The sequence below is a fragment of the Marinicella rhabdoformis genome (assembly GCF_009671245.1).
In the GTDB taxonomy this organism is placed as follows: Bacteria; Pseudomonadota; Gammaproteobacteria; order Xanthomonadales; family Marinicellaceae; genus Marinicella; species Marinicella rhabdoformis.
Window position 1 is genome coordinate 57,672 of record NZ_VTFS01000001.1, and the last position, 57,671, is coordinate 115,342.

The following is a 57,671-nucleotide window of genomic DNA, read 5'->3' on the forward strand; positions in this document are numbered from 1 at the left end:
CATAATGATTATTTTGACCTTGATTGCCTCTCAAATCACCCACGGCAAAGGAGAATCAAACCAACAAAACCACGATTTACATGAACACAACAGCCATCATAAAAGTCATGAACCGCCCAAACCATCTCTTAATCAGGGAAAAAAGTGGCAAATGGATGAACACACCAGAAAGATGTTTCAAGTCATGGTTCAACGTACACAAACAGACATGACACCCAAAATGCTTGGGGAACAGCTCAACCAAGACCTGCAAAAATTAATCAAAGGTTGTACCATGACTGGTCAAGCCCATGACCAACTCCATCTGTTCCTAACACCCTTCATACCAGCAGTACAAGCTTTGGCTCATGATGGATCAGCGCATAAATTACATCAAGTTAAAAGTGCTTTGAAAGACTACAAAAACTATTTTGAATAAACAAATCAGCAAACGCTGAAATCGAGTATTCATTGAATGCCTTTTAAAATAGAGGAACTGATGGAAACGACCCTCTATTTTTTAGGCTTGCAGCTCTATTTATCCTGTTGTTTCAGCACACAACAGCCACAAATCGTCTATAATCGCGCCTTTTTACATATCCACTGGTCAGAAGAATGATTACAACTGCAAACATTGCCATGCAATTTGGCTCAAAGCCCCTTTTTGAACACATCTCAATGAAATTTGGTAACGGTAATCGTTATGGCCTGATTGGTGCCAATGGTTGTGGTAAATCGACCTTCATGAAAATATTAACAGGTGCGCAAGTGCCCTCTTCTGGAAATGTCAGTTATGATCCTGACGACCGCATAGGTGTTTTGGGTCAAGATCAGTATGCTTTTGAAGAGTATTCTGTTATTGATACTGTCATCATGGGTGACAAAGCTTTGTGGGAAATCAAAGCAGAACGCGATCGCATTTATGGCTTGGCCGAAATGTCTGAAGAAGAAGGCATGAAAGTGGCTGAACTGGAAGGCACATTTGCTGAAATGGACGGTTATTCAGCTGAAGCGCGAGCGGGTGAGTTGTTATTGGGCTTGGAAATCCCTGAAGAACAACACTTCGGACTGATGTCAGAAGTGGCACCTGGCTGGAAATTACGTGTTTTATTGGCACAAGCCTTGTTTGCCGACCCTGATGTGCTTTTGCTTGATGAGCCGACCAATAACTTGGACATCAACACCATTCGCTGGCTAGAAGACACTTTGAATGCCAGAAAATCAACCATGATCATCATTTCGCATGACCGTCACTTTTTGAATTCTGTCTGCACACATATGGCCGATTTGGATTATGCACAATTGCGTTTATTCCCTGGTAACTACGATGAGTACATGACTGCAGCGACTCAAGCACGTGAAAAACAGTACGCAGAAAATGCCAAGAAGAAAGCACAGATTGCTGAGTTACAAAGTTTTGTCAGCAGGTTCTCGGCCAATGCATCTAAAGCCAAACAAGCCACATCGCGCCAAAAGCAATTGGACAAAATCAAACTGGAAAACATCAAACCTTCTTCTCGCGTGAACCCTTATATCATTTTCGAGCAAGGTAAAAAATTATTCAGAAATGCTTTGGAAGTCAAAGATTTGAACAAATCTTACGATGACCAAAAGGTACTTAAAGGCGTTGACCTGATGGTTGAAGTGGGTGAACGCATTGCGGTCATTGGTTCAAACGGGATTGGTAAAACAACCTTCTTGAACTGTATCACCGAAACCATCGACATTGACTCTGGCAAATTAAAATGGTCTGAAAATGTCAACATCAGCTACTTCAAGCAAGACAACATGGGCGAATTTAACGACAATATGACGGTTTTCGATTGGATGGACCAATTCAAGCAAAAAGACGACGACGAACAAGATGTGCGCAGCGTTTTGGGTCGCATGTTGTTTTCTAAGGAAGATTCTAAAAAGAAAATTAAAGTGCTATCAGGTGGAGAAAAAGGCCGCATGATGTTTGGTAAAATCATGTTAGAAAAGCCCAACGTTTTGATCATGGATGAACCGACCAATCACTTGGACATGGAATCAATTGAGTCATTGAACTTGGCCTTGGAAAACTACGAAGGCACTTTGATTTTTGTTTCGCATGACAGACAATTTGTATCTTCGATTGCGACTCGCATCATGGAAATCAAAGAAGACGAAGTGGTTGATTACCGTGGCACTTACCAAGAATACTTGGAAAAGCAAGGCATCAATAGCAAATAACCATTAAATCAAACCATTGACGTGATACCAAACACCTGGTGTCACGTCATCCTTGGTTTCACATCACCCAAAAGGCAAGCTTGCTATTAATGAAGCCATGTCACAATCTAAACTGTCCAACAGCATGTGAATCACCAAACCCGCACCGATAATGCGTGTCGGTTTCCAAAACACCATCAAAACATACAGCACAAAGAACCACCATTGATGTAAAGGATGAAAGCCCATACTACATCGCATGGGATCATAAACAGGTGTAGCCAATAAGTGATCTAAATCCACCAACATGGTTAACCACATCACCAGTACTGCTTGACATAAGGTTTTTCTAAAAACCCAAAATGCCACCAATAAAGGGACTAAAAAATGCAGTAGAATGTGTGTCATTTATCAAAGCAGTAGAAAATGCTACGTATTATAATCTTTAAATTGGTACTGATTAGTTCATTCATTGCAAATGCTAACGAAACCACTTGGGTCATCCGAGGCAATCAATCCCACCTCAAAGACCATGGCATAGAAACTTCAGCATCAAACCATGGCTTCAGCAGCATAAACAACTCCAATAAAATCAAAGCAATGGCGCACAACAGCCATAACCATTGGCAGCTTTTAGCACAAAAGGACTTCAAGCCCATTCAACAATCAAAAGCACAAAAAGGTAATGCTGATTCAAATATCATTGCCCTACTCGATGAATTAGATACAGACCGCTGGCTTAATGACGTCACCACATTAACCGGCTGGAATCGCACCACTGGCAGCAATGACAATGACAGCGCCAAAGATTGGATTGTGAATAAAATGGCTGCATTAAACCTGTCTGTATCAACCCCACAGTTTAATGTAGGTAACAGCACCACACACAACATCATGGGTGAACAAATTGGTAGCACCCGACCTGATGATTGGTATGTGATTGGCGCACACATGGATTCAATTCCAAGCAATGGCAATGCACCGGGCGCCGTGGACAATGCCAGTGGTTGCGCAGCGGTACTTGAGATGGCTCGAGTGGCCAGCTTTTATGAATTTGAAGGCAGTTTATTGTTTATTTGTTACTCCGGTGAAGAGCAGGGTTTAAATGGTAGTTATCATCATGTTGACAGCATGAATCAATCTGAACGTGACCAAATCAAAGCCGCACTGACCATGGACATGATTGGTTACACAGACAACAGCGACCATGACTTATTACTAGAAACCTCAAGCGCTCAACAGGCCATCATGCAGCATTTAGAACAGATGGCGGCTACCTATGTACCCGAACTGACCGTTTATAGCAGCCTCAACCCTTTCGGCTCAGACCACATGCCATACATCAATAACAACATGCCGGGTATTTTATCGATTGATGATGACTGGGACCAATACGACGACTACCACCGAAGCACTGATTTACCAGAAAACCTCAACAACAAACAAGCTTTGTATATCATTAAAACCAATATGGCAGCGCTCGTCAGTTTGGCCACCTTGGTTGATACCGATTTAATTTTCAAAACCAGCTTTGAAACAGACACCATATGAACAAAGAACAATCTCATGCGTTTGACCACATGTTTCCAAGTCACAATCAGCTGGCCGCCTCTGGAAAAATAAAATGTACCCCCGCTGATTTCAGAGTGACAGAAATAAATGACCACATAACGTTCACTGGTGAAGGTGAGCACCTTTGGTTGTGGATAGAAAAAACCGACACCAACACCGATTGGGTTGCCAAACAATTGGCACAGATCTGCCAAGCATCAGAACGCAATATAGGCTATGCGGGTTTAAAAGACCGACATGCGGTAACCCAACAATGGTTCAGTGTGCAGCTGCCAAAAATTGATCAAGCCACCGACATCCAAAATGCGCTGCCTGACGAAATGACGATTTTGCGCAGTGAACGCCACAACCGAAAAATCAAAACAGGCTACTTACAAGGGAATCGATTTGAATTGACGGTTAGAGATATTGAAGGCGACCGAGGATGCATTGAAGCCAACATCCAAAATGTCATTGACTTTGGCGTTCCAAATTACTTCGGTGCTCAACGATTTGGTAAAGACATGGGTAATTTACCTAAAGCGATAGATTTCTTTAACGGCCGCTTCAAAACAAGAAATAAAAACTTAAAAAGCCTTTTAATATCAAGTGCTCGCAGCCACATTTTCAACAATATTCTCGCCGCAAGAATAGCCAACAACACTTGGCACAGACCGATAAAAGGCGATGTGATGCAACTCAATAACAGCCACTCATGGTTCAAATCCAGTGAAGCCACAAGCGAAGAAATCAGGCAACGTCTTAAAGAAAAAGACATCCACATTTCTGCCGCTTTGTGGGGTGAGGATGCAGTTCAAAGTGAAGCTGAATGCGCCATTTTTGAACAGTCTATCGCTGACCAAACACCACAATATGCCAAAGGCTTTGAACAGTTCCGTGTCAAGCAGGATCGCCGTGCTGTCAGAATGTGCCCTCAAAACTTAAAATTTGAATGGCTTAATGGTGATTTAAAACTCACATTTGAACTGCCGCCAGGGGCTTATGCCACAGTGGTTTTGCGCGAAATCTTAAACTGTTCTGAGGACAGAAAAACCAAGGCTTAAGCAAATCATTTATCATCACTGAAAATGAGGCCAATTGGTGATAGAATAGCTCCTTTTTTATTTCTGTAGAGCGCACCCTTGAAAGCTGAATTGAACGCCGAAACGATATTATCTGACCAACCTCACCAATGGGTCACACACCAAGGTGTATCTTTGTGCTTGTTGGGCACTGCGCATGTATCTCAAAAAAGCGCTGATGTAGTACGCGACTTAATAGATACTAATGAGTTTGATGCTGTGGCCATTGAATTGGATGAAATTCGATTCCAAGCTTTGACCGACCAAAACCGTTACAAAAATATGGACTTGGTCAGCATCATTAAAAACAAACAGACCGGTTTGATTGCGACCAATTTGGCCATGAGCGCTTACCAAAAAAGATTGGCCGATCAATTGGGTGTAGAGCCTGGCGCCGAAATGAAACAGGCCATCGAATCTGCACAAGAGCAAAACCTGCCATTATGGAAAATTGACCGCAGTGTGGGCATCACCATGAAACGCACTTGGCGGTCTTTAAAATTCATGGAAAAAATTAACCTGATTTTTGGGTTTGGCGGCTTTTTTGAAAATGAAGAGGTCTCAAAAGAAGAAATCGAAAACCTAAAATCTGGTGACATTTTAGAAAGCACATTCAAAGAATTTTCAGAAAATTCAGAAAACCTATTCCATTCTTTGATTGATGAACGTGACCAGTTTATGGCTGCCAGACTTCAAGAAGCCATCAACGCCTCTCAAAACAAACCACAAAAAGTACTGGTCGTAATTGGCGCAGGGCATTTGTCAGGCACCCACAATTACATGAAAGAAGAAATCAACACGGCACAAAGCATCAAAGCATTAAACACATTGCCTCCCAAAGCCATTTGGGTTAAAGCATTGCCTTGGTTGATTACACTGATCATATTGACTGGTTTCATCTGGGGCTTTTCAAAGAACCCTGACATGGGCTGGGACATGATCAAAACATGGGTTGTTTATAACGGCCTCATGTCTGCTGTTGGCGCACTGCTGGCTGGCGGGCACATTTTGACGATATTGTCTGCCATGGTGGCCGCACCATTCACCTCTTTGAATCCAACCATAGCAGCAGGTATGGTGGCTGCATTGGTAGAAACTATGGTACGTAAACCCAAGGTCCATGATTTTGAGGCTTTACAACAAGATGCCACCCATGCCAAAGGATGGTGGAAAAACCCAGTCACTCGGGTCTTATTGGTTTTTGTTTTGACCAATGTGGGGTCATCTCTGGCAACTTGGATTTCAGGTTTTAAAATATTTAATCAATTGATTTGATGAGCCACTTTTATCATGCATGCTTTTTCAATAGGCCCTTATCACATACCTCACCCAGTCATGTTGGCTCCCATGGCAGGAGTGACTGACCGCCCTTTCAGACAAATGTGTCGGAACTTGGGTGCATCATTTGTGGTTTCTGAAATGCTCAGCTGTGATTTGTCACTATTGAAAACCGCGAAGACACAATTTCGCATGAACCATGAAGGTGAGCCTGGCCCAATTGCCGTTCAAATTGCTGGAGCCGAACCCAAAACTTTGGCTGAAGCTGCCCTATTCAATCAACAAAATGGGGCACAAATCATAGACATTAACATGGGTTGCCCTCAGAAAAAAGTGGCCAAGAAAAAATGTGGCTCGGCTTTGATGGCCTATCCTGATCTGGTTGCAGAAATTTGCCAAGCTGCTGTGACAGCCGTTGACATACCTGTCACATTAAAAACCCGACTGGGTGTAGACAGTGACAACCAAAACATCTTAGAAATTGCTCAAATTGCTGAACAATCAGGCATCAAAGCCCTTTTCATTCATGGTCGCACCAAAGCCCAAAAATTCAAAGGCAGCGCCGACTTTAAGCTCATAAAACAAGCCAAAGCCGCCGTTTCCATTCCCGTCATCGCCAATGGCGACATAGACACCCCAGAAAAAGCTCAAGCTGTACTTGAAATCACTGGATGCGATGGCATCATGATCGGTCGTGCAGCCCAAGGTAACCCTTGGATTTTTAAACAAATCCAGCACTACCTTGAAACCGGCACGCATTGTGCCAAACCCACTCACCAAGAAATTGTCGATGTGATGTATCAACACGTCAAAAACCTCCACAATTTTTATGGTGAATTCACAGGTTGCCGCATGGCAAGGAAGCACATCAAGTGGTTCCTCAAAGGCTTGCAACTTGACCCAATCACCCGCCAAATCATGAAAATTGAACAGGCGGAGGAACAACTGAAGTTCATTCAAAACAATCTAATTCATAAGGTCGCATAATCATGAGTATTTTTAATTGGTTCAACAAACCCAAATGGCAAAGCCCAAACGAACAAGTTCGCCTCACCGCAGTCCAAACAGACAACGATGCGGCATTACTTGATGCCCTGCCACAAATCATCAGCAGTGACAGCAGCATCAAAGTACGCAAAGCGGCCTTGAGCCGGATTGACGATACCCATCAATTGCATCAAATTGCTGAGCAAAACGACCAAACCGAAGTCAAAAAATTGGCACGAAAAAAATGGACACATTTGATGGCCAAAAGCAAAAATACCGATGCCATTAAAAACCTCAATGACAATGAAGCTTTGCTGTATTTGGCAGGTCAAAGTCAACACAGTAAAATGCGACTTCAAGCTGTCAGCCAGATAAATCAACAAGGAACTTTAGGCGACTTGTTACTCAATGAAAAAGACCGTGAAGTTCAGCAAGCCATTTTAGAAAAAATTACACAAGAATCTACTTTACAAAGAATTTCTAAGCCCCTGAAAAAGAAAAATAAATCCCTATATCAAAGCATTCAGTCAAGACTTAACCAAGGAGAAGATTTAAACCAAAACAACAGCTTGGCATTGAAAATATGTAAACAGCTAGAGGCAGTGGTTCATCACAAAGCGACTTGTGATTTAGAAAGCATCAGCAGCCAATGGCAAGCGATTGAAAAAAACTGTGATGCGACATTTAAACAACGCTACAACGGCGCATTTGCTGCCGCAAAGATGATACTCGACCCAGAACATCGTGACAGCTTTTTAAACAAACAAAAAGAACAGCGTGCCAAATCACAGCTGTCAGAAGTCATTAACGCCAGTGACAAATTAACTGATTTAGACCTCAGCCAAATTCAAAGCCAATTAACCAAGTGCCAAACCATTGACACTTCGGTATTGAGTTCAGAAGACAAAAATCAACTGTCATCTGCAATTGATGCTTTCGCTGCCAAAAGAGACGAAAAGATGCAGCAACAACAGGTGCCAGAAAGCGCGACCAAAGCTTATGATGAATTACAAAAAGTACTGGCCCAAGAGATAGTCCAGCCCAACCAACTAAAACAATTCAAAACCCGCTGGCAACAAGCCACTCGCGGCGCACACCCATCAAGCAGCTTGAAATTACTGTCAGACCAGTACGACAGTGGTATCTTGAAACTGGCTGAAAAAGTGGAACAGTCAGCCCAAAAGCGTGATGAAGCTGCTCAACAACTGATTGATATGATTGACAAGGCACAGACTGAAATTAAAGACGGTCACTTGTCAAAAGCCAAAATCATCACAAACCAAATGGCCGCATTGAAACGCACCGCAGGATTCAAGCACCCATTGGTACAAAAAAATAAATACAACATCGACAATGTTTGGACTCAGTTGAAAGAGCTGCGCCAATGGCAGAAATGGAGCAATGACAAAGTACGCCAGGACATCATTGACGAATTGGTGGCCTTGGTTGGTACTGCCACACACCCTGATGCTGTTTTGAAAAAACTGAAAGATTCTAACGAACGCTGGTATGCCCTCGAAGACATGGAAAAATTAGAAGGCGACAAGTTCCCTTCTCGTAACCAAAAAATGTGGCAAGACTTCAGAACCGTTTCAAAAGCACTGTTTGAACCCACTCAACCCTTCTTTGAAAAACGTTCTGAATCACAAAACAGTCATTTGGATGAAATTAAAGCCTGTATTGATGAAATGCTGCAAGTTGAATTAGAAAGCAGCAATGAACGCGACTTGGCCAGAATGACTCGAAATGCCATCAAACACCTAAAATCACTGGATCAAATTCCACCTAAACAACGTGGACAAATGGCCAAGAAACTGCGCAAAGGCATAGACCGAATAGATGGCCAATTGAGCACTTGGTATGATGCCGCTGAAACAAAGAAACGTGCTTTGATTGATCAAGCCATGGCATTACATGATGAAGAAGATTTAGCCGCTGCGATTGAACAAGCCAAGGGTTTACAGGCACAGTGGAAGAAAGCAGGCATAGTCAAACAATACACAGAGCGCAAGTTGTGGAAACAATTCCGCAAAGCCAATGATGCCCTATTTAACAAACGAGATGATGCAAGCAAAGCTCAAAATGAGGCTCAAGCTGCGCACAAAAAGGCGGCACAATCGGCATTAGACAAATTCAATAAAGACCTTAAAAAAACCAAAGACAGCAATGAAATCAAACAATTGAAAAACAACTTGATACATACATGGCAGGCTGAATTTCAAGACATCAAACAGTTGTCTTCAAACTACCAAGCCGCTTTGTCCAGCGCAGATGATGCTTTAAACAAACAACAATCAGCCAAAGTGCTGTCCTCGCTGGATGCTTTAAAACAGTTTGATGTGACTTGTCAGTCTGAGGACTCTGATGCCATTGAAACCGCATTATCGACTTGTAGCGACAGTGAAAAAGCGGCATTTCTAGCCAGAAAAGAAAATGTTGCCGATGACCAGCACTGTGACGAATTGCTGTTACAAGCAGAATTTTTAACAGGCAAAGAAACGCCAAAAGCACATATGGAAGCGCGCATGGCCTATCAAGTCAAAGTCTTATCAGAGCGCATGGCCGGTGAAAAAGTGGCCGGTGAAAGTGAGCAAGCTTTGGCTTTATTAAAATCTTGGTACCTATCAGCCAAGTCGAACAGCTACATCAAGAACAATAAAAAACGCATCAACAGTAACATCAAAGCCCTAGAAGCGTTGTTATAAGCGTTGTAGTCATCAGCCTACCCGACTGTTGAGCCAAAAATGGTTCAACAGTCCAGCCTGATAAGGACTAATGACACATGAATCTAATGCCAAGCAGCTGTAAACTGACTGGCTGAAATTAAACCTAAGTGAGAGGACTATGAAAAAAACCTTATTAGCCACTGGCATCGCGTTAAGCTTGATGTCATTCAATGCACCTGTTGCATTTGCCAAAGAAGCCAAAGCCGTGACGGCACAACAGGTTTCTTCGGGTATCGATTTGAATAACATGGACAAAACAGTCCGAGCCCAAGACGATTTTTACCGCCACATGAACGGCTTATGGTTAGAATCATTTGAAATGCCTTCAGACAAATCAAACTATGGTGCTTTCACAAAACTAGCTGAAGAAAGTCGTGAACACGTAAAAGCCATCATCAATGATGTATCTAAAGCATTGAACGCAGATGGTTCAGCAGAACAAAAAATTGCCGACTTATACAAAACATACATGGCGACAGAAGTCATTGAATCGGCCGGTATTTCAGCGATTCAAGGCGAATTGGATAAAATCCAAGCGTTAAAAAACAATGATGACCTGTCTGAATACATGGGTTATGCTGACATTTACAACACAGCCCCTATCGGCATGTACGTGTACATTGACCAAAAGAAATCTGATGAACACATCGTATACATTGGTCAAAGTGGTTTGGGCATGCCAGACCGCGATTACTACATGAAGGATGACGAAAAATCAGTCAAAATACAAAAAGCCTATGTAGAACATATGGGAAACATGTTGAAATTAGCGGGCATCAAAGATTCAGCTAAAAAAGCCAAAGGCATTTACGCTTTAGAAAAATCTTTAGCCGAAGGTCAATGGACACGCATCCAAAACAGAGATCGCGAAAAAGCCTACAACAAAATGACTTTCGATGAATTTACTGCGAAAGTACCTGCAATGAACTGGGATGCTTGGTTAACCCACACCATGATCGACAAACCAGCTCACGTCGTTGTCACCCAACCGAGCTATTTGGAAACTTTAAACAAAGTATTAGAAAACACCAGCATGGACGCATGGAAAGATTATTACACTTTCCACATGATTTCTAATGCAGCGAATTCTTTAAGTAGTGAATTTGATAAAGAGAATTTCACTTTTTTTGGCACGGTTTTATCAGGTACCACTGAACAAGAACCTCGCTGGAAACGCGGTGTAGATTTAGTCAATGGCATCGCTGGCGAATTGGTTGGTGCGGTGTATGTTAAGCGCCACTTCCCACCTGAAGCCAAAAAACGCATGGTGACTATGATAGAAAACCTGCGTACAGCTTATGGTGACAGCATCAAAGAGCTGCCTTGGATGAGTGAAGAAACCAAAGTCAAAGCTTTAGACAAACTGGCTAAATTTGATCCTAAAATTGGTTACCCTGACGTGTGGCGTGACTACACAAAAATGGACATCAATGGTAAAGACTTGGTTGCCAACATGAAAGAAGCCACGCGCTTTTTAACACACCGCAACAGAAGCAAGATGGGTCAGCCCATCAACCGAACAGAATGGGGTATGAACCCACAAACGGTTAACGCTTATTACAACCCAACCAAGAACGAAATTGTATTCCCTGCAGCGATTCTACAACCACCATTCTTTAACTTGGCTGCTGATGAAGCCGTGAATTACGGTGGCATTGGCGCTGTGATTGGTCATGAAATGGGCCATGGTTTTGACGATCAGGGATCAAAATATGATGGCGATGGCAACTTGAAAAACTGGTGGACTGAAGATGACTTGAAACAGTTCAACAAGTTAACTTCTAAATTAGTTGACCAATACGACGCCTTCACAGTGGTTGACGGCACACATGTTAAAGGTGAGTTCACGCAAGGTGAAAACATCGGTGACTTGAGTGGCTTAGCGATTGCATACAAAGCCTACAAAGCCAACTTCCCAGAAAATACTGTGATTGATGGCTATTCATCTGATCAACGATTCTTTATGGGTTGGGCACAAGTTTGGATGCGTAAATACCGTGATGAAGAGTTATTGAAACGCATTGAAACCGACCCACATTCACCTTCTGAATTCCGCACCAACGGCATCTTGAGAAACTTACCTGAGTTTTACAAAGCCTTTGATGTGAAACCAGGTGACGGCATGTACTTGGCACCAGAAGACCGTGTAAAAATTTGGTAATCAAGTTTTCACAAAAACTAAAAAGAAGCCTCGATTTTTCGGGGCTTTTTTGTGCCTTAAATTCCTAGACTGAACACCCAAAAATAGATTGAAAATCCCCATACGCGCCACACTAACCTAAACTGAATGCAAAAGAGCAACACAACTTGATAACGGCCAAGCTCAAATTTTAAACAACTCAATAATGAACAAGTATTCAAAGCATTCGCGGAATCAAGAAGCAGTCAATAAACGATGTTAACTTTGCCAAGGACAGTCAGTTTCAAAATACGTTACCAGAAAATCGATCAAACACCTGACCCGATAAGTCAGGTGTTTGGTTTCAGGATATAAAGCATAACAACCCAAAACGCGTTCAGGTAACTGGCCTTCAAGCACAGGAACCAGCTCACCAGTCCGTAATGCTTTATAGCAGATAAAATCGGGCAAAAAAATTAAACCTTGCCCCCTAATGGCAGACTGGCAATTGAACTCTCCGTTGTTTGCCCTGATACTGTGTGGCATCTTTAATTGCCATGGTTTGCCATCGGCATCGGCAAATTGCCATGAATCTGGACCACCGCTGTATTGCACAAACTCATGCCCTTTTCTCAAATCTTCTGGGCGCTCAATGACTGGATGTGCGGCTAAATAACCTGGGCTGGCACACAAAACGATTTTGGTTGAGGTCAACTTTCTGGCCTTTAAGGTCGATTCTGATAACTTCGCAATCCGGATGCCCATATCAAAGCCCTCTTCCACCAAATTCACTAAACGGTCGCTGAAGTCTATGTCAAAAACCACATCAGGGTGTTGTTGATTGAACTGCCATATGCCTTCGGTTAAATGACTCAAACCAAAACTCAAAGGCACGGCCATGCGAATCCTGCCAGACAAGGCTTGGTGTTCATCCTTTACTAGGGCTTCTGCTTCGGCTACATCCTCTAATATACGCAAACATTGCTGATAATACGATTCACCAGCAGCCGTTAACGTTTGCCTTCGGGTGGTTCGAGTCAACAAGGTCACTCCCATGTGTTGTTCAAGTTGCTGTAAACGCTTACTGACCACTGATTTGGCCACGTCTAACTGATCTGCCGCGCTAGATATGCTGCCAGCCTCAATGATCCTGACAAAGGTTTGCATGTTTTCTAATGTGTTCATTGTTCTTTTATTGGAAACAGTTATTTAGTATTTTGACACTTTATTGTTATTTTTAGAACCATAAAATAGAATCAATACAAAAGTAAATAAAACAAAAACACATGACACAACACATTTTACAATTAGACAGCAGCGGACAACACGAACACTCAGTAACCCAAAAAGTCACTGCACAAGTAACCGAAGCCATCAAAGTCTATGGACAGGAAAAACAGATACCATCAAATACAGTTAGGCGGGACTTGACAAACAACACACCTTTAATTGATGGTGAGTGGATGCAAGCCAACTTCACACCTGCTGAGCAAAAAACACCCGATCAAATAGAAACTTTGGCGTTCTCTGACCACCTCATCGCTGAATTGAATCAGGCAAATCATTTGGTCATTGGCGTCCCCATTTATAACTTCAACATCCCAGTCGCATTGAAGGCTTGGATTGATTTGATTGCCAGGGCCAAAGTGACTTTCAGGTACACTGAAAACGGCCCTGAAGGCTTGGTGACGCCAAAAAAAGTTTATTTGGTGTATGCCTCAGGTGGCACGCCCATGGGTTCAGCGATAGACTTTGCAACACCCTATTTAAAACACGTACTGAGTTTTATTGGCTTGGATGATGTGACCCTAATCGACAGCAAAGACTTTGATTTAGATACATTCAAACAATCGCTACTGGCATAAAAGGTAATACAGGCAAGGCAATACATAATTAGGAGCACACCATGAACAAATACAAAACAGTAGATCAAGTCTATCAAGGCATCGCGACCTCCGATGGTGATGGTGTCAAACTCACCCGAATTATTGGTATACCGGAATTAAAGCAGTTAGACCCGTTCTTGCTGTTAGATGCCTTTGGCACAGATCAGCCACAAGACTATATCGGAGGCTTTCCACCTCACCCACACCGTGGCTTTGAAACTGTGACGTATATGTTAGAAGGCCGTATGCGCCACAAAGACAGCATGGGCAATGAAGGTGTCATTGGTCCAGGTGATGTCCAGTGGATGAGCGCCGCATCAGGTGTAATACATTCTGAAATGCCGGAACAAGAAGGTGGCTTATTGGCTGGGTTTCAGTTGTGGGTGAATTTGCCGCAAAAAGACAAAATGTCACCACCTAAATACCAAGAATTCACGCAGCAAGAGATACCAGTTGAGCACCAAGCCGGTGGCATCAGCATCAAAGTCATCACAGGAGCCACAGCAAAAACCCAAGGGCCTGTGAATCACCAATGGCGCAGTGAAGCCCAAAGCCATGCTTTGAATTATTGGGACGTGGTGGTGCCTCAAGGTCAAACCCTTGTTGAATCGATTCCGGCCTCACACAATGGTTTTGTTTATGTCATTGACGGTGAGGTTCAGATTGGTGAGAACAGTGAGTTTGTAAAAGGCGGTCAACTGGCCACCCTACTCAATGAATATGAAAGTAATAAATATGAAAGTAATGAATCTGTAGGTAATGAACCTGAAGACAAAGGTAAAGCACAACAAATTAAGGTTAAAACGAATTCAGACAGCCGTTTCTTGCTGGTCACTGGCGAACCATTAAATGAGCCTGTTGTACGTGCTGGCCCCTTTGTCATGAGTACCCATGAAGATTTGAAGCAGGCTTTTAAAGACCATGAAAATGGCGTCTTGGTCAGTTGAATCAAGCATGAAAAAGCGTCATGTTATCAATCCAGAAATTATCGATCCAAAAAACCGCTATAATCATAAGCAATCACTTAGAGCGATACCATGAACAACATCAATATCTATTTACACTTTGAAGGCAACTGCAAAGAAGCCTTTGATTTTTATCAAGCTGTATTTCAAACCGAAATCCTACACACGTCATTATTCAGTGAAATGCCCCAAAATAACGACGGTAACGATCACTGTACAGTGGAAGAAAATGACAAAGACAAAATCATGCACATATCTCTGCCAATTAATGATCGGTTTGTATTGATGGGTTGTGACACCATAGGTAGCCAAACCGAACGACACAACCCAGGTAACAACTTTGCTTTATCAGTCAATCCAGAAACTTTAAAAGAAGCAGAGCGTGTTTTTGCAGCGCTTTCTGATGGTGGCGAAGTCACCATGCCCTTAGAAAAATCCTTTTGGGGTTCTTACTTTGGCATGCTGACTGACCCATTCGGTATCCAATGGATGGTCAATTTCGAGATTCCACAAGATGAATAACAAGCAGTGATCTTTTATATGGTAACAAACATCACTAAACCATAAATCAGCCGCATCATTCACAAGTCAATCCGTCATACTCGGGCTTGACCCGAGTATCTATATCACCTATAAAAAATCACTCTTGTTGATATTCAAACACTTTTTGGCCACCCACCCACGTCTCTAATACTTTAGTTTTCCATATATCTTGTTTGTTGATTTTAAAAATATCTTGATCAACAACAATAAAGTCTGCATATTTACCCACATCTAAAGAGCCACTGAATGATTCAGCATGGGCAGCAAAGGCCGCATTGATAGTAAAACTTTGAAGCGCTTGCTCAACTGACATGGCTTCATCAGCATACCAACCACCTTCGGGTTGATTTTTTCGGTCTTGACGTGTCACTGCGGCGTGCAAACCATAAAATGGATTGATCAATTCAACTGGAAAATCTGAACCCGAAGCCACTACAGCACCAGACTTTATTAACTTTTGCCAAGCGTATGCCCCTTTGATGCGTTCAGCACCCACTCGGTCTTCAGCCATGTTCATATCAGATGTGGCATGGGTGGGTTGAATGGATGCAATGATGTCATGTTGCTTGAATTTAGGAATGTCATCTAAACTGAGGATTTGCGCATGCTCTACGCGATGTCTGAGTTTTGAGGATTTCATATTCGGGCGAGACAACAGCTCAATCACTTCTGCATTGCCTTTATCACCTATGGCATGTACATTAGCCTGAAAGTCATATTGAACCAAAAGACCTAACACCTGCTCAACTTGTTCCGGCGTTTGCACATAAGCACCTTTCATTTCAGGCTTGTCACTGTAGGGTGCTTTTAAAATGGCACCATAACTGCCTAAAGCACCATCCACCATCAGTTTCACAGAGCGAATGATGATGTGGTCATCGATGTTAATTTGACCTTTTTTCAATAACGCTTCAATGCCATCCAAATAGCCAAACAACATGCCATAAACACGGATCGGCATAGCCTCTTTAAAAGCCAAAGCTTGGTATTTTTCATAAACAGTTTCATCAATGCCTGCTTCATGGACAAAAGTCAAACCCACCGACAATAAATCCTTAAAGGCCAGTTGCAAAGCCTTGTCTTTCACCTCTGAAGTGGCCTCTGGCAAATGTTTGGCCACCAATGACATGGCGTTGTCAATCAACACACCCGTAGGTACACCTTCGGCATCTTTGATGATCAGGTCATTGCCTTTGGCTGTTTCTCGATTGATACCGGCAATGGCCAACGCTTTAGAATTAGCCCAAGCCGCATGCCCATCAACGCGACGCAGCCACACAGGACGGTCATTGACCACTTCATCAAGCTGATAACGGGTTGGAAAGCTTTTGCTTTCCCACTGTACATGGTTCCAACCACGACCTAATACCCAAGGCATTTTGGGGTTTGCTTTAGCAAAAGCTTTGACTTTATCTACGGCTGCATTGGCACTGGGCAAATCCCTGACTTCAACCAACATTTTACCTAAGCCATAATTCAAAATATGACCATGGGCATCGTGTAAGCCAGGTAAAACAAACTGCCCTTTACCATCAATCACCTCAGCAAGCTTGGCTTCTTCTTCAGTCGGCGCAATGATTCGACCCGTTTCATTATCAAAATACAGGGAATCAAGTACAGAAAGCTGCTTACCATCATGAGAATAAGCAACAATGTTCTTTAAATGTACCGGTGCAGCAAAAACTGAACCATAAAAAAACGCGATAAAGATAAATGTAACTGCCTTCATAAAACCAAGCCTGAAAAAAAGAATCAGTTTATCATGATTACTCACGGCTGTGAATTTTTGTGAATTCCCTTTAAAATCAGTTTAAAAATGCTATCATGTTGCTTTTTAGAGAGAGGAGAACCATGAAAAAACTAGCGTTAATTACAGCCATAGTAGCCACTTTATCACTCACAGCTTGTAGTGAAGAAGCCAAACAAGAATCACAGGCTCAAGCCAAAGAAGTGAAAGAACAAATCAAAACAACTGCCAAAAAAGGCAAAGAAGCTGCTGTTGATGCCGCTGATAAAGTCGCAGATTCTGCCAAAGACTTAAAAGATGCCACAGTAGAAAAAGCCGAAGAAATTTCAGACGCTACCATGGATAAAGCAGAAGAGTTGAAAGAAGCAACTAAAGAACATGCCAATGATGCCATGGCCAAAGCCGACGAGTTAAAAGATGATGCTTTTGAAAAGGCTGGCGACATGACTGAAGCAGCAAAAGAAAAAGCCAAAGAGCTCAAAGATGGCGCTGTTGAAAAAGCCAACGAATTAAAAGACAAAGCAGAAGATGCCGTTGAAGAAGAAACAGACGGTGACAACTGATTTCACCTGAGTTGTTCGTTATTAAAAAAAGCCGTCAATTTGACGGCTTTTTTAATCGCTTATTTCCTTAACAATAACCCCGGGATTTTCTAAAACCTGGTATTCAAAGTGAATTCGCTTGCCTAAGCATGCAGTCAAATCAACGTCAAAATGTAATGGAGAGGTCAAGCCAGACTGATACGCTGTAATTTCTTTGTCCTTATACACTTGAATCGATGTAAAAATTTGAAGCAAACCAGATAAATCCAAATCATCAGGCACAGCAACCACTGCTGCAGGTATCACGTCACAATCCATGCTTTCCAATCCATCAATTAACGTTTGATCAAATTTGAAAACAGCACCTAAGTCGCGCCGAAAACTGTCCTTGTTTACGTGGTTTTGGCTGAACTCTATTGCAGGATCAACCCATATTAAGGACAATGTAATTGACTCAGGTACCAGTTTAGCTTGCGGATGGTTTTGCATGATGTGACGACATACGGCGACCTGAGGTTCTTTCTGTAAAGCCGTTTGCATCACTTCTACCAACACCACATCTGGCGCATCGGACATATCTGTCAAACAATTCATCGCATCACCACAAATTAAATTGACAGGCTGATCATCTAAAGACAAAGCATCCAAAATTGCATTGACTGATTGAATGGATTCCTCATGAATATCGATGACAGTGAACCTAACACCTTGACCTTTAAATTTAACCAGCAAAGGAATCAACAACACAGCCAAAGGGCCACAACCCACATACAGCAGGTGAACAGATTCATGCCCTTGGTCAAGTAAATCCTCTACAGCAGCATGAGCACCCCGAATGAATTGAATCGTTCTGACGTAGTCATCCGTACACCTGGCTGCATTACTCGGCGAAATGGCCAAACCATGTGGTGTCAGTGTTTCACCAGCTGCAATCCCCTCATCTGGGCAGGCATTAAAATCACTGACATTCAATAAAATATTTTTTAATGCCATCACCTCAGGCCGCAACTGACTGGCAGGCCTACTGAAATTTAATAAATCAACAACACATTGATTGAGTTCGCTGTTCAAGCCCACCTTTCCCTCACCTCTAAAAACGTCAAAATCAAAGGTTTACCCCGCCTGTCTGAATGGCCCATAATTTTTGATACCTTCCACCTTTTTGAACCAATGAATCGTGGTTGCCAGACTCAACAATCTGCCCTTGGTCAATCACATGAATTTGATTCGCATGCACCACTGTCGATAATCGATGGGCAATCAAAACAATCGTCCGTCCCTTGGCTATTTTCTTCAAAGATTTCTGAATCGCAGCCTCTGTTTCATTATCAACCGCAGAAGTCGCTTCATCTAAGATTAACAGCGGTGGATTTTTCAATAAAGCCCGAGCCAATGCGATGCGTTGTATTTGGCCTCCTGACAGTTTAACACCCTGCTCGCCGACTTTGGTTTGATAGCCTTGATCTAATTGTTCAATGAACTCATGCGCTTCGGCCAATTGCGCCGCTTCTATGATTTCTGCCTCAGTGGCTTGGTCATTACCGTATTTGATGTTCTCAAAAATACTCGCATTGAATAAAAATGTGGCTTGAGAAACCAAGCCAATTTGCGACCGCAAGGACAACATATTGATGTCTTGGATCAAATGACCGTCTAATTTGATGCTGCCAGTTTGGCTGTGATAATAGCGCATCAGCAGTTTAATTATTGTGCTTTTACCAGAACCGGTTTGGCCAACAAATGCCACGGTTTCGCCAGCTTTCACGTGTAAGTTGATGTTTTTCAGTGCCGGTTCGGCCTGCGAATCATAAGTGAAATCAACCGCATCGATATCAATGGCACCTTTAAGCGCTACATCTTGTGACTGATCGTGATCCTTGATGTGAATCGGCTCATTCAATAAACCCAAAATTCGCCTTGCTGAAGCCATGCCACGTTCATACAAATCCATGGTGTTGGCCAAATCCCTGAATGGCCACAACAACCTTTGTGTCAAAAACACCAAAACACCGTAAGCACCCACGGCCAAATCACCGTTCAATGTATCCAAACCACCAACAATAAATGTTGCCAAAAATCCAGTCAAAATCGCCATCCGAATTACTGGTGTGAATGCCGAACTGACTTTAATCGCCGATTCATTGGCTTTCATATATTCGGTACTGATGTCAGCGATGCGTTGCTTCTCAAAAGACTCTTTGGTGAAGCTCTTGATGGTTGCCACACCTGATAAATTATTATTCAAAGCCTCAGCAATTTTCCCTGCTTTTTCACGCACCAAGGCATACCTCGGCTCAGCTTTCCTTTGGAAATAAAAGGCACCAAAAATAATCACTGGAATTGGTGTGAAAGCCAACAGCGCCAACTTGGGAGAAATCAGAAAGAACACCGCACCCACTGCCACGACTGATGTGACCACTTGCAAAATGTCATTGGCACCAATATCCAAAAATCGCTCCAACTGATTCACATCATCATTGAGGATTGATGTCAGCCTGCCACTGGATTGGTTCTCAAAGAATCGCATGTCCATGCGCTGGATATGGGCATAGCAATCAACCCGAAAATGGTGCTGAATCTTTTGCGCCAAATCACGCCACAAACGCATATAGAGGTATTGAAAAGTGGATTCACCTGCCCAGATGAAGAACGTCAAAACACCCAATAAAAACAATTGATGCTTGGGGTTAGCAATACCCATGGCAGCAACAAATGAATCTTCCTGGTTAATCACCACATCGATGGCGATACCAATCAAAATCTCAGGCGCAATGTCGAACAGTTTATTAACAACAGAACAGATGCTGGCCCAAACAGCCTGTCGTTTGAAGCCTTTGCCGTAAGATAAAATTTTACTTAAAATCACCGTTATTCGCTCCATTCCAAGACATCATCACCAGACTCAACCGCAGACAACAAAGCCGCAAAAAACATTTCAATTTCGACATCGCTTATTTCATTGGTACTTTTATCTTTGGTACTTTTATCTTTGGTACTTTTATCTTTGGCACTTTTTTCTTTGGCACTGGCCTCATTGACATCATTGACCGCATGATGGCTCACCACCTGAATTTCTGTAAAAACCCAATCGTCATCCAACCTTTCAAACGGCTTACACAAAACCATATCGAACTGCTGCTCACACTTTAGCAATTCGGCATTCAACTGTTGAAGCGGTGCTTTGAGTTTAATTTGAAAGCCATTACATTCAGGCTTATCCATGACCAACATCTTGAAATCAATCAGCACTTCACTGATTGCTTTTGTTCGTTCAACCCAATCAGGAATCTGTGGTAAATTCTTGTCCAAACCTTCCAAGGCCGTAATCAAAGAAGGAAAAGCCGTCCACATGTTCGATCCCAAACGGTCACGCCACACAGCACATGATGACAACAAATCGTCATCACCTAACAACAAAGCACCAGAAACTGCCCCAATGCCCTTATAAAGGGACACATAAACCGAATCAAACAAAGCCGCAATGGCTTCAAAAGATTTGCCATAAAAAGGTGCCGACTCCCACAAACGCGCGCCATCCATATGAAAATGCACACCCTCTTCATCACACCATTGGCGCATCTTGAGTAACTCATCCCAAGGTGTCAGCTTGAAACCCGCCCGACGCAAAGGCAACTCAACCACAAGCACTGCTACATCATTTGAGAGCGTGTACAAATCAGCAGCATCAAAGGGCTTGCCAATACCACCCAAAACCACACCTTCCAAACCCATCAAAGCCTGATAAGCATCCTGTTCATCTTGTGCAATGTGCGATTGTGGATGCACCACCACACGATTGTTCTTCTTGGATTCGCACACGGCTTTCATCAAAGCCAGTTGACAAGTGGTGCCCTTGTTAAAGTACATCGCATTGGGCTTGGCAAACAATTCTGAAACACGATGTTCCAATAAGGTCACCAGCGGCCCATTGTTGTACCTGTCCACAGACACGTCCACGTATTGTGATTGACCCATCACTGCCAGCCATTGCTCATGTGACAAGCTTTGCATTCCTAAATAGCGCATGTGGTATTTTGTGTTAACGGAAAGCATTAATTATACGCACCAGACCCTGAAATAACTATGCAGCCATGCGCATTAGCCTTAATAAATTCCTTCCCATTTACCCAGGCTGTATTTTGTTATAGAATAATTGACTTCCAAACCATTCAATCCATTCGGGGGAATCATGAATACAAACAATAGAACCAAAAAAACTGCAGTTTTACTGACGCTCCTTTCAGTCAGTATATGTAGCCAAGCCGTCACTTATGACTTTGAAAACATTGGCCAAAATGGGACCAGTTTTTCTTCATCAGGACAAACATTCACCGTATCACCCGACCTGATTGGTATTTATTTTGAAACATACGGTTCCGAATTAAACGGTAATGGATTAACTTCTGACGGATACTTAGATACAGTCTATGGTACATCAAAGTCGGGCAATGTCGGAGGCATCAATGCCCCTACAGGCATGACATTCAGGGCCCAAAGCTTTGATGTTTGGCCTTCTGAAAACCAAGGAGGCGTGGTTCAAGACACTGGCGCTTTGGTCAGGGTATTGGGCTATCGTAACAACCAACAAATCATCAGTGAAAATGTTGCCATGATCGACTTTGGCCAAAACACCGCCTTGAATGTCAGGTGGCACCGCATTGATTTAACTGGAACTGCATTTAACAATACTGACGTAGATTCAGTACAATTTGAGTTAATTGGCAACCAAGATTACATTGCTGTAGATAATTTTATCTATGACAATTTGCAATCAGCCAATGACCTACCAACCATTGGGGGCACAAACAGCAGCCAAGGGGTCAATGATGACGCCACCATTTTACCCTTCTCAAATGTGACTTTGGGCGAGCCTGATGGTGACAACATCAGCTTAATTGTCACACTAGATGACAATGCCAAAGGTATATTTACCTCAGCTTCTTTAAATGCATCAGGCTTTTCGGGGGCGGGACCATACAGTTTGTCATCGATGACTGCAGCCAATGCACAAGCAGCCATCAGACAATTAGACTTCAACCCAACAGATGACCGTGTGGCTCCCGGCCAAACAGAAACAACCGCTTTCACCATCAATGCGTCAGATGGAGTCGGTTCGATAAATGACAACAGCACAACGGTTGTGTCCACTTCAATAGACCAAGTCCCAGTTGCTAGTTTTGATGAATTTCTTATCTTAGAAGATACAGCTAATGCAACCTATGATGTACTTGATAATGACAACGATGTTGACGGCGGCCCCAGAGTCGTAACATCAGTTGATAATCCGACTCATGGCACAGCTAATAACAACTCAACCAACATTTCATACCAACCAGACGCAGATTATTGCAACGATGGAAATGGAACGGATAACTATTTTTACCACATCAATGGCGGATCAAGTGCTGAAGTTTATATGTCTGTCACATGCGTTAATGATGCGCCGTCATTTACGGTCATGGGAGATGTAGATGCCACAGGTTTGGTTGATGCACAAATGTCAGAGATTCAAGTCCCAGGTTTTGCAGAAAACATCTCTATGGGGCCTGAGAATGAGAACAGCCAGGCTGTACTTGGCTTCTTTGCCAACTGCACTGATCCTGATGGCGTGGTAGATCAAATTCAAATTGATTTCAATGGCAAATTAATTATCGATTTCACATTAAACCTTGGCGTGGCTTCATGCCAAGCAACGTTATTAGACAATGGCGGGACATTAAACAATGGCCAAAACACATCAGCAGCTGTCTTCTTCAATGTCTCATTCACTGACATGATTTTTGAAAATGGCTTTGAAAACCTCGCCGACTTCATTGCATCATTAAATAAAAAGTTAACAATGGCTGGCTTTAACAAATCAATTGAGGTTGATGACGCTTTGCAAACCCTTTATTTCAATGGTCAAGAATTGATTCTTAATAAGCAAGACAGCCCAAGCAAACAAAATCAAATGATTAAATTGTGGCTCAAATCCACGCTTTACGACTTACAGTTTTAAAATTAATTTATAAGCATAAAAAAAGGCCTGTGATTGAAATAATCACAGGCCTTTTTTAATTTCACCTTAGGCCAACAAATCCTGTTCACCACTGTTTTTCTGAATGTAGTGCGCGACAAAAGAACAGCTCGGTATCACTGACCAGTGATTCACACGTGCATAAGCCAAAGCATATTTCACCAGTTCTGTGCCTATGCCACGACCGCCCAAATCACTGGGTACGATGGTGTGGTTGTAGTCAGCCACGCCACGACTTAACGCATAAGACAGGTAGGCGGTGTGACCATCCACAACGAGTTCAAAACGTTGGGATTCTTCATGGTGTTTGATTTTTTTATACATCATCTGACTCCTGGTTTTTTGTTTGCTTATCAAGCGGTGGTTTTTCCTTAGGTGGCAGTTCCCTATGTATTTGTTCCTTAGGTTCTTGCTGTTCATTTGTTTTACTCATCAACAACAAACTCCTGACATCCGCCCCACCCACTGACTGATGAATGCGCAAGTCAAAAGCATCAACAACCGCATAGATGTGATCAAAAATGTCACTTTGGATTTGTTCATATTCAGCCCAGTCTGTGGTATTTGTGAACGCATAAATTTGTAACGGCACGCCTTTGTCTTCAGCGGCCAATTGACGCACCATCAAAGTCATGTCTTTATGGATGCTTGGATGATTTTGTAAATAATTAATCAAATAAGCGCGCATGGTGCCAATATTAGTCAAACGCCGACCATTGATTTTAACTTCCAAATTAAGCTGCTCTTTCTGGTTATAAACCTCAATCTCAGATGATTTCTCACTCAAATAAGGAGCCAATAACTTGGCCTGATTCAAACGCGCCATCAATGCCTCGTCTAAAAACTTGATGCTGCTGACATCTAAATATATCGCACGCTTGATACGCCGACCACCAGACTCTGTCATGCCCTGCCAGTTCTTAAAAGAATCAGAAATCAAAGCATAAGTCGGAATCGTGGTGATGGTCTTGTCCCAATTTTGCACCTTGACTGTGGTTAAACCAATCTCAATCACATCACCGTCCGCACCATAACTCGGCATATCTAACCAGTCACCGATGCGCAACATGTCATTGACCGACAATTGAATACCAGCAACAAAACCCATAATAGGGTCTTTGAACACCAACATCATCACCGCTGTCATGGCACCCAAACCACTGACGATCAGCATCGGCGAACGACCAATGACCACCGCAATCATGAAAATAATCGCCACCAATGCAATGAACAACTTGATCGCCTGCAAAAACCCTTGAATCGGTAAATTCTTGGTCTTTTTGTTGTTTTTAGCAAAATAAGCAAAAGCATCTATCACAGAGAAAAAAGTCAACATGATAAACAAAATCACCCACAGCAAACTGAACGCCGACAGCACTTCGCGCAAAGTTGAGCCCTCATTTAACCAAAGAATCGCTTGCGCATGAATCAACACACCTTGTAAAGTCAAAGCCAACCGACTGAACAACTTTTCCTCAAACAAAACAGTGCGCCAATTCCTCCTGTAATTTTTAGCCATCCGCTCAATCGTCTTCAACACCACGCGGTGCAACACAAGGTGAATAACGACAGAAATAACAACAATAACCAACAAAACAGCCAAAGCCATTTGAATCTGCGACAACTCAATACCAAAAGGAGACAACCAATCTTTGATGTGATTTTTCATGTATGCATTTTTTTAGGAATGCCCATAAACTGGGGGTGAAATGTTGTTTTTAAAGCCACTGACTACAAAGAGTCAAACAGCACAAGCGGCACTGTTTGACCACACACCACTAAGCCAACTCTTTGAACCACAGAAGGCCATAAAACCACATGAATAAAATTAATTTAAAAAAGTGTCAGTAAACTCTGTTTCAGTTGTTAGTAGTGATTTAGGTGGTAAAAAAATTCAGGATTTTTATGCCATTTTTTATCAAAAATTTAAAAAACAAAACGGACTCGATATGAAACACATCACACAATTAAAATATTTAAGCTTTCTGATATTAAGCCTCATAGGGGGTCAAAGCTCAGCTACGAAAATCAATCATTCAGACAACACCTCTGACAATACCTCAATTAACAACTCAGAATTTCAATTCAAAAGCGCACTACAACAACAAAAACTTACAGCATTTGATGGCATGGCTGATGATTTTTATGGTACAGCAGTCAGCATATCAAACAACCGCGCTTTGGTTGGTTCTAAATATCACGACCCAAGCATCAATCAAGTCACAGTCGAGAATGCAGGCGCTGTTTATTACTATGAGTATGAAAATGGTCAATGGACTTTTAAACAAAAAATAATCGCCAGCGACGCCGATACCAATGACCAATTTGGAAATGCAATCAGCCTGTCTGGCGATCGTTTGATGATTGGCTCATTCAGAAATGATGAAGAAAGTGGAGATGCCGGCGCGGTTTATGTTTTTGAATTCAATAATTCAACATGGGTAGAAACAGAAAAGTTAACTGCCTCCGACGCCGCCAATAGTGATTGGTTCGGATACACCATAGCCGTCCATCAAGACACAGCCATGATCGCCGCCAGTTCTAATGATGACTTAGGCAACAGATCAGGTAAAATTTATGTTTTCAATCACGATGGACAAAATTGGATTGAAGGACAAAAATTAACCACCAGCGATGGCACCGACAACACCCGCTTAGGCGCATCTATCAGCCTGTCAACAAACCGCATGGTAGCAGGTGCCAACTTCCACCCAACAAATGGCCTGGCCGGCGGTGCAGCCTATGTCTTTGAATACAACAGCAACAATAGCCTGTGGGAAGAAACACAACAACTGCTGTCTGATTCAATAATCGATGGGGCCAATTTTGGCCATGCTGTCAGTTTATCTGGTGACCGCATCTTAGTCGGCGCCATTGAAGACACAGGAATCGTTGCTGACTCAGGCGCAGCATACCTTTTTGAATACGATGGACAATCTTGGGCTTTAAGACAAAAAATCACCGAAGCTGCCGTTGACGGTGGTGATGAATTTGGATCTGCGGTCAGCGTGGTGGGTGACAGGCTGTATATTGGTGCCCAGAATGCCGGCTTCAATGGCGCCTATTCAGGGGTGGTTTATGTTTATGACCGCTTAAGCGATGACATGTTGGGCACTGATTGGGTAAAAAGCGATGAAATATTCGGCCTAGACACCAACGCCCGAGATGAATTTGGCGTGTCCATCAGCATGGACGGCGGCCAGATGATGATAGGCGCCCACAGAGACTTCGCAGTCGCTAATAACGGTGGATCTGCCTATATTATGGATGCCTCATTTCCAGTAAAAGTCTCAGTAACAGGCCTATCCGCAGGCAATGATTTCATAATACAAAATAATGGCGGTGACGATTTAACCATCACAGAAAACAGCACCGTGATGTTTCCAACCCAACTGTACCAAGGTGACAATTACACCGTAAGCGTGGCATCGCACCCCAGCAGCCCCAACCAAACTTGCGCCGTCAAACAAACCGAAAGCCAAATCAATGCCAACGGCCAAAACAACGTTGAAGTCGCCTGTGTTTACACACCCTACTTCGTCGCCGGCCACGTCCTCAACTTAATCGACGGCAACCAAATGACCCTACAAAACAACCAAGCAGATGATTTAATCATCAACCAAAGAGGCGCCTTCATCTTCGCCCTGCCCTTGAATGATTTAGAAGACTACGAAGTCATTATCAGCAGCATGCCCAATGACCCCATCCAGCCCTGCACCGTCATCGATGGTCAAGGCACCATCGAAGGCGCAGACATCAACGACGTCGTCATTTCATGCCAACAAGGTGATGATTTGATTTATAAAAGCAGCTTTGAGAGTTTGGATAATTGATTTGGGAATTTGTTAGTGTATTTTTAGAAAATAAAAAAGGGCTGCCTGATGGTAGCCCTTATTTGTTGGTGGAGACGGCGAACGCCGAACTTATTTATAAGTCATTGATATTAAATGTGAATAAATTGCTAAAAATTATTTGATTTGAAATTACCACCATTATTACCACCAATTGTGATCTTTAACTGATTTCTAGAATATTGAGAATATTTTCTCCAATTTGCTCATCCAGTTCTAAAGTGTTTGGATTGAAGACTGTTACATAGCCCATTTTGCATTGATGCTTGATGTGCTTTGGCTCGTTTTCTGAGTCATTTGAATAATCATCTGTTTTATAGCTTTGAAATTTGTTTTCCTGGCTATTACCTGGATATAGCAACAATCCCTTTTTAGCGTCCCAAAATCTACAATAGCTATAAATTTGCCTTAAGTCAGAAACTGAAGCAGAAATATTCAAAGGTCTTTTCCACTTGGTATCAAGAATATATGTATCACAACCTTTTCTTAAGACGATATCTGGCTTTAAGCTGTTACTTCCCCAGAATGCCTTGGACTCTTGTCCAGATACTTCAATATCTGTTCCCAAACAAGACTTATGCAATTGCTTCAGAATGTATTCTTCCCACAGTTCATTCATATCGAACAACAGAGATAACATTTTTTCTTTGCCACTGGCTATATCAGGCGAATAATTAAAAATGATCAACCTTGCCAGCTCTAAAGCATAAGAATAACTTAATGTTTTCTTATTGAGCTGAATGTTGTTTAACTGCTTCGATGTGATTTTTTTGTCCGCAATTTCTGGAAAGTTTAATAAGACTCTTTTACTGAAATCATGCAACCTTGTACCGCTGGTAAACTGGTCAACTATATTTAGTGCTTTCAATAATATTTGATGAATTAAATGGTCTGTGTCGTAGACATGGTGAGTCGTATAAAAGCGTTCTTTATGCACTGCATTGTTTCTGATGTGTCCTGCAAACTCTAGTTTTCCTTTTAGTGCATAAGTATTTTTGGTTTGTTTTCTGTATTTCTTGATCAACCCTTTTCTGATTAATCCGTCAACTTCATGTAAAAACAAATCAAAATAGACTTCTAATAGGTTCAAGTTTTGCTGTTTCACATGAGCCGCGCTTGTTGATTCAGCTTTTAATTTGCCACATGTCTGTAACATCTTTAATAACAGGCCTTTCCATTTACCATCATCATCGTCTTTATCTGCTTTCGGGTTAATCTCTATGATTAATCCATCGACTTGGATAACACCAACAAATTGCTTAAATTTAATCCCTTTAGAAATAGGATCAAAGTAATTGCCATCATGAAGTTCATTTAATTTTAGGAATGCATCTAAATGTGACTGCTTGAAACCAAGCTCACCCACATATAAGCGTTGATGTTCAAAAACTGAAATTGTTTTAAATCTTTCCACAACTAAGCTTAGTTAGTTTCTTTTTTATTAAACAAGTCAGATACAGCTTCCATAATATTTTCACTATTAACTGTTTTCAAAACATAGGATGGGTTTTTGAAGTCATTTAAATTTTCGTAAGTAAAATTTGCAAAAGAAATATCATCATTTTTCTTCTTCTCAACGAACCCTTTACCAAGTACCAAACCAATCTTTCCATAATCACCATAAAAGAATTCTTGAAGCAAAGGCATTATTTTGTTGTTGAATGCTTTAGCCAACTTTTTCTTTGTATCAATTCCAATAAAGTATGAATGTCCTATGGTGTGATCTCTATCAATTAACAGTTCAATGCGTTGATTAATTGTACTTAATAAATCTGGAAGCTTGATGCCATCAACTTCGTGGCTTTCAATAACTCTCATATCAGGCATCACTTCTTTAAATTCAAAGCGACGTCTTAATGCTGTATCCAAAGCCTCTACAGATCGATCAGCTGTGTTCATAGTTCCATAAATATCCAAATTTGAAGGAACACTGAATTGATCTTTGGAATATGGCAATGTGATGCTTATTTCGTTCTTAGCACCTTTTCTTTTATCTGTTTCAACCAAAGTGATTAATTCACCGAAAATTGCAGACACATTACCTCGATTGATTTCATCAATAAAAATAGCATACCTATTATCTGGGTCTTTTTCTGCTTTAATACAGAGTTTTTTAAACACACCATCCTCGACTGTATAACCTAAATCTTTTACCTCATCTTCATCCTCTGGAAAAACTGGTTTAATGCCTTCTATAAAATCCTCATATGCAAAGGACTGATGGAAAGTCACAAAATCATAATGCTTAATAACTTTATCTGGATCAGCTTTATAGTTTTCAACGGAGTTCTTTAAATCAATTAACTCGGGAATTAGCTCATTAACTTGTTCCTCCAACACCTCCCAGTATGAGTCTTTTGTTTTAGTGAAAATATGAGGGCTCATTCTATTCGAAACATTCACAAATTCACATTCATTAATAGTATGGCTTTGTAACTGTCCCCATAGCGTTGGTCTAACTGTATTGGAATTAGACAGACTGGCCTTTTTTTGAACCCACTCATGTTCAAAAATATCTGAGACTTTTGACTTTCCTAAGTCCAACAATGCGATTGCTATGACTTTCCACCAAGAACAATTACTAACAACATTTTCAAAAAACTGTTCTTTAGATATTGATGAACCTTTAGACGTATATTTATCAAACAGTTGATCTTTCAAATAATATGTTTTACCAGTACCTGGTGGACCATATAGAATTTGATTTTTGGGTGGTTTCATACGCTTTTCAACCTTTGTCTGATACCAGTTTAGTAACTCTAGATACTGCTCTTCAGTAGCCTCAAAATTAGTGCCCTGATTTCCGGCTTTAAATTCTGAAAAAGCTATATCTCTGCTGGTTTCATTAGATAATATTGGATTGTCAGCCATGTTTTTGATGACTTTAATTTTTACCCTTTCAGTAATTTGGGTTTCGGATGGTTTTAGATAATATTGCTTCTCAGCATCTTCTTCTTCAAACTGGTGAACATGTGAGATAACTTCAGCCAGAGCATAACAACCAGAGTTTTTTCCAGTTAGCCATAATATGACTTTGTCACCTTTTCTTATTTTTGTTTTGTGAGCTGCAACTTTCCAGCTATTAACATGCTCATTATTTAGTGCTTCAACAATGTTGTAAATATTAGGATTACATTGGAAAATCCAGTAATTGGTATTCGTTTGATTGTTTTTTAAAAAGGCTTGATACTTGTTGAGTGCTTGTTTGAGGTGTTTGTAGCTTTCTTTAGTTAAAACACCTTTGCCAAGATTTTCAACTTCAGTGATTAAAGAGCTCGTTTTTTCTGAAGATGTTAGGTCAAAAATAGATTCAACTTTGATATAGCTTTTTGACAAGTAAGGCTCTTCTTCTATTAGGTTCTTAAATAATCGTTTTAATGCATCATGGTAAATTGCTAATGTTTTTTCGCTTATCTGACCACTCGAGGTTGACCATAAGCAAAAGTTTATTTCTTGATTATTAGTATAAAATGAATCGTTCGAATCAATATAGATTTCATTTAAATCTCTAATTAGCTCAATAAAAAGTTCAGAATTTTCAGATAAAACATTTTCATTTTTTAAATTAAAATAAAATTGTTTGTCTTCAACAAGAAACTCAAAATATTCTTGATACTTTTTAGATATTGATTTCGCTTTACTAATTAGATGATTGTAAATTTCGTTGCAAATTAAGTTTTCGTAAGCATTTGATTTATTTCTATGTATATCAATGTTGAAATTTAACCCATTGTGATTTATCGAAATACCTATCACTATGTGACTGTACTCATTTAAAGATGAGGAATAGCGGTTCCAAAGATATGTCATTACATTCCCGCTATTCTGCCAGCCACCATGCTGCTTTTGATCAATTTTGATTTTCGACTTTTCAATTAATGAATCGGTAAATGCTTTGAATTTTTTATAATTTTCACTGAATTCGCTCTTAACCTCCTTATTAAGATTCTTGAGTTCAGCCTTGTGATACTTGTTCAGTAACTCTACTGATTCTGAAATAAAACTTTTCATAAAAATTTTCTACAATCCTTTCAATAAGTAATTAAATATTTTACAAGTATGCAACCTAGCATGATCATTAGCACAGTGAATTGATTAATCAATTAAAACCGCCTTGGCAATACCAATCATTATTTGATAATGCTTGATACATTGCTGATTGCCATGAATTTTTATTTTTCCGATATTGGACTAAAAACTGATTATTCAGATAGTTTTTTATTTCACTCACTCCTGTATTTTCCAAGTAAATTCCCAATAAGTCTTTAAGTGTTGACAGTTCTTCAGCACATAATTTCACATACTTAGAATTCAAATCAAAATCATTAAAATGCACTTTGACTCTATTTTTTGATTCTTCATCCCAATCACTTGGTGGATTGACTAAAAATTGTATTGAAGCTGGTCTTGTTTCAATTACTTCTGCATACAACCATTGTTTTTCATAAAACTTAGAATCACTAAAATAAGGGTGTAAAGTGAGCTTTCTTTTTTCTGTGGCTATTCCTGATAGTTTATCTTTATTACAGTCTTGACAAGAAGGTACCAGGTTTATTGGTAAAACAGAAATTAAAGGGAATTTTGATTTTGGAAGGTAGTGATCAAGTGGATTTACAAAACCAACTCCGCAATAAGGGCATATACCATTAATAGCTAAAGATTTAATTTCATCATAAACGTTTCTCGCAGGCTTTCTTTTAGGAACCATATGTTCAGTATATAAGCCTTTTAGCTCTGCTTTTGTTACTTGACCTATTGCTATTTGATCATTTTTACAACTGACTGATTTAATTTGATGAAAGTCTTCTGTGTCAGCTTTTAAGGCATACTCATTTCCAGCATCTAAAATTTGCTTTGAAATATTACCAATTCTCTGTATCAAATCGTGTTTATCGCCTGGAATACTATCGAAACATAGATTAAATGTAGCTTCAGCATCGTGGCTTGGTGGATTGATTTTCCTCATTATCCCTCAGTCTGTTTATGCTTTTTTGATAGAATCAAAGATCTGAGCAATGCTTTTCCTTCAAATCCAATTTGACCGTCGTATGCATCTATAATTTCTTCATAATTTTTTCCCTCATCAACAGACTGACTTAATAAATCGTGAAATCCTGATTTCGAGACTTCCAGGCGAAATACTTCTCTGGTTAGAATACCAACATTTTCTGCAAACGTTTCAATTTCTGGTTCATACACATTCATTACAATTCCATTTCTAATAAGAATATTCACACAAGACTTAGGAATTTCCTGTAGAACAACAGGAGAATGAGTTGCAATAATTGCCAACCCGTTTCTATTAACTAATATATCATTCAAAGCCCTAATAAATGCGGATAAAAGTGGAGGGTGAAGATGGCTCTCGGGTTCATCAACAAAAACTATAGTTTTTTCTTCAACCGTTTCAACTAACTTTGTTATGGATAATAAAACAATCGCATGTCCTGAGCTCAAAAGTTTAAAAAACTTTTGAGCAGATCTATTAAATTTTTGTTTATTTTTAGAGCTGTCCCTGTCAAATAATTTAACCAGCCTATGTATATCCATATCTTTGAAATTAGAATCTGACTCCAATGTAGCAATGGCATTTAACCATCTTCTATTTTTAGCTGAATAGGCAAAAAAATTTGTAAGACTGTCAGCAAACTCTATACCTAATTGTGCTTTATCTTTAAGAACCCATTCTGGTTCATCAGTATTTGAAATATTCTTTTTTAGTCCAATATACGAAAAACGCCTACCTTGATTTTGGTCTAAATTATATGCAGGAGGGTCAAATGAATCAAAGGCACTGAACGAAATCGAAACTAAACCAGCGAAGTAATCATCACTTATTGGCTCTTCATCTACCCAATCAAGATCATTAAGCCTATTAGTAAATACACCATATTCTTGATTAGATTCTGGGTGATCCGGAGTTTTTAATAATGCGTTTACCATGTTATTTAAAACAGTTGTTTTTCCTACTCCGTTTCGCCCAATTAATACATGCATATTTGTAGACGGTTTACTATTAGGGCTCACTTTGAACTTCAGTTCAATATCTGAATATTTTTCACATTTATCTTTTTTGTATGTAAAGTCATATTTTGAAAGTGCAGCTTCACCGTTCAGTATTCTCTGAAATTGGTGTTCTATAGACGAGTAATTGACCCCCCTTAATAATGAAGTTTTAAATGCATCTTCATCTTCTATTTGTTTTCTTCTTTGTGGCTCTATGGCAATATCATTAAGAGCTGTAAGAATTTCACGTGCTTTTTCTAACTTAAAAATTTTTACAAAGTTAGTGTAGTAATCAACATCTTGTCCTAAAGAATAAAATTCCTCAGGCAAATTTGTAAATTTACTTTGTAATTTTTCTTCAGTCCATTCACTACTGTGTCCCCTATAACTAATCTTGACGCTACCTATTTCATGCTTATTCTCTCTATCATCGAAAATAATCAGCTGAAACAGTGTTTTATATCCATAATCATCCCAATTATCTGCCACAAGATAACCTGTATTGAAGCTTTTTTCAGGAGGATATTGACCATATTTTATAACTTGAAAATCCATAATTCTCCTAATACTCCCAATCCTCATGTGCCAGTGGTGATCTATTCAAAAGATCTCGGCGTGATTTCCAATCTGGCATGAGGTCATTCAATATCTTTTTGAATCGCTCATTGTGGTTGCGCTCATGGAGGGGAATCAATTCATGGACAAAGAGGTATTCCTGGCAATCAAGGGGCTTCTTGGCAAGCTCTAGATTGAGCCTGATGCTGCCTGTTTCGGTATTGACAGGCATTAGTGGGATAGTAACCAGTTGATTTTTTATTTTTTGTGAATTGTGGGGATTGAAATCAGAACATAGCATTGGCATATTAATTTGACAGTTTAGTTTTGCTTGATGATTCATTCAGTTTTTATAGTTTTAGACACATTAAAGAGCAATAATTTCTGTACAATATAAAACTTAATTATAACAAAGCAAATGTTTAATAATATTAATTATGTCTATTAATCCAAAATTACATGAGGGGTTTACAAAATTTTTTGAGAACCCATCAAGAACTGCACTGCGCGAGTTATTAAAAAATGAAGTGGGTGAGCTCGACAATTTAGACTTCAAAGAAACATATCCTGAAAAAAGTAAACTAGCTAAGCATTTATTAGCGATGTCCAACTCTGGAGGCGGGATACTTGTGATTGGAGTTAAAGATGGTGACACACCTGAGTCAAAAGGTATAGAAAGAATTATTGATAAGTCAGACTTGAATAATATCTTGACACCATTTCTTCCTGATGGATTAGTATACGAAGTATTGGATTTTCCTTTTAAATCCTCTGAGTATGGTGCATTAGTTGGAAAAACATTTCAAGTAATTCTAGTTGACGATCTTGCTGAACAAATTCCATTTTTAAGTTTAAAAGCTGGAACAAATATTAAGTTGAATACATTATACATAAGAAGGAAAACTCAGTCTACTGAGGCTAATCATAATGAGTTTAATAAAGTAATTAATCGAAGAATAGATAGCGGCCACTCATCAACGTCAATTGACAACTTAGAAGAAGATTTAAGGCATTTAAAAATGCTTTATAACTCTATTAATAAAACAAGTTCAGATCATCAATTTGCTGAGACATTTAGCACAATTGCAAGGCAAATAGGAATGTTCTCAAAAGACAACCCTGATTACCCAAATGAAAATTTCAATGAATTCATTGCTGAAGCAATTAGAAAAAAGAAAATAAAAATTTGCAAATTATTAGGCATATGAAAAAGTTAAGGGACCACCACCCATTAGATGTTCACAATCGCAAATTACCATAACTTTATAAGATTTTTGAAACTGATTACAGAGGTGTTATTGACGGTGGGAATTATAAATTTACGTCCTTGTATTTTCGCCTACATGGATGTAGGTGTGCAGAACAGGCAATGAAATTATTGTGGTTTTGCCGGAGGTAAAGAAGCGTTCATGTAATGCCGTAGTTCGTGTGAACACGGATGTGGAAGCTGCCCGCCTTCGGCGTTCAAAAAGGCTGTCCTGCTCATCTGAATTTTAATTCAGTCAATTAATGCAGTTCGATGTGGTCGCTTTCACTGAGTGTTCTTTTCAGTGAAAAAAGACCCAAGAACTCACTAGTGATTAGTCGAACCCACTTTGTACGAGTTCGATTCTAATCGCCGTCTCCACCAATAAAAAAGGGCTGCCTATTGGCAATACAATCATTTGAATAATTAAACTATATCAGGAATGGATTTTCTGAAGTTAATGATTTGGATTCTAGGCGGGAATTATAAATTTACGTCCTTGTAAATTTACCCTTCGGGTCGTACTTCGTACGTTCATTTTGGCTGTCCTGCTCATCTGAATTTTAATTCAGTCAATTAATGCAGTTCGAAGTGGTCGCTTTTAATGTTTGTCTTTTTAATCAGTAAAAAAAAGACCCAAGAACTCACTTATGATTAGTCGAACCCACTTTGTACGGGTTCGATTCTAATCGCCGTCTCCACCAATAAAAAAGGGCTGCCTATTGGCAATACAATCATTTGAAAAATTAAACTATATCAGGAATGGATTTTCTGAAGTTAATGATTTGGATTCTAGGCGGGAATTATAAATTTACGTCCTTGTATTTTCGCCTACATGGATGTAGGTGTGTAGCGATAGCAGGACGCGGTAGCTGCCCCCTTCGGGTCGTACTTCGTGCGTTCAAAAAGTCTTCCTGACTTTTTAGTCGAACCCCGCTTCGCGGTGGGTTCTCATGATACCGCCGTCTCCGCCACCCAAAAAAAAAGCCACCTGATAAGGTAGCTTTTTTTGGGTGGTGGAGACGGCGGGAATCGAACCCGCGTCCGCAAATCCTCTGCTTGAGGCTCTACATGCTTAGTTTAGGCTTTTAATCTTATGCGTTACACTCCGCCTAACAGGATGGCAACGCACCAGCTCAGATTTGATTTAACCCTTGGCGTCTAAACAGCACAAAGAGCGATCTTGCTAGTTATGACGGACAATTTACTCACGCAAGCTTGGGTAAGTGTCCGTTTAGCTTATGCAGCTAAAGCGTAGTTATCGTCGTTTGCAACTATAACTTTTGACATTCGAGTTTTACGAGGTATGTGTCTCCCTCGGCATGCACCTACAAGTTTCGTAACCCACGTCGAAGCCAGGTCGTCCCCTTGTATCGTTATAAAAATATGAGGTGAAATTTCATAAATTCAAGAGATAGAATCTTAACACCAATTCTTTTTTTAACAACATAATTTTTATTCCGCAAATTTGTGACAAGTAAAAGTTATGGTCAATCAAAGAATCAGCTAAAAAAGGCACGTGACACAGATTTGTCACATATGTGTCACAGGACAGTATTAACCGATAAATCTAGAAAGTGAGCAATAGTCAAATTGGCAAGCTAATTAATCATAGTTCTCAACAATACAACTCAGCGCTAATAGTTGATATAACTGACTTTAAAGAGTTTATATTAATAAATGACTTGGATCCCAAATTGAATTGATGGTGACGATTGCTTTTGATTTTAGAATTGAGGAGTGTGCAGCTAAAGCGTAGTTATCGTCGTTTGCAACTATAACTTTTGGCATTCGAGTTTTACGAGGTATGTGTCTCCCTCGGCATGCACCTACAAGTTTCGTAACCCACGTCGAAGCCAGGTCGTCCCCTTGTTTTGTATTCAATGATATGGTGTCTTGGACAAAAATATCAAGGTCGTGTATTGTAGCATTGAGTTGATACATAACAAGCAATATAAATGTAATCAATTGAGTTTTATTTGCTTCAGTTTAATGCTACTCGTCTTTGATGAGCGTGCAATAATAGCGGCTGATGATGGTTTCTATTGCTGGTATATCGGATTTTTTATAGGCATATAAGTAGTAATCTTGATACCAGCGGTCGTCTTTCCAATGATAAATACCGTCGGCATTGTCGCCTGATTTAATGTGTGAAATCAGTTTTTGACTGGTGAGTGTATCTTCCAATTCTTTATAGATCTCAGGTTGAGGCAAACGGATTTGGACTTTTATTTCACCACGAATGGGTTTGTTTTCTAGTGCAATTTTCGCGGCCTTTTTGGCAGAAACCTCAGTTATTATGATGTCTAAACTTTCCAGTACAGTTTTGAATTTTTTCAATTTTGCCTTTGTCACATAAACCACCTGCGGTGCCATCAATTGTAAATCCATCACAAGATCACGCGCCGCTGACCAAGAGTCAAAAGCACCATGTTCTTTTAATGCATACATCACCGGAACCAAGGCCATAGGCTGAGATTTGGGCTCAAGCGTCAAAGGTATTTTTTCAATCTGTTCAGGCATATTTCAAAATCAGCTTTTTCATTTAAGTTTGCTTTCATTTAAATTAATTTTCATTTAATTTTATGGGTCATATTGCAAAGGCTTTGAAGCGGCTTGGTTTGTTAATTACCTTATCAAGCGCACCCAGCGCCAAAGATTCAGTATATCAGCCAATGATTGGTGAAGCCATCAAGAACATGACGCCATAATGCCTGATGGCATGGGTTTTACCTAAATACTTGGGCCAAACACGGCGAGTAAAATTAATATGATGATCGGCATGACTGAGATTTAACTACTTTGGATTGATGCGGTCAAGTGCCATTTACCAGACCCAATTGTTCAATTTGTCTTATCGGTAAATTTGATTGTTGTGGCACAGCGTACATCTGTTCATTATAATTAGCAAAAGCAAGATTAATCCACACTAATTGCCAACACACAGCTAAAGACAAACATGACCAAAACACTGTACCCTAACATCGAACCCAATCAGTTATTTCACTTGACCGTTTCTGACAGTTTCGATTCTGTCAGGCACGAGATTTATGTAGAAACTTGCGGTAACCCAGATGGTGTGCCAGTGGTTTTTGTTCATGGTGGACCAGGAGCTGGCTGTGGTTTAGATGACCGTTGTTTTTTCAACCCTGAAAAATACCACATCATTTTGTTTGATCAGCGTGGTTGTGGCCGCTCTAAACCTTTAGGAAACATTGTTGAGAACACGACACAACATTTAGTCCAAGACATGGAGGCCATTCGTGAACATTTGAACATAGATCGCTGGGTGGTGTTTGGTGGTTCTTGGGGTTCGACTTTGAGTTTGGTCTATGCGCAAACACACAGGGACAAAGTTTTGGGCTTGATTGTGCGTGGTGTGTTCTTTGGTACGCCAGCGGAGAACAAATGGTTGTGGCAGGAAGGCTTGAGTCGTTTTAATCCAGAAGCTTATGCGCGCTACAGTGGTTTAGTGCCTGAAGCCAAGCAGCATGAAATTTTAAAGCATTATTATCAAATGATGACCAGTGGCGATGACGCCGCTCGAAATCTGGCGGCTTTTGAAATGATGCGCTGGGAAGAACATGGTTTTACCATGCAGGACAACGAGATACCTGAAGACATGGAAGCTGCCATGGAAAATGACGGTTGGCACCAAGGCATGTTAGAGGCCCACTTTTGCGTGCACAATTGTTTCATTGAAGACCAACCCATTGCAGATAACTTGTCGGTTCTTGAAGGCATGCCTGTGTACATTGTCAATGGTCGATACGATATGTTGACACCGCCTGCCAAAGCGTATCAACTGCACCAAGCCCTGCCTGACTCGCATTTGGCCATTGTTGATCGTGCCGGTCATGCTTCGAAAGAACCTGATATGGTGAATGCCTTGGTCAGTGCCACTGATTCGATGTTACAAAAGTTATCTTAAGTTTCCACTTTCAAGTGATAAAATAGCGACATGAGCAAAAAGAATTTACAAATACGCGACAAGACCATTTTTGATGGCTTCATTGTGAAATACATTTTAAAGCTGTTCTTTAAAGTTTGGTTCAAACTGGCAGGCTGGAAGCCCATCAAATCTGACTATGAAGGTGCTGGCATCACCATAGCCGCGCCACACACCTCAAACTGGGATGTCTTTTATGCCATGGGTGCTGCGGTTTTATTTGATATTAAAATCTATTTCACCATCAAGGAAAGCTGGTGTCGCATTCCAGTCATTGGTCGCTTGATGATGTGGATGGGCTCCATTCCAATCAACCGCTCAGGTTCTCAGGGGCAAATTGACAAGATCAAGCGTTTTGTCGACAAGCACAAAGGCCGCCAAATTTTCTTCCTCTTCACCCCAGAAGGTACACGAGGCAAAGTCGAAAAGTGGAAAACAGGTTTTTACCATGTCGCTGATGGTTGTGATTTACCTATTTTCCTCGCCAAAGTCGATTTCAAGAACAAAGAATCAGGCGTGTTTCACACCTATAAATTAACCGGTAACAAAGAAGAAGACATACGCTCCATCCAAGAATCTTATAAAAAAATTCATGGTAAGTTCCCCGAATTACAGTTCCCAGAATACACCGGTCCCATGCCTGAATTATCAGACATGGAAGCCAAAATACTCAAAGCTGTTTATTCGGCCAAAGGTGTCGCCACACGCCTGGATATTTCCGCCAAACTGAACATTGCTGCCAAGTTAGATCAAGCATCAAAAGGCTTAAAATCAAGGATTGTTCGCACATCACAAATGGCCAAAGACGCCAAGCATGATTTGGGTGCCAAGCTAGACATAGCTGGAAAAATACAAGCCAACAAACTCAAAGCCCAAGAATTATCAACTGCCATGCTGGAATTTCTGGTTGAAAAAGGGGTGCTTGAAAAAACTGAAAATGAAAAAACTGAAAATGCAAAAACAGAAGGCAGCCATGACTCAGAACCACATTACAAACTCACTTTCGCTGGCAGAGGCTGTCTATTGCACTTGTACCCGGCTTTGCATTAACTCACCACATGATAGCCAAGCACCTACAACAAATGATGGTGGCTGATACGCGTTATACCTAGGCCAAATTTAACAAGTTAAACTGAGCCTTTAGGGTATTGACTGAAAATTTCGCAGGACAATAAATTAAAGACTGGCGTGAACCCATTTCATCACCACAGGTGCTTTTGTACCTCTTCAGCCAGTGATTTTGGCATGTTATGTGTTGTGGCCAAGTTTTTGAATTCAGAAATGGCCTCTGCCACTTCATCAATGATTTGAGTGAATACTTTCTGATCAACCGTTTTGAAACTGTTTTTGGCCACCTGGAGTAAATCTGCTTTTGTGTGACCTTTTCTTTTACCCGCCGCGCTCATCCAATGCTGATTAACCCAAGGGTTATTCGGCGCGTAACAATAAGCCACATCGTATGCCGGAGAAAGTCGCCAACGACCGTCTTTGAGCATGAAAGCGAAGTTTTTTGAGTGGTCATCATTGTTCATGGCCATGATGTTAAAGCACATGCGTTTGTAAATTTGTAGCGCGTCGGCTTTGGGCAGTTTTAATTGCCTGGCGACTTGGAAGAGTTCTTCATAAGAAAAAGAACCCGGTGTTTGGTAATCAACATGGGCGATGGCCGTAAGTGTTTGGACGTGAATTTTTTGATTACCCACGCGGTCAAATCGTTTGGTTAAAAAGTGACGTCGACTGCCCTCTTCTAACAAGTGACAAGGCATCATATCGATACCGCATTGTTGCGCCATCAGATAGTACACATATTCGCAAACACCATAACCTTGTGGATCACCAAAGGTTTCTTCGTTCTGGTTGGTCTCGGTCACTCCATCGAACTTCATTAAATAATGTTCAAAGCCTTTGGGCAAATCAACTTGACCACTGACGGCCTGTGAAAAATCAGAATTGAAGCCCAATACGGCTTTGGGTCTGGCACCACCAGCACTTGTGCCTACGGCTATCAATGGCTTAAGCGCATCAGGGTTGCTGCCCACACTGACATTAACATCGCTTCTGCTGTGCACCACATCTTGTGCCAATTGACGCAATTCATCAATTTCAATCTGGTGCTTCTCAGTCAACACACTGGATTCAATTTGTGGCCTGTATTCCAAAGCCCCCATTCCTCGGGTGCCTGTATACTGTAAGCGTTCCAGTGGGGTTATGGCTTTGGTCCGTCCCATCCTGATCATCCACTGATTCAATATGGAGTTACCGAATCGATCAGGTAAAGAATCAGCCACCATGCCAGGCAAACCAAAGAACGTTTTGGGATTGATGTGTCTGAAACTGTAGATTTCACCCGCTTTAACCGGCATAGTTATCGGGGCCAACTCAACACCCTGGCCCACAAATTCAGGGGTGTACTCTAAAAAGCCATAGAGCTTTTCATCATCATAACCCAGCGAAGCGACATGCTGTCCCAGGTAGCTAATCTTGCAATAATCAATCACCAGTCTGGGCTCTCATCGCTACTATCAGGCTCCCCTTTTTTTCTCGCCCGCATTTTTTTACTGCCGTGCTTGGTCATTTGAACAGGAGATGGTAGTGGTTCAGGAAATAGGTTTTCAAGCAAATCATCAGCGCCCAGAGGAATCAAAATAGCCACAAAAGTTTTTAAATGGCACTCACCTTTTTCGGCACCCTTAATGGCTTTAACAGACAAACCACTCATGTCCGCCAATTCTTGTTGTGTGATGTTTTGCTTTAACCTCAAGTCTTTCAACCGAGAAGCCAACAAATCGATCAAGTACGCAGTTCTTTCACTCATACCATGCATTATACATTAATTTTTAATAATACCAAAAGGTGTCATTAAATATTTAAAAGAAACTTAATAGCACCATAAAGAGCCATTAATTACAACAACACACATTGACTGGCAAGTTTTAGTCATAACTTAAAAGCAATAACAAGGAAATGACAAGGACACACATATTTTTCATTAATAGGCTTGCCAAAATAACTAACATCTGACTAATATAAAAATTATAAACCGAATATTATTTACACACAATCTCGAGGTGATTGTACTAAATTAGCATCGCGTGATTGCTATCAAATGATTATTATTTAGCACTGAATCAAGAATTAAATTCACAAAATGGCTAACTATGAAAATCAACTGAAAATGATTTCAAAAATTGTTTTTCATTCTCGCATATTTCACATTTACTGCTTATCAATTCATAAAAAAGTTTCGAAGGGCTATAAAAAGCAAAATAAGCAGAATCACAGAAACACCTTTTTTTCCTTCTTTCTTCCTTTCTTTTTTTGAATCCTGCTGTTTGTTTACAATCTTTTTAGCCGCATCACAAGGTTCAGCGTCGGTTTTCTGTTGACCTGCTTCAAGCTCCGCTTTAAACCCCTGACTTATCTCATACTGACAATGAGTTTGAGCAACAGCATAAGCTTGACTGCCTTTAACCAAACCAAACTCTTGTGGATCTAACAACAAACCATCCGCCGCGTCAGCCAAACAGGCCGCAGCAAAACATTGAATAATCAAAGCATGATCGCTTCTGCCTGCTTGGCTGTATAACTGTAATTCAGAAGTCATTGACTGAACCAACTGTTGAATAGACTCATCCTCTGTTGAGTCACTGAGTTCTTGTCGTAATTCATCATTTAATTCACTGAAATCAAAATTAAACTCATAAGCTTCAAACTCTGTGGTTTTGCTCACCAGTGGTGGTGTCAACCGACATTGAACAACGGTGTCGCAGGCCGCCTCTTTTCCAATAACAAAACCTTTTGGAAATTGAGCCTCTATTCCGGACTGCTTTAATTTTTTTATCCATTTGTGCTGCGTTTCAGCACTTGTTTTATCTAGCAAAACAAACAAATCAAAGCTCATAACATTCCTTAATTAAGTAATACCAGTAATTTAAACACCCCCTGCTTTCAAAAGAAACCATTAAATGTCATTCCAATTTTTCTCTGGCTATTGAGTTGAACAAGGTAACATTCATCCAAAAACCATTTGGACATGAACACGGCATAAAGTATCATGCACCTGTCTGATCAAATCATTACCATGAAGAAGAAAAAACCTTACCAGTTAGAATTGGAATTCAAAAGAACAGAATACCAAACTGAATTTTCACTGACCCAAGTTGATGACCCGGTTTGTGAAAGGGTTCAGACTGCAGACCACTCACTTGATTCGACATTAAACAAACCGTTGCCAAAAGTCAAAATTTCAACAGCAACCAACAGCCGCTTCTACAGAACCAAAACCAAATAAAGCTCATCTTTCGGCTTAACCTGTGATTGCTGTCATTCAGAAAACATTTCAATACCTTTTAGCGACGTGATTCATCAAGGTTATGCTTATAAAGTACGTTTTTACATCGCTTATGTTATTTCTGCATAAAGGTATGCTTTCTAGTCAGTTCACATAATTAGTTTAGCCATCTAAACTTCCACTTAATTCATCATTCGAATCCAACGTGAGTTTAGAAAACATGGCATTATTGCAACAAAATGGCGCTTTAGATTTGCAACAAGTCACGCAAATCATTGGTCAATTGAACAGCCAACAAAAGCTTTGGCTATCTGGATATTTGGCAGCTGCTGCTCAAAATAGCACAGAAGCCAATCCAGCAAGCACGCCAGTACAACTGGTCCACCCAAAAGAAAAGTTAAGTATTTTATTCGGCAGCCAAACAGGTAACAGTGAAACCTTGGCAGAAGCCTTATATCAAGATTGTCAATCTCAAGGAATTGCTGCGGAGCTGCTGTCTTTGGCAGATGTCACAGCCAAAGACCTGAAGAAAAAAAGCCATGTGGCATTGATCATCAGTACACATGGTGAGGGCGAAGCCCCAGATGATGCCGAGATATTTTATGAGCAATTGTTTTCAAAACGAGCACCTGAATTAAAACATTTACATTACAGCCTATTGGCATTGGGAGATTCAAGTTATGAGTTATTTTGCCATACCGGTAAAGAAATCGATGAACGCTTGTCAAGCTTAGGTGCACAAAGCATCAGCCCGCGGATCGACTGTGATGTTGATTTCAATGAAGATGCAAGCCGATGGCATCAGGATTTATTGCCGAAGGTTAAAGACACCCTCAGCAGTAACATCACTGCCCTGCCGACAGCATCAACACTGAATCAGTCACCCAATCTTGTATCCAGTTACAACCGAAATAAGCCTTATGTGGCAGAAGTATTACAAACACAAAAAATCACGGCCGATGATTCAGACAAGTATGTTTACCACATTGAGTTGGCCATTGATGAAAATGCCATCAATTACCAAGCCGGTGACAGCGTCGGAATCATCGCTCACAATGATGAACATTTAGTCGATGGCATCATTGAGTTATTGGTGGCAACTGAAGCCGAACAAGTTCAAGTAAAAGACAAAAACATCAGCTTGAAAGAGGCATTGACCAAACAATTAGAAATTACTCAAATCAGCAAGCCGTTCATCCAATTCGCCGCCACACATTTAAAAGATGAAGGTTTACAGGCAATTGGTTCAGACCATGAAAAATTTACCCGTTTTGTTGCCGATAAGCAGCTGATTGATTTAATACAAATACACCCTGAATTGGCTCAATTACCGGCACAAGAATTGGTCGATCAATTGCGCGGCTTAACACCTCGGCTGTATTCAATTGCATCATCAGGCACTGCATTTCCAGATGAAATACATTTAACTGTTGGCTTAGATCACTCCGCCAACCACAATGGTTTGGCCAGCGGTTTATTGTGTGACCGGCTTGAAGAAGGGGATGAAGTTTCTATTTACATTGATCAAAACAAGCACTTTAAACTGCCCACAAACAACAGTACCGACATCATCATGATTGGTCCCGGTACGGGCATCGCACCATTTCGTGCATTTATTCAAGAACGACAAGAGCAAGACGCCACTGGTAAAAACTGGCTGTTTTTTGGCAACCCGCATTTTGACTCAGACTTTCTTTACCAAACAGAATGGCAACGGTTCAAAAAACAAGGCTTGCTGAATCGCATCGATTTGGCTTGGTCACGCGATCAATCTGAAAAAATCTATGTCCAAGACCGACTGTCAGAAAACAGTGCTGACATTTGGCAATGGATTGAAAACGGTGCGGCCATTTATGTGTGTGGCGACGCCAACCGGATGGCCAAAGACGTGGAAAACACATTGATACAAATCATCAGCGAACACGGTGGTTTAGATACCGCAGCTGCAACCAACAAACTGAAAGAGCTGAAACGCAACAAACAATACTTGAAGGACGTGTACTGACATGACTAATGAAACTAAAAATGAGCGATTGGATGCGGTTGAACACATTAAAATCAACAGCAACTATTTGCGCGGCACCATTGTTGAAAGTTTAAACGACCCCATTACCGGCTCAATCGCCGAAGATGACACCCAATTAACGAAATTTCACGGCACTTACCAACAGTATGACCGCGATTCAGCCAAGCAGCGCCAAAAACAAAAACTGGAACCCTCCTACAGCTTCATGATTCGTGCCCGCGTGCCTGGCGGAATTTGTAGCACCGAACAGTGGCTGGCGATTGATGAGATGGCAGACACTTATGCGAATCAAACCATCCGGCTGACCACTCGGCAAGCCTTTCAGTTTCACGGTGTGATTAAAACAAAGTTGAAACCAACGATTGCTGCTATCAATCAAACCTTATTAGACACTTTGGCCGCTTGTGGTGATGTGAATCGCAACATCATGTGCTCTGCCAGCCCAGAGGTTTCCGCCGTGCACCAACAAGTGTTTAAAGATTCAGTCGCCATCAGTGAACACCTTTTGCCACAAACCCGTGCTTATCACGAGATTTGGTTGGATGGTGAAAAAGTCACTGAATCACCCAGCAGTAACCCAGATCATGAACCAGTCTATGGAAAAACTTACTTACCTCGCAAGTTTAAAATAGCCGTCGTCATCCCCCCAAGTAACGATGTAGATGTGTTGGCTCATGATTTGGGTTTTATAGCGATAACAGAAAATGACCAGCTGGTCGGATACAACGTCACCTGTGGCGGCGGAATGGGCACCACCCATGGTGACCCAAAAACGTTCCCATTACTGGCGCATGTGGTCGGTTTTTGTTTACCTGAGCAAGCGGTAGCAGTTGCTGAAGCGGTGGTCAAAACACAACGTGACCATGGCTGCAGAACCAACCGCAAACATGCCAGATTCAAGTATACCGTTGATGACCACGGTGTCGAATGGTTACAACAACAATTGGCAGACCGTTTGGGTTACGCACTACAAGAGGCCAAACCTTTTGAACTGACCAGCCATGGTGATCGATTTGGCTGGCATCAAAACCATGACGGTTCTTGGAACCACACGCTGTTCATCAGCAACGGCCGCGTGATTGATAATGAGCAGACCCAAATTCGCAGCGCCTTAAAAAGCATTGCCCAAGCTTATCAAGGTGAATTTCGCATCACACCCAACCAAAACTTGACCATTGCACAAGTGGCTGAAAGTGATAAAGCTTTGATTGATGATTTGTTGAATCAACACCAAATCAACGGCAAACCTTCAGCAACCAGACAATTGGCCATGGCCTGTGTGGCTTTACCAACCTGCTCTTTGGCGATGGCAGAAGCAGAACGCTACTTACCTGATTTCATTACTGAAGTCGAAAAAATACAAAGCAAACATGGCATTGCCGGTAAACCCATCAGCATACGCATGACTGGCTGTCCTAATGGTTGTGCCAGGCCTTTTGTATCTGAAGTCGGCTTTGTCGGTAAAGCGCCAGGCCGCTATAACATGTACCTTGGCGGTCAACCCAACGGCAACCGCTTGAATCAGTTGTTCCGTGAAAACATCACAGAAAGTGACATTTTGAGCCATTTAGATGCTTTGATTGGTGACTATGCCAAAGCGGGCAACACAGGCGAGGCTTTTGGTGATTTTGTCATTCGCCAAGGCCACGTTAAGGCCGTGACTCACGGTATAGAGGTTCACATTCAAAATTGATGGTGACATCAAAAACAAAAACAATGGCATCACTATGGCAGTCATAAACAAAACACATCCGATGAACAGTTTAACAAATAAATTAAACCCAGAATTAGCCACGATGGACGCTCAAGAACGCATCGCATACGGCTTATCACAATTGCCTGCTGGATTTGCATTGACATCCAGTTTTGGCGTCCAATCTGCCGTGTGTTTGCATTTGGCCACCCAAGTGATGCCAGACATTCCTGTAATTGTGATTGATACCGGGTATTTATTTCCTGAAACGTATCAATTTATTGATGCCCTCTCTGAGCGCTTGAATCTTAATTTAAAAGTGATTCAAAACCCAACGTCTACTGCATGGTTTGAAGCACGTCATGGGCAACTGTGGAATGCCGGTCTTGAAGGTATAGAGCAGTACAATCAGCTGCGAAAAACAGCCCCACTGGAACAAGCTTTAACCGACCTGGGTATCGCCACATGGTTCAGTGGCATCCGCCGAAACCAAAGTGACACGCGCGCCAAAAAAGACTTTGTTGAATTTAAAAACGGGCGCTACAAGGTACACCCCATTCTTGATTGGTCTGACCGCGATGTGTTTTTGTATTTGAAACAGCATGACCTGCCCTACCATCCGTTATGGAAAAAAGGCTATTTATCTATCGGTGACACCCACAGCACACAATCCATTCATCAGGTGGATCAAGTTGAACAACTCAGGTTCTTTGGCCTCAAGCGTGAGTGTGGAATCCACGAATAAACCTCAACGCCAAATCTATTTGCACATTGTTTTTGTGTCTATTGAACATTGATTCTTGACTCTTTGAGTAAAATAGAACCAACATAATCAGCTGTTATCAATCACTTGCATACCTGTTTCTGCTAAAGAAGTTTCCACCACCTTATTTATTTGGACTAAAATAACAAAAGGACTTTCAAGAGAACGGAAATGATTTATCAATTCAATCACATAGAATTGGACACTGAAAAATTCACCATAAAAACAAACAATGAACAACAACATGTTGAACCCCAGGTATTCAATCTTATTGTGTACTTATTGGAAAACAGAGAATGTATTGTCAGCAGAGATACGTTGTTAAAATATGTTTGGAATGACCGCATTGTCTCCGATACTTCTATCACTAACAGCATCAAGTCAGCCCGTAAAATTTTAGGTGATGATGGTCAAAATCAAAAAGTAATAAAAACAATTCATTCAAGGGGTTATCAGTTTATCGCTGAGGTCACACAAGAATGTCGCTCAAAGAAACCAAACCAATCAACTTCCAAACCATTAACCCCAGACACATATACAAATTCAAACGCAAAAACATGGGTGATGACCCTATTGATTGTGGCATTCACTGTTTTGGCTGGTTATTTATTGAAACAACCGTCATTTACACAAGAATCACATCAAAAAGAAAGCATCAAAAGCATTGCAGTACTGCCTTTTTTCAACAGCAGCCCAAATGCCGACTCTAACTACTATGGCTTCGCCTTGGCAGACCAAATCATTGGGGAAATGAATTATTTAGAACAAATTTCTGTCCGCCCTAGCAGTTCAGTTCGAAAATATGCCACCATCAACTATGACCCCATCTCAGTCGGTGAAACGCTTGGTGTTGACTACATACTCAGCGGCCACTATATGATTAATGGAAATAACATCAGGATTTCTGCTGAACTGGTTCACACCCAAAAACAAAAAATAATTTGGCGAGGGAAGCCCATTCATACGCCTCACCAAAATACTTTCAAAGTACAAGATATGCTGGTCAAGCAAGTGATTGCCGGATTGAAAATGAAATTCCCTACGCATAAGCTCAGTAAAATTCAACAAAACATTCCACAGAGCCCACTGGCTTATGAATATTATTTAAGAAGTATCGCCTACCCTTACACCACGGATGGACACAGATTGGCAGTAGATATGCTCAAACAATCTCTCTTACTGGATGACCAATATGCGCCCACATACATACAATTGGGTAACAGAACCCGTCGTTTGGCACAATTTGGATTGATTGAAAGCGATACATCAATAAACACAGAGCAATATTATTTAAAGGCCTTGTCTCTTAACAAGGATTCATTGGATGCCATGGCCTACTTATCTATGTTTTACACCGAAAGCAACCGCATAGATGAAGCCATTGAATTGGCTCAAGATATGCACCAACTCAACCCAAACAATGCCAATACAAAATTCACTTTAGGTTACATCTATAGGTATGCAGGCATGCTAGATGAAGCGATAGAAGAAATGGAAGGCGCCGTTGCTATTGATCCACATAACATCAAATTCAGGTCTTTAATTGGCACCTATTCAGCCATGAGGCAATACCAGAAAGCGCTCGACATGACTGCGCTTTACCAACCCAGCCCATTTACATACGGTTGGCAAGCTTTGATGCACATGAACTTAGGCAATACAGAAAAAGCTTTGGCATTGTATGACTTTATTATCAAAAAACACCCTCAAAACTTATGGGCTAAAGTGGCCATCATCCATAAATCATACCTACTCAATGATTTTGCACCTGGATTAGAAGCCATAGCATCGTTAACCAATACCGATGTTTCAGATGGAGAAACCATCTATTACACCGCTGCCTATTACGGCTTATTAGGTGAAAAAGACAAAAGCATAGACATGCTTCAGGCTGCCATAAATGCAGGGTATTTTAATTACAGGGTGATGGCTTCGAATAAATACTTTGAAGCTTTTAAAGCATCTCCTGAATTTAAAGCGGTGATTCAAAACGCAAAAATAAAACATTTGGCATTTCGAAAAAAACACTTTCCAAAGCTATAGTTTTCACTGTTTTATCCGCACATTTTTTACAATCATTACCAAAAAAATACATAATCTTCATGTATCAAAACTGAGTCTCCACCATAATTTTCTTAAGTTTTATCAGAACAAAAGAGGAAATCATGGACATCAATGAAAGTAAATTAAATCAACTGCTTGATCAAGTAGTTGTTGAAATGGGCGCAGCCGCCAATGGCCCTTTGGTTACGATAGGAGATAAACTGGGCTTGTATAAAACCCTGGCCGAATCTGATGCCTTAAGTGCCAATGAGCTGGCCGAAAAAACCCACACCGCTTTGAGGTATGTGCAAGAATGGCTGGCAGCGCAAGCCGCATCGGGCTATGTTGAATATGATGAAACCAATCATCAATTTTTCATGACGCCAGAACAAGCCGCTGTATTTGGTGACTCATCCAGCCCTGTGTTCATGACAGGTGCATTTTATGCCATCACTTCTTTGTATCACGATGAACCCAAAATGCTTGAAGCTTTTAAAACGGGTGAAGGCATCTCTTGGGGCGATCACCACACATGTTTGTTTTGTGGTACCGAGAAATTTTTCAGCCCTTCTTATTCAGGCAACTTGGTTAACAGCTGGATTCCTGCATTGGATGGCGTGACAGAAAAGTTAAGCAAAGGTGCCAAGGTAGCTGACATAGGTTGTGGTCACGCAGCATCAACTGTCATCATGGCCAAAGCCTTTCCCAAATCGCACTTCATCGGCATCGACTTTCACCAAGAGTCAATAGACCAGGCACAAGCCCGAGCTGATGAAGCTGGTTTAAAAAACATAGCATTTAAAGTCGCCACAGCCAAAGACTATGCCGACAAGGATTTTGACTTCATCACATTCTTTGACTGTTTACACGACATGGGTGACCCAGTGGGCGCATGTGCACACGCAAAAAAAGCGTTAAAGCCCGATGGATCTTGCATGATAGTAGAGCCTTTTGCCAATGACTCTGTTAAGGACAACCTCAACCCAGTAGGTCGTGCTTTTTATGCCTTTTCAACCCAGTTGTGCGTACCCTGCTCTAAGAATCAAGAGGTGGGTCTGGCTTTGGGTGCGCAAGCTGGTTTGTCGCGATTAACTGAGACGATCAAAACCGGTGGCTTTGCTCACTGTGAAAAAGCAGCAGAAACACCGTTCAACTTAATTTTAGAAGCTAAAAATTAATCAACAGAAAAAATAGAATGCAAACCCGCCTGTAACAAATGCTGGTTTGCATTCCAAAAGCACAAATTTTACAGCTGACAAATTAACAATCAAATCGCTACACAATCATTAGCCAATCTTCATGTTTTTTAACACTTAGATTACTAAGCTAATAACCATTCAAAAACAAAACAGGAGTAGTCATGAAATATATAATCACACTGATGGCAATGGCTTGCCCAATCATTTCACATGCTGAACTCAGCATCAAAGAAAATTTAAATGAAGCTGAGCGATCACCACTGTTTCAACAAAAGTTTGCCAGCAGCCTGATTTCAGCCAAAGGACTGGACACCATCAAATTACACAATGGCGTTGACCTACAGTTTAAAAAGTACACCGATTTAACTCGGCTGGATCAAAATGAAAAATTCAAACCTTTACTGAATCAAAACACTGTCAATCAGTACTTACGTGCCAGACCGACCTATTCAGAAAACGTGTTGCAATTACAAGATCGCTTGATAGTAGAAAGAACGATGAAAGTTTCTCTTAAACCAGGCGTTTGTAAACAAGCTGATATTCCTGTTTCTGTGAATGAGTTGTGTTTTGTCAATGGCAATGAGCAACTGCCAAGCGGCACCCATACTTACCTTAAAAATTTGCGGCAAAAATTGACAAAAGCAAAGCCATCAACCTTATTTAAAAACAACATCACAGTTGGACAATTGCGAGCCATGAATGATGAGCAATTGTTAGATGCATTATTAAACAGTGATGAACGCGAAATCTCTTTAGTGAGCGTTTTGCCCACAGAAGTTTACAATCAAGTTCCCACAAGCAACCTATGGAATACCCAACAAAAACTCAAAACATCGAATTTTAATGAGACCAGTCACGCCTCTGTATTGGCAACCCAGCAGTTTAGTACTGTGCCACAAAGCCCAATACATAACTCCGGCGGTAACAAAGTGTTCCCTACAAATTATTTTTTAACGGGTTTTACCGTAGGCAGAGAAATTACCGACACCATAGAAATCACATTGGCACCATCAACCATCTTCACAGACCGGTATTTTGTTCGCTTTGAATATGGTATCAGTGCCGGATTTGGCTTGCGCTTTCCTTTTTCCGTGTCAGTAGAGTCAAAAGCCATCAACAACAGAAAGCCCCAATCACACTCAGATGGTTTGGTTGTGAAAACTGCTCCAGCAAGAACAAGCAAAAGTCCAAGAAGGAACACAACGGTCAAAAGTCGAAGGGGCACTGACCCAAGACTGGCCAAAAACAAGTCGAATTCGCAGAGAAAACTTAACACAAGAGTCAATATTGCAAAAACCAATAACGCAATTAAAGCACGAGACCATCGCCAAAGTGCAGCAAATGCACCTCAAGTTGCAGCTGGTGAAAACATCAGTGATAACTCAGGCCCTAAAGTCACCCATGCAGAAGTAAGCATATCAGTTGAGCCAGTCAATGTTAAAAGTGATGGATCACCCGCCTACCCTGCGGTTAATTTACACCAAACAAAATACTTCAACGGCAAAGAATTTGTCCTTGAGTTTAAAGCCGGCTGTAAATTCAAAGCCTCCATACCAGGAGATGACATCAACCGTGAATGCCCTAATATTGACTTCAGTAAAAGCCGCGACATTGATCCAATCATAGGTGATGACAGGGCCAAACTCGCCACACTGTGGCTGGATGGCAAAGCCACAGGTTTGTATTTAGAAGTGGGCGCTGGGAATGTTCAAGTCGATGTCGGCATCCAGTCTAACCTGACCAACGGTCGAATTCGGTTTAATGCATATGGGTACAACAACACACTGATAGAAAACCAAGCGAATCACTCGTTTTTGTTCGAAGACAAGAACACCCAAAAATTTAATGTGATTAATGACAACAACAAAAATTCAGCCTTCAACATCAATTCGCCCAGTTATGGTTTTGATTTAGAACTGCTTCCTGTAGCCAGAGCAAAAATCAAAGTGGATTTAGGCATTAAGAAACTGAGTAAAACACTGGGGCCATACAGCTTAGATGCACTGTCCATGACATTAGGCTCATTCAGCTTAGGCCACCATGAAGGCACCGTTTCCAGTCACATTTACAGCTTATAAATTCAGTCAGGAGTACACAATGAAAATAAACATATTGACCATACTGTTTATCATCATGTCACCAATGCTACAAGCGGCAAAACCTGCAGCTTGTACCGGCGTGGCCAAAACATGCACAGAAAATGACCGCTTTGACAAAACCATAGACGGACAAGAATACAGCTGCTATTCGTGTAAACAAGTGGTGTGTAAATCTGGAGGTTCAGGTCCTATAGCCGGCACTGAAACTTCGTCAGTCTGTGAATCCAAAGCCCCAAGCGGTCGTGCACTTATCAGTACACGCCAAGAATTACAATTTGATGAAGCCGATGCGATATTTGGAAAAAAAACCGAGGTTAAAGGCGCTCACCCCAAACCCAAAACAACCTCAAAGCACACCACAAGCACAAAGCGCACCGCAAACACCCAGGGTAACGATCACAGATACGCTCAAACAAGCAACAAAAAAAGTCACAGGCGCTCTAAGGGTACTGAAACAGAACAAATAATTGTACCCAACAACAGGACTCAAGTTGACCACCGAAAAAAAAGCCGCATTAAGAAAAACACTGAAAGAGGTACCAAAGCGCCTGCAATCACACAAATAAAAGCACCTTCACAAGTCACTTTATATGATGTCACAAACAATCAACTCAGCATCATTTGGATGGACAACGCCAACAATGAATATGGTGTATCAGTAGAAAGAGGTAGACCACAAAATGATCGCGGTGGTATCAACTACAACTGGCAACATGTATTCAATGTTGAAGAACGGATTCACTCAAATGTAAAAGGCACTGGTTGGCGTACAGACGGTGACGACGGCTTGTCCTCAAATACAAAATATTGCTACCGCTTAAGGGCATATCGAAAGTCATTTTTTTCAAGTTACAGTAAAACAGTGTGTACCCAGACCAAGTAAGCTCACTGCTGTTTATAATCCTAGCTTGAGTGCTCAAATTGGCACAAACTGGGGTTAATAATTCAGTCTTTTGTTCTCTGGCTGCTTTTTAATCCCAGACAATATGCTTTGCCCAAGCCACTCTTGAGCAACCGAAGTGTATTTTTCATCACCAAAAATTTTCAACCTATTTTGTTTAATGGCATCATCAAAATCATGCCAGCCCATCCAAACTTCAGTCAGGTCTTTTGAGTTGGCTATGATTTGGACATCGACTTCATAATCATTGTCCTTATTACACAAGTCCACACTGTCATCTTCAAACACCAGCCAATAATCAGCCAAGCCATCATCAATGTCTGTTAAGTGAATATGAGCAATAAAAGGATTAGGAAGAATGGCTATGCTTTTGGCATTTCTCATGATATCCCACATCAAAAAACGTGGATCCAAATCATCCAAGGACGGCGTGGTTTGTAACCACTTTTGTCCCCACCCTGCCATACCAATGATCACAGGTTCCAGCGCTTGTCCTGCATCGGTTAACTTGTAAGTGATCTGATTGCCTTTGAGGTTGGTCTTTTTAACAATAACACCAATATAAACCAGTTCTTTCAAACGCTTGGACAACAAAGTTCGGGACATTCTTGGTACGCCACGACTGATGTCATTGAATGTATTGGAACCAAACAACAGTTCACGTAAAACCAAGACAGTCCAACGGTTACATAAAATCTCGCTTGCCATTGCCAAAGGACAATACTGTCCATAACTGATGTATTTAACTTTATCCAATTAATTACCCCGCACCATAATAACCCTAACCATGCTAACACCCGAAAAACCACGAATCCAGTACTGTTTCTGTACCCGTGAGTAAATCTTTTACACTGGATGAGCGATACAGACAGCTTTTATACTGGCATGACTTTCTCAAAACAAACAACCAAGGAGTACTGCATGAAAAAATTCATCATAGAAAGAAACATTCCAAACATAGGCACATTCGACCAAGCCGCATTGAATGCGGCATCAGCACAGTCTTGTGATGCCTTGAATCAAGTGGGGCCACAAGTCCAATGGATAGAATCATTCGTTACAGCCAATAAAACTTTCTGTGTATATCTGGCCGAGGACAAAAGTTTTATCGAAAAACACGCAGAAATTTCAGGCTTCCCAGCCAACAACATCACAGAAGTACAAACCATGATCAGCCCTCAAAATGCGGGGTGATTTAATAAGTAAATACCATTAAGGTGGCAGAATAAGTTACTTTACTGCCACCCTTTTGAACAATAATTATTGAGCCTCTTCGAATTAAGTTTTCGTTTTACGATTAAAAAATTGAACCACAGCAAATACAAATGTAGCAACAGGCAGCAAAAACATGAGTCATCACAAAACGAGCGCCCACCCATAATGATTTTATAATTTTGTTTTCAGCTCTGACTTCTCCCATAGACTTATTATAATCTAACTTAGCAAACATTCAGTTTTAATTGACAACATTCAATTCAAATACCAAAATATGGTATTAATCAATATTCTAATTTCATTATGGGAAGAAACACCAGTGTCAGTTTAGGCGAACATTTTGATGAATTCATTGCTCAACAAATCTCCGAAGGCCGTTATGGTTCAGCCAGTGAAGTCATCAGAGCCGGTTTACGAAAACTCGAAGATGAAGAAAAGAAGATGGAGACTTTGCGTTTTTTAATCCAAGAAGGCAAGGCCAGTGGTACAGCAGAATACAGCTATGATGGCTTGATGAAAGAACTGGATTCAGAATTAGGTTCATGAGTCAATTCATACTATCTGGGTCAGCTCGTTCCGACTTAAAAAGCATAGCGAGCTATACCCAAAAAACTTGGGGAGCACAACAAAGGCGACTTTACCTCAAAGAAATTGACGAGTCATTTCACTGGATAGCTGAAAACCCAAAAGCTGGGCATCCATGTAATGAAGTCAGTCATGGCCTCAGAAAACAGCCAAGTGGACAACACATCATTTACTACGAAACCCAACAACACCATATTTTCATCATTCGTGTGCTGCATAAAAGCATGGATGTTTCTCTACACTTTAAGTAGCTGCCTGTCCAGTGAATTGAGGTTTATAGCAATAGATTATAGAATCATGTCTCACAAATGCTTAAACTTATCCAGCTTGGTTTGTAGGTAAGCTTGGTTGTGCGGATTGTGGCCGACTTTGACTGCGATGCGCTCATTTACCGTCACACCCGCTTCTTCAATGGCGGCAATTTTTTCAGGATTGTTGGTCATCAAGTTAATGGTTTTAATACCAAAATGTTTAAACACATCTCCCAGCATGGCATAGCTGCGGTTGTCTGGTGCGTGACCTAAAGTAACATTGGCATCGAATGTATCGACGCCTTGGTCTTGCAATTGATAAGCTTTGATTTTTTCAGTCAAACCAATACCACGACCTTCTTGTCGCAGGTAGATCAACAAACCCTGCTCGGCCTCACCTATCGCTTTCATAGCGAAAGCCAATTGTGGACCACAATCACAGCGCAAACTGAACAAACCATCACCGGTCAAACATTCAGAATGCACACGGGTCAACATGGGTTGGTCTAAATCCAGTTCACCATGATTTTTTTCATCAGTAACTGGATATTTCACCATGGCCAAATGTTCTTGACCATTGTGCTCAAACACATGCACCTGAAAATCTGCGTATTCAGTGGGCAACTTGGCTTCAGTGATGAATTGCGTGCTCATCAGTCTTCATCACCTTCTGTTGCGCCCTCAATGTCTAGCAACAAAGTTTCTTCAAGTTTCAGTAAAGCCAAAGCAGCTTCTGCAGCCTCCTTACCTTTATTTTCCTTACCGAATTCACCCGATGTAGCCGATCTTGCTTTCGCTTGATCACCATTTTCTACTGTGATGATGCCATTACCAATCGGCATGCCATAATTCAATGAAACGTCCATGATGCCACGCGCACTTTGTTCACATACATGATCAAAATGTGCGGTCTCACCTCGAATCACACAACCCAAGGCAATCACTGCATTAAAACTGCCAGATTCTGCGACCATTTGACAAGCCAATGGCACTTCCAAAGCACCTGGCACGTCGAATCGTTCGTAGTCAACACCAGCAGCTTCTAATGCTTCGATGGCACCTTGGAACAAGCCGTCATTGATTTCTTTGTAAAAAGGGGCCGTTATGATGGCAACATGATGTTCGTTGGTATTTTTCATATTTTTAGTGTTCGTATTGAATATATTGGGAAATTTCTAAACCGAAACCAGACAGCGCAGGATATCGCACTTCCGGGCTCATTAATTGCATCTTACCCACATTCATGGCACGCAGGATTTGTGAACCGACGCCCACATTGTGGTAGGCAAAATTATTGTCTTTGGATTTTGATTTGCCCATTTCATCGATATCAATAGACACCGATTCATTGGAATTCAAAATAACCACCACGCCTTCTCCTTTA

The 57,671-nt window shown here is 41.0% G+C and carries 50 protein-coding genes and 1 other RNA gene (2 of these 51 cut by a window edge); 29 read left to right on the plus strand and 22 right to left on the minus strand.

Annotation, left to right across the window (positions count from 1 at the left end; all coding sequences use genetic code 11):
• Positions 1 to 418: the 3' portion of a hypothetical protein gene (locus FET73_RS00245; RefSeq protein ID WP_154221925.1), read on the plus strand. It extends 8 nt beyond the left edge of the window; the window shows 418 of its 426 coding nt (coding positions 9-426); its start codon lies off the left edge, out of view; the stop codon is at positions 416 to 418.
• A 176-nt stretch (positions 419 to 594) separates the two neighbouring features.
• Positions 595 to 2,193 (plus strand): ABC-F family ATPase, encoded by a 1,599-nt coding sequence (locus tag FET73_RS00250; RefSeq protein WP_154221926.1) that lies wholly within the window; start codon positions 595 to 597, stop codon positions 2,191 to 2,193.
• A gap of 63 nt (positions 2,194 to 2,256) precedes the next feature.
• Here FET73_RS00250 and FET73_RS00255 read toward each other — a convergent pair whose 3' ends face one another.
• Entirely contained in the window at positions 2,257 to 2,580 is a 324-nt protein-coding gene (locus FET73_RS00255) for a DUF6122 family protein (protein WP_179952025.1), read from the minus strand.
• A gap of 18 nt (positions 2,581 to 2,598) precedes the next feature.
• Between FET73_RS00255 and FET73_RS00260 the strand changes: the two genes are divergently transcribed.
• The 6 genes from FET73_RS00260 to FET73_RS00285 all read left to right on the plus strand — a co-directional run bounded on the left by FET73_RS00260 (position 2,599) and on the right by FET73_RS00285 (position 11,957).
• Positions 2,599 to 3,723: a M28 family metallopeptidase gene (locus FET73_RS00260; RefSeq protein ID WP_154221927.1), complete on the plus strand. Its 1,125-nt coding sequence runs from the start codon at positions 2,599 to 2,601 to the stop codon at positions 3,721 to 3,723.
• On the plus strand, positions 3,720 to 4,787 hold the full coding sequence (gene truD / locus FET73_RS00265; RefSeq protein WP_154221928.1) for a tRNA pseudouridine(13) synthase TruD: 1,068 nt from the start codon (positions 3,720 to 3,722) through the stop codon (positions 4,785 to 4,787). The genes FET73_RS00260 and truD overlap by 4 nt, the downstream gene beginning before the upstream one ends.
• A 78-nt stretch (positions 4,788 to 4,865) precedes the next feature.
• Entirely contained in the window at positions 4,866 to 6,080 is a 1,215-nt protein-coding gene (locus FET73_RS00270; protein ID WP_154221929.1) for a TraB/GumN family protein, read from the plus strand.
• Between the two features lie 15 nt (positions 6,081 to 6,095).
• Positions 6,096 to 7,070: a tRNA dihydrouridine synthase DusB gene (gene dusB, locus FET73_RS00275; RefSeq protein ID WP_154221930.1), complete on the plus strand. Its 975-nt coding sequence runs from the start codon at positions 6,096 to 6,098 to the stop codon at positions 7,068 to 7,070.
• Between the two features lie 2 nt (positions 7,071 to 7,072).
• Positions 7,073 to 9,775, plus strand: coding sequence for a DUF349 domain-containing protein (locus FET73_RS00280; RefSeq protein WP_154221931.1), 2,703 nt, complete (start codon positions 7,073 to 7,075; stop codon positions 9,773 to 9,775).
• A 139-nt stretch (positions 9,776 to 9,914) separates the two neighbouring features.
• Positions 9,915 to 11,957: a M13 family metallopeptidase gene (locus FET73_RS00285; protein ID WP_154221932.1), complete on the plus strand. Its 2,043-nt coding sequence runs from the start codon at positions 9,915 to 9,917 to the stop codon at positions 11,955 to 11,957.
• A gap of 237 nt (positions 11,958 to 12,194) precedes the next feature.
• Here FET73_RS00285 and FET73_RS00290 read toward each other — a convergent pair whose 3' ends face one another.
• Positions 12,195 to 13,100: a LysR family transcriptional regulator gene (locus FET73_RS00290; RefSeq protein ID WP_154221933.1), complete on the minus strand. Its 906-nt coding sequence runs from the start codon at positions 13,098 to 13,100 to the stop codon at positions 12,195 to 12,197.
• A 101-nt stretch (positions 13,101 to 13,201) separates the two neighbouring features.
• Here FET73_RS00290 and FET73_RS00295 point away from each other — a divergent pair, with 101 nt between their 5' ends.
• The 3 genes from FET73_RS00295 to FET73_RS00305 all read left to right on the plus strand — a co-directional run bounded on the left by FET73_RS00295 (position 13,202) and on the right by FET73_RS00305 (position 15,288).
• On the plus strand, positions 13,202 to 13,780 hold the full coding sequence (locus FET73_RS00295; RefSeq protein ID WP_154221934.1) for an FMN-dependent NADH-azoreductase: 579 nt from the start codon (positions 13,202 to 13,204) through the stop codon (positions 13,778 to 13,780).
• Positions 13,781 to 13,821: 41 nt separating this feature from the next.
• On the plus strand, positions 13,822 to 14,748 hold the full coding sequence (locus FET73_RS00300) for a pirin family protein (RefSeq protein WP_154221935.1): 927 nt from the start codon (positions 13,822 to 13,824) through the stop codon (positions 14,746 to 14,748).
• A gap of 90 nt (positions 14,749 to 14,838) precedes the next feature.
• Positions 14,839 to 15,288 (plus strand): VOC family protein, encoded by a 450-nt coding sequence (locus tag FET73_RS00305; RefSeq protein WP_154221936.1) that lies wholly within the window; start codon positions 14,839 to 14,841, stop codon positions 15,286 to 15,288.
• A 118-nt stretch (positions 15,289 to 15,406) separates the two neighbouring features.
• On the opposite strand, the gene FET73_RS00310 is transcribed toward FET73_RS00305, so the two are convergent.
• A complete protein-coding gene (locus FET73_RS00310) occupies positions 15,407 to 17,038 on the minus strand; it encodes an amidohydrolase (protein WP_154221937.1) in 1,632 nt (543 codons plus the stop codon).
• Positions 17,039 to 17,160: 122 nt separating this feature from the next.
• On the opposite strand from FET73_RS00310, the gene FET73_RS00315 reads away from it, so the two are divergent.
• Complete coding sequence (locus FET73_RS00315; protein ID WP_154221938.1) at positions 17,161 to 17,619, plus strand: hypothetical protein; 459 nt, start codon at positions 17,161 to 17,163, stop codon at positions 17,617 to 17,619.
• Between the two features lie 51 nt (positions 17,620 to 17,670).
• On the opposite strand, the gene FET73_RS00320 is transcribed toward FET73_RS00315, so the two are convergent.
• From FET73_RS00320 to FET73_RS00330, 3 genes are read right to left on the minus strand one after another with little or no spacing between them, the layout of a single operon-like run.
• Positions 17,671 to 18,669, minus strand: coding sequence for an SAM-dependent methyltransferase (locus tag FET73_RS00320; protein WP_154221939.1), 999 nt, complete (start codon positions 18,667 to 18,669; stop codon positions 17,671 to 17,673).
• 34 nt (positions 18,670 to 18,703) lie between these two features.
• A complete protein-coding gene (locus FET73_RS00325; RefSeq protein ID WP_154221940.1) occupies positions 18,704 to 20,479 on the minus strand; it encodes an ABC transporter ATP-binding protein in 1,776 nt (591 codons plus the stop codon).
• Positions 20,467 to 21,651: a threonine aldolase family protein gene (locus tag FET73_RS00330; protein WP_154221941.1), complete on the minus strand. Its 1,185-nt coding sequence runs from the start codon at positions 21,649 to 21,651 to the stop codon at positions 20,467 to 20,469. The genes FET73_RS00325 and FET73_RS00330 overlap by 13 nt, the downstream gene beginning before the upstream one ends.
• Before the next feature lie 136 nt (positions 21,652 to 21,787).
• Here FET73_RS00330 and FET73_RS00335 point away from each other — a divergent pair, with 136 nt between their 5' ends.
• Positions 21,788 to 23,596 (plus strand): Ig-like domain-containing protein, encoded by a 1,809-nt coding sequence (locus FET73_RS00335; protein WP_154221942.1) that lies wholly within the window; start codon positions 21,788 to 21,790, stop codon positions 23,594 to 23,596.
• Positions 23,597 to 23,662: 66 nt separating this feature from the next.
• Here FET73_RS00335 and FET73_RS00340 read toward each other — a convergent pair whose 3' ends face one another.
• Together FET73_RS00340 and FET73_RS00345 are read right to left on the minus strand one after the other, a co-directional pair.
• Complete coding sequence (locus FET73_RS00340; protein ID WP_154221943.1) at positions 23,663 to 23,938, minus strand: GNAT family N-acetyltransferase; 276 nt, start codon at positions 23,936 to 23,938, stop codon at positions 23,663 to 23,665.
• Positions 23,931 to 25,283 carry a mechanosensitive ion channel family protein gene (locus FET73_RS00345; protein WP_154221944.1) on the minus strand — a complete coding sequence of 451 codons (1,353 nt, stop codon included), beginning with the start codon at positions 25,281 to 25,283 and terminating at the stop codon, positions 23,931 to 23,933. Before FET73_RS00345 ends, FET73_RS00340 begins: the two co-directional genes overlap by 8 nt.
• A gap of 280 nt (positions 25,284 to 25,563) precedes the next feature.
• Between FET73_RS00345 and FET73_RS00350 the strand changes: the two genes are divergently transcribed.
• Positions 25,564 to 27,447 (plus strand): FG-GAP repeat protein, encoded by a 1,884-nt coding sequence (locus tag FET73_RS00350; RefSeq protein ID WP_154221945.1) that lies wholly within the window; start codon positions 25,564 to 25,566, stop codon positions 27,445 to 27,447.
• 181 nt (positions 27,448 to 27,628) lie between these two features.
• On the opposite strand, the gene FET73_RS00355 is transcribed toward FET73_RS00350, so the two are convergent.
• The 5 genes from FET73_RS00355 to FET73_RS00375 all read right to left on the minus strand — a co-directional run bounded on the left by FET73_RS00355 (position 27,629) and on the right by FET73_RS00375 (position 34,369).
• On the minus strand, positions 27,629 to 28,879 hold the full coding sequence (locus FET73_RS00355) for a 5-methylcytosine restriction system specificity protein McrC (RefSeq protein WP_179952027.1): 1,251 nt from the start codon (positions 28,877 to 28,879) through the stop codon (positions 27,629 to 27,631).
• An 8-nt stretch (positions 28,880 to 28,887) separates the two neighbouring features.
• Complete coding sequence (locus FET73_RS15125; protein WP_218944226.1) at positions 28,888 to 31,476, minus strand: EVE domain-containing protein; 2,589 nt, start codon at positions 31,474 to 31,476, stop codon at positions 28,888 to 28,890.
• Between the two features lie 88 nt (positions 31,477 to 31,564).
• Complete coding sequence (locus FET73_RS00365) at positions 31,565 to 32,431, minus strand: HNH endonuclease (RefSeq protein WP_154221946.1); 867 nt, start codon at positions 32,429 to 32,431, stop codon at positions 31,565 to 31,567.
• Entirely contained in the window at positions 32,431 to 34,026 is a 1,596-nt protein-coding gene (locus FET73_RS00370) for an AAA family ATPase (protein ID WP_154221947.1), read from the minus strand. The genes FET73_RS00365 and FET73_RS00370 overlap by 1 nt, the downstream gene beginning before the upstream one ends.
• Before the next feature lie 7 nt (positions 34,027 to 34,033).
• Positions 34,034 to 34,369: a M48 metallopeptidase family protein gene (locus FET73_RS00375; RefSeq protein WP_154221948.1), complete on the minus strand. Its 336-nt coding sequence runs from the start codon at positions 34,367 to 34,369 to the stop codon at positions 34,034 to 34,036.
• A 94-nt stretch (positions 34,370 to 34,463) separates the two neighbouring features.
• Between FET73_RS00375 and FET73_RS00380 the strand changes: the two genes are divergently transcribed.
• A complete protein-coding gene (locus tag FET73_RS00380) occupies positions 34,464 to 35,234 on the plus strand; it encodes an AlbA family DNA-binding domain-containing protein (RefSeq protein ID WP_154221949.1) in 771 nt (256 codons plus the stop codon).
• Positions 35,235 to 36,286: 1,052 nt separating this feature from the next.
• Here the strand turns inward: FET73_RS00380 and ssrA are convergent.
• Positions 36,287 to 36,640: a transfer-messenger RNA gene (gene ssrA, locus FET73_RS00385) on the minus strand.
• A gap of 627 nt (positions 36,641 to 37,267) precedes the next feature.
• On the minus strand, positions 37,268 to 37,795 hold the full coding sequence (locus FET73_RS00390; RefSeq protein WP_154221950.1) for a hypothetical protein: 528 nt from the start codon (positions 37,793 to 37,795) through the stop codon (positions 37,268 to 37,270).
• Between the two features lie 62 nt (positions 37,796 to 37,857).
• On the opposite strand from FET73_RS00390, the gene FET73_RS15365 reads away from it, so the two are divergent.
• The 3 genes from FET73_RS15365 (at position 37,858) to FET73_RS00400 (ending at position 40,271) form a co-directional block, all read left to right on the plus strand.
• On the plus strand, positions 37,858 to 37,983 hold the full coding sequence (locus FET73_RS15365; protein ID WP_281347576.1) for a hypothetical protein: 126 nt from the start codon (positions 37,858 to 37,860) through the stop codon (positions 37,981 to 37,983).
• Between the two features lie 248 nt (positions 37,984 to 38,231).
• The gene (gene pip, locus FET73_RS00395) at positions 38,232 to 39,203 is read left to right on the plus strand and encodes a prolyl aminopeptidase (protein ID WP_154221951.1); all 972 of its coding nucleotides are present in this window, start codon (positions 38,232 to 38,234) and stop codon (positions 39,201 to 39,203) included.
• Between the two features lie 30 nt (positions 39,204 to 39,233).
• On the plus strand, positions 39,234 to 40,271 hold the full coding sequence (locus tag FET73_RS00400; protein ID WP_218944227.1) for a 1-acyl-sn-glycerol-3-phosphate acyltransferase: 1,038 nt from the start codon (positions 39,234 to 39,236) through the stop codon (positions 40,269 to 40,271).
• A gap of 152 nt (positions 40,272 to 40,423) precedes the next feature.
• Here FET73_RS00400 and FET73_RS00405 read toward each other — a convergent pair whose 3' ends face one another.
• From FET73_RS00405 to FET73_RS00415, 3 genes are all read right to left on the minus strand, one after another.
• Entirely contained in the window at positions 40,424 to 41,719 is a 1,296-nt protein-coding gene (locus tag FET73_RS00405; protein WP_343032256.1) for a type II toxin-antitoxin system HipA family toxin, read from the minus strand.
• A complete protein-coding gene (locus FET73_RS00410; protein ID WP_179952028.1) occupies positions 41,716 to 42,036 on the minus strand; it encodes a helix-turn-helix transcriptional regulator in 321 nt (106 codons plus the stop codon). The genes FET73_RS00405 and FET73_RS00410 overlap by 4 nt, the downstream gene beginning before the upstream one ends.
• A 411-nt stretch (positions 42,037 to 42,447) precedes the next feature.
• The gene (locus tag FET73_RS00415) at positions 42,448 to 43,122 is read right to left on the minus strand and encodes a hypothetical protein (protein ID WP_154221954.1); all 675 of its coding nucleotides are present in this window, start codon (positions 43,120 to 43,122) and stop codon (positions 42,448 to 42,450) included.
• Between the two features lie 153 nt (positions 43,123 to 43,275).
• On the opposite strand from FET73_RS00415, the gene FET73_RS00420 reads away from it, so the two are divergent.
• The 8 genes from FET73_RS00420 to FET73_RS00455 all read left to right on the plus strand — a co-directional run bounded on the left by FET73_RS00420 (position 43,276) and on the right by FET73_RS00455 (position 54,218).
• Positions 43,276 to 43,512 (plus strand): hypothetical protein, encoded by a 237-nt coding sequence (locus FET73_RS00420; protein ID WP_154221955.1) that lies wholly within the window; start codon positions 43,276 to 43,278, stop codon positions 43,510 to 43,512.
• A gap of 205 nt (positions 43,513 to 43,717) precedes the next feature.
• The gene (locus tag FET73_RS00425) at positions 43,718 to 45,517 is read left to right on the plus strand and encodes an assimilatory sulfite reductase (NADPH) flavoprotein subunit (RefSeq protein ID WP_154221956.1); all 1,800 of its coding nucleotides are present in this window, start codon (positions 43,718 to 43,720) and stop codon (positions 45,515 to 45,517) included.
• A 1-nt stretch (position 45,518) separates the two neighbouring features.
• Positions 45,519 to 47,231 (plus strand): NADPH-dependent assimilatory sulfite reductase hemoprotein subunit, encoded by a 1,713-nt coding sequence (locus FET73_RS00430; RefSeq protein WP_154221957.1) that lies wholly within the window; start codon positions 45,519 to 45,521, stop codon positions 47,229 to 47,231.
• A 34-nt stretch (positions 47,232 to 47,265) separates the two neighbouring features.
• A complete protein-coding gene (locus FET73_RS00435; protein WP_343032257.1) occupies positions 47,266 to 47,976 on the plus strand; it encodes a phosphoadenylyl-sulfate reductase in 711 nt (236 codons plus the stop codon).
• 189 nt (positions 47,977 to 48,165) lie between these two features.
• Complete coding sequence (locus FET73_RS00440; RefSeq protein WP_154221958.1) at positions 48,166 to 50,037, plus strand: winged helix-turn-helix domain-containing protein; 1,872 nt, start codon at positions 48,166 to 48,168, stop codon at positions 50,035 to 50,037.
• A gap of 122 nt (positions 50,038 to 50,159) precedes the next feature.
• Complete coding sequence (locus FET73_RS00445) at positions 50,160 to 51,215, plus strand: class I SAM-dependent methyltransferase (protein ID WP_154221959.1); 1,056 nt, start codon at positions 50,160 to 50,162, stop codon at positions 51,213 to 51,215.
• 182 nt (positions 51,216 to 51,397) lie between these two features.
• Positions 51,398 to 53,314, plus strand: coding sequence for a hypothetical protein (locus FET73_RS00450; protein ID WP_154221960.1), 1,917 nt, complete (start codon positions 51,398 to 51,400; stop codon positions 53,312 to 53,314).
• Between the two features lie 19 nt (positions 53,315 to 53,333).
• Positions 53,334 to 54,218, plus strand: a complete 885-nt coding sequence (locus FET73_RS00455) for a hypothetical protein (protein WP_154221961.1) — start codon at positions 53,334 to 53,336, stop codon at positions 54,216 to 54,218.
• Between the two features lie 54 nt (positions 54,219 to 54,272).
• Here FET73_RS00455 and FET73_RS00460 read toward each other — a convergent pair whose 3' ends face one another.
• Positions 54,273 to 54,992, minus strand: coding sequence for a winged helix-turn-helix transcriptional regulator (locus FET73_RS00460; protein ID WP_218944228.1), 720 nt, complete (start codon positions 54,990 to 54,992; stop codon positions 54,273 to 54,275).
• A gap of 165 nt (positions 54,993 to 55,157) precedes the next feature.
• Here FET73_RS00460 and FET73_RS00465 point away from each other — a divergent pair, with 165 nt between their 5' ends.
• The 3 genes from FET73_RS00465 (at position 55,158) to FET73_RS00475 (ending at position 56,287) form a co-directional block, all read left to right on the plus strand.
• Positions 55,158 to 55,430 carry a DUF4242 domain-containing protein gene (locus FET73_RS00465; RefSeq protein WP_154221962.1) on the plus strand — a complete coding sequence of 91 codons (273 nt, stop codon included), beginning with the start codon at positions 55,158 to 55,160 and terminating at the stop codon, positions 55,428 to 55,430.
• Positions 55,431 to 55,754: 324 nt separating this feature from the next.
• On the plus strand, positions 55,755 to 55,997 hold the full coding sequence (locus FET73_RS00470; RefSeq protein ID WP_154221963.1) for a type II toxin-antitoxin system ParD family antitoxin: 243 nt from the start codon (positions 55,755 to 55,757) through the stop codon (positions 55,995 to 55,997).
• Complete coding sequence (locus FET73_RS00475) at positions 55,994 to 56,287, plus strand: type II toxin-antitoxin system RelE/ParE family toxin (protein WP_154221964.1); 294 nt, start codon at positions 55,994 to 55,996, stop codon at positions 56,285 to 56,287. Before FET73_RS00470 ends, FET73_RS00475 begins: the two co-directional genes overlap by 4 nt.
• Before the next feature lie 51 nt (positions 56,288 to 56,338).
• On the opposite strand, the gene ribA is transcribed toward FET73_RS00475, so the two are convergent.
• The 3 genes in view from ribA to ribB are tightly spaced (at most 4 nt apart) and all read right to left on the minus strand, a layout consistent with a single transcriptional unit that may run on beyond the window.
• On the minus strand, positions 56,339 to 56,941 hold the full coding sequence (gene ribA, locus FET73_RS00480; RefSeq protein ID WP_154221965.1) for a GTP cyclohydrolase II: 603 nt from the start codon (positions 56,939 to 56,941) through the stop codon (positions 56,339 to 56,341).
• On the minus strand, positions 56,941 to 57,426 hold the full coding sequence (gene ribH / locus FET73_RS00485) for a 6,7-dimethyl-8-ribityllumazine synthase (protein ID WP_154221966.1): 486 nt from the start codon (positions 57,424 to 57,426) through the stop codon (positions 56,941 to 56,943). The genes ribA and ribH overlap by 1 nt, the downstream gene beginning before the upstream one ends.
• 4 nt (positions 57,427 to 57,430) lie before the next feature.
• Positions 57,431 to 57,671 carry the 3' portion of a 3,4-dihydroxy-2-butanone-4-phosphate synthase gene (gene ribB / locus FET73_RS00490; RefSeq protein WP_154221967.1) on the minus strand. The gene runs 854 nt beyond the window's last position, so 241 of the gene's 1,095 nt are visible here — the last part of the coding sequence; its start codon lies off the right edge, out of view; the stop codon is at positions 57,431 to 57,433.

What these genes read in the sequence shown, in the direction of transcription:
- FET73_RS00285 (WP_154221932.1), top strand. Translation starts at nt 9,915, where the DNA reads ATGAAAAAAACCTTATTAGCCACTGGCATCGCGTTAAGCTTGATGTCA.
- FET73_RS00310 (WP_154221937.1), bottom strand. Translation starts at nt 17,038, where the DNA reads ATGAAGGCAGTTACATTTATCTTTATCGCGTTTTTTTATGGTTCAGTT.
- FET73_RS00325 (WP_154221940.1), bottom strand. Translation starts at nt 20,479, where the DNA reads ATGGAGCGAATAACGGTGATTTTAAGTAAAATTTTATCTTACGGCAAA.
- FET73_RS00290 (WP_154221933.1), bottom strand. Translation starts at nt 13,100, where the DNA reads ATGAACACATTAGAAAACATGCAAACCTTTGTCAGGATCATTGAGGCT.
- FET73_RS00335 (WP_154221942.1), top strand. Translation starts at nt 21,788, where the DNA reads ATGAATACAAACAATAGAACCAAAAAAACTGCAGTTTTACTGACGCTC.
- FET73_RS00400 (WP_218944227.1), top strand. Translation starts at nt 39,234, where the DNA reads ATGAGCAAAAAGAATTTACAAATACGCGACAAGACCATTTTTGATGGC.
- FET73_RS00330 (WP_154221941.1), bottom strand. Translation starts at nt 21,651, where the DNA reads ATGCTTTCCGTTAACACAAAATACCACATGCGCTATTTAGGAATGCAA.
- FET73_RS00415 (WP_154221954.1), bottom strand. Translation starts at nt 43,122, where the DNA reads ATGAGCTTTGATTTGTTTGTTTTGCTAGATAAAACAAGTGCTGAAACG.
- FET73_RS00315 (WP_154221938.1), top strand. Translation starts at nt 17,161, where the DNA reads ATGAAAAAACTAGCGTTAATTACAGCCATAGTAGCCACTTTATCACTC.
- FET73_RS00465 (WP_154221962.1), top strand. Translation starts at nt 55,158, where the DNA reads ATGAAAAAATTCATCATAGAAAGAAACATTCCAAACATAGGCACATTC.
- FET73_RS00380 (WP_154221949.1), top strand. Translation starts at nt 34,464, where the DNA reads ATGTCTATTAATCCAAAATTACATGAGGGGTTTACAAAATTTTTTGAG.
- dusB (WP_154221930.1), top strand. Translation starts at nt 6,096, where the DNA reads ATGCATGCTTTTTCAATAGGCCCTTATCACATACCTCACCCAGTCATG.
- FET73_RS00475 (WP_154221964.1), top strand. Translation starts at nt 55,994, where the DNA reads ATGAGTCAATTCATACTATCTGGGTCAGCTCGTTCCGACTTAAAAAGC.
- FET73_RS00350 (WP_154221945.1), top strand. Translation starts at nt 25,564, where the DNA reads ATGAAACACATCACACAATTAAAATATTTAAGCTTTCTGATATTAAGC.
- FET73_RS00430 (WP_154221957.1), top strand. Translation starts at nt 45,519, where the DNA reads ATGACTAATGAAACTAAAAATGAGCGATTGGATGCGGTTGAACACATT.
- FET73_RS00365 (WP_154221946.1), bottom strand. Translation starts at nt 32,431, where the DNA reads ATGAGGAAAATCAATCCACCAAGCCACGATGCTGAAGCTACATTTAAT.
- FET73_RS00370 (WP_154221947.1), bottom strand. Translation starts at nt 34,026, where the DNA reads ATGGATTTTCAAGTTATAAAATATGGTCAATATCCTCCTGAAAAAAGC.
- FET73_RS00375 (WP_154221948.1), bottom strand. Translation starts at nt 34,369, where the DNA reads ATGAATCATCAAGCAAAACTAAACTGTCAAATTAATATGCCAATGCTA.
- FET73_RS00255 (WP_179952025.1), bottom strand. Translation starts at nt 2,580, where the DNA reads ATGACACACATTCTACTGCATTTTTTAGTCCCTTTATTGGTGGCATTT.
- FET73_RS00280 (WP_154221931.1), top strand. Translation starts at nt 7,073, where the DNA reads ATGAGTATTTTTAATTGGTTCAACAAACCCAAATGGCAAAGCCCAAAC.
- FET73_RS00450 (WP_154221960.1), top strand. Translation starts at nt 51,398, where the DNA reads ATGAAATATATAATCACACTGATGGCAATGGCTTGCCCAATCATTTCA.
- FET73_RS00470 (WP_154221963.1), top strand. Translation starts at nt 55,755, where the DNA reads ATGGGAAGAAACACCAGTGTCAGTTTAGGCGAACATTTTGATGAATTC.
- ribH (WP_154221966.1), bottom strand. Translation starts at nt 57,426, where the DNA reads ATGAAAAATACCAACGAACATCATGTTGCCATCATAACGGCCCCTTTT.
- FET73_RS00250 (WP_154221926.1), top strand. Translation starts at nt 595, where the DNA reads ATGATTACAACTGCAAACATTGCCATGCAATTTGGCTCAAAGCCCCTT.
- FET73_RS00410 (WP_179952028.1), bottom strand. Translation starts at nt 42,036, where the DNA reads ATGAGTGAAAGAACTGCGTACTTGATCGATTTGTTGGCTTCTCGGTTG.
- FET73_RS00420 (WP_154221955.1), top strand. Translation starts at nt 43,276, where the DNA reads ATGCACCTGTCTGATCAAATCATTACCATGAAGAAGAAAAAACCTTAC.
- FET73_RS00345 (WP_154221944.1), bottom strand. Translation starts at nt 25,283, where the DNA reads ATGAAAAATCACATCAAAGATTGGTTGTCTCCTTTTGGTATTGAGTTG.
- FET73_RS00300 (WP_154221935.1), top strand. Translation starts at nt 13,822, where the DNA reads ATGAACAAATACAAAACAGTAGATCAAGTCTATCAAGGCATCGCGACC.
- FET73_RS00440 (WP_154221958.1), top strand. Translation starts at nt 48,166, where the DNA reads ATGATTTATCAATTCAATCACATAGAATTGGACACTGAAAAATTCACC.
- FET73_RS15365 (WP_281347576.1), top strand. Translation starts at nt 37,858, where the DNA reads ATGGGTCATATTGCAAAGGCTTTGAAGCGGCTTGGTTTGTTAATTACC.
- FET73_RS15125 (WP_218944226.1), bottom strand. Translation starts at nt 31,476, where the DNA reads ATGAAAAGTTTTATTTCAGAATCAGTAGAGTTACTGAACAAGTATCAC.
- ribA (WP_154221965.1), bottom strand. Translation starts at nt 56,941, where the DNA reads ATGAGCACGCAATTCATCACTGAAGCCAAGTTGCCCACTGAATACGCA.
- FET73_RS00390 (WP_154221950.1), bottom strand. Translation starts at nt 37,795, where the DNA reads ATGCCTGAACAGATTGAAAAAATACCTTTGACGCTTGAGCCCAAATCT.
- FET73_RS00260 (WP_154221927.1), top strand. Translation starts at nt 2,599, where the DNA reads ATGCTACGTATTATAATCTTTAAATTGGTACTGATTAGTTCATTCATT.
- FET73_RS00340 (WP_154221943.1), bottom strand. Translation starts at nt 23,938, where the DNA reads ATGTATAAAAAAATCAAACACCATGAAGAATCCCAACGTTTTGAACTC.
- FET73_RS00305 (WP_154221936.1), top strand. Translation starts at nt 14,839, where the DNA reads ATGAACAACATCAATATCTATTTACACTTTGAAGGCAACTGCAAAGAA.
- truD (WP_154221928.1), top strand. Translation starts at nt 3,720, where the DNA reads ATGAACAAAGAACAATCTCATGCGTTTGACCACATGTTTCCAAGTCAC.
- pip (WP_154221951.1), top strand. Translation starts at nt 38,232, where the DNA reads ATGACCAAAACACTGTACCCTAACATCGAACCCAATCAGTTATTTCAC.
- FET73_RS00295 (WP_154221934.1), top strand. Translation starts at nt 13,202, where the DNA reads ATGACACAACACATTTTACAATTAGACAGCAGCGGACAACACGAACAC.
- FET73_RS00435 (WP_343032257.1), top strand. Translation starts at nt 47,266, where the DNA reads ATGGCAGTCATAAACAAAACACATCCGATGAACAGTTTAACAAATAAA.
- FET73_RS00445 (WP_154221959.1), top strand. Translation starts at nt 50,160, where the DNA reads ATGGACATCAATGAAAGTAAATTAAATCAACTGCTTGATCAAGTAGTT.
- FET73_RS00455 (WP_154221961.1), top strand. Translation starts at nt 53,334, where the DNA reads ATGAAAATAAACATATTGACCATACTGTTTATCATCATGTCACCAATG.